49 protein-coding genes and 2 pseudogenes (1 of these 51 cut by a window edge) are annotated in these 56140 nt (G+C 72.7%); 23 read left to right on the top strand and 28 right to left on the bottom strand.

The annotated features are described in order from the left end of the window. The 4 genes from ACZ7N4_RS17175 to miaA form a co-directional block, all read right to left on the bottom strand. Positions 1 to 2240, bottom strand: the 5' portion of a protein-coding gene (locus ACZ7N4_RS17175; protein WP_471359120.1) for a RelA/SpoT family protein. Its footprint begins 109 nt before the window's first position; 2240 of the gene's 2349 nt are visible here — the first part of the coding sequence; its start codon is at positions 2238 to 2240; the stop codon falls past the left edge of the window. A gap of 185 nt (positions 2241 to 2425) precedes the next feature. Then, the gene (dapF, locus tag ACZ7N4_RS17180) at positions 2426 to 3295 is read right to left on the bottom strand and encodes a diaminopimelate epimerase (protein ID WP_471359121.1); all 870 of its coding nucleotides are present in this window, start codon (positions 3293 to 3295) and stop codon (positions 2426 to 2428) included. A gap of 128 nt (positions 3296 to 3423) precedes the next feature. Continuing rightward, positions 3424 to 3888 (bottom strand): hypothetical protein, encoded by a 465-nt coding sequence (locus tag ACZ7N4_RS17185; RefSeq protein WP_471359171.1) that lies wholly within the window; start codon positions 3886 to 3888, stop codon positions 3424 to 3426. Positions 3889 to 4286: 398 nt separating this feature from the next. Further along, a complete protein-coding gene (miaA, locus tag ACZ7N4_RS17190; protein WP_471359122.1) occupies positions 4287 to 5225 on the bottom strand; it encodes a tRNA (adenosine(37)-N6)-dimethylallyltransferase MiaA in 939 nt (312 codons plus the stop codon). A gap of 184 nt (positions 5226 to 5409) precedes the next feature. Between miaA and ACZ7N4_RS17195 the strand changes: the two genes are divergently transcribed. Further along, the gene (locus ACZ7N4_RS17195; RefSeq protein WP_471359123.1) at positions 5410 to 5706 is read left to right on the top strand and encodes a hypothetical protein; all 297 of its coding nucleotides are present in this window, start codon (positions 5410 to 5412) and stop codon (positions 5704 to 5706) included. 24 nt (positions 5707 to 5730) lie between these two features. Then, a complete protein-coding gene (locus ACZ7N4_RS17200) occupies positions 5731 to 6018 on the top strand; it encodes an antitoxin (protein ID WP_471359124.1) in 288 nt (95 codons plus the stop codon). A 158-nt stretch (positions 6019 to 6176) separates the two neighbouring features. On the opposite strand, the gene ACZ7N4_RS17205 is transcribed toward ACZ7N4_RS17200, so the two are convergent. Beyond that, the gene (locus tag ACZ7N4_RS17205) at positions 6177 to 6899 is read right to left on the bottom strand and encodes a class III extradiol dioxygenase subunit B-like domain-containing protein (protein WP_471359125.1); all 723 of its coding nucleotides are present in this window, start codon (positions 6897 to 6899) and stop codon (positions 6177 to 6179) included. Positions 6900 to 7265: 366 nt separating this feature from the next. Continuing rightward, positions 7266 to 8795 carry a tRNA (N6-isopentenyl adenosine(37)-C2)-methylthiotransferase MiaB gene (miaB, locus tag ACZ7N4_RS17210; RefSeq protein ID WP_471359126.1) on the bottom strand — a complete coding sequence of 510 codons (1530 nt, stop codon included), beginning with the start codon at positions 8793 to 8795 and terminating at the stop codon, positions 7266 to 7268. 224 nt (positions 8796 to 9019) lie between these two features. Here miaB and ACZ7N4_RS17215 point away from each other — a divergent pair, with 224 nt between their 5' ends. Together ACZ7N4_RS17215 and ACZ7N4_RS17220 are read left to right on the top strand one after the other, a co-directional pair. Continuing rightward, a complete protein-coding gene (locus ACZ7N4_RS17215; RefSeq protein WP_471359127.1) occupies positions 9020 to 9562 on the top strand; it encodes a regulator component in 543 nt (180 codons plus the stop codon). Continuing rightward, positions 9555 to 10736 (top strand): MAB_1171c family putative transporter, encoded by a 1182-nt coding sequence (locus tag ACZ7N4_RS17220; RefSeq protein WP_471359128.1) that lies wholly within the window; start codon positions 9555 to 9557, stop codon positions 10734 to 10736. The genes ACZ7N4_RS17215 and ACZ7N4_RS17220 overlap by 8 nt, the downstream gene beginning before the upstream one ends. Positions 10737 to 10895: 159 nt before the next feature. Here the strand turns inward: ACZ7N4_RS17220 and ACZ7N4_RS17225 are convergent, their stop codons facing one another. Beyond that, complete coding sequence (locus ACZ7N4_RS17225; RefSeq protein ID WP_471359129.1) at positions 10896 to 11708, bottom strand: SDR family NAD(P)-dependent oxidoreductase; 813 nt, start codon at positions 11706 to 11708, stop codon at positions 10896 to 10898. A 299-nt stretch (positions 11709 to 12007) separates the two neighbouring features. Here ACZ7N4_RS17225 and ACZ7N4_RS17230 point away from each other — a divergent pair, with 299 nt between their 5' ends. Continuing rightward, on the top strand, positions 12008 to 13384 hold the full coding sequence (locus ACZ7N4_RS17230) for a ricin-type beta-trefoil lectin domain protein (RefSeq protein ID WP_471359130.1): 1377 nt from the start codon (positions 12008 to 12010) through the stop codon (positions 13382 to 13384). Between the two features lie 87 nt (positions 13385 to 13471). Here ACZ7N4_RS17230 and ACZ7N4_RS17235 read toward each other — a convergent pair whose 3' ends face one another. Further along, positions 13472 to 14041, bottom strand: a complete 570-nt coding sequence (locus tag ACZ7N4_RS17235) for a DUF1697 domain-containing protein (protein WP_471359131.1) — start codon at positions 14039 to 14041, stop codon at positions 13472 to 13474. 195 nt (positions 14042 to 14236) lie between these two features. Here ACZ7N4_RS17235 and ACZ7N4_RS17240 point away from each other — a divergent pair, with 195 nt between their 5' ends. The 3 genes from ACZ7N4_RS17240 (at position 14237) to ACZ7N4_RS17250 (ending at position 16865) form a co-directional block, all read left to right on the top strand. Continuing rightward, positions 14237 to 14596 (top strand): DUF6204 family protein, encoded by a 360-nt coding sequence (locus tag ACZ7N4_RS17240; RefSeq protein ID WP_471359132.1) that lies wholly within the window; start codon positions 14237 to 14239, stop codon positions 14594 to 14596. A gap of 106 nt (positions 14597 to 14702) precedes the next feature. Continuing rightward, entirely contained in the window at positions 14703 to 15146 is a 444-nt protein-coding gene (locus tag ACZ7N4_RS17245) for a MarR family winged helix-turn-helix transcriptional regulator (RefSeq protein WP_471359133.1), read from the top strand. Between the two features lie 210 nt (positions 15147 to 15356). Beyond that, positions 15357 to 16865 (top strand): hypothetical protein, encoded by a 1509-nt coding sequence (locus tag ACZ7N4_RS17250; protein WP_471359134.1) that lies wholly within the window; start codon positions 15357 to 15359, stop codon positions 16863 to 16865. Here the strand turns inward: ACZ7N4_RS17250 and ACZ7N4_RS17255 are convergent. Continuing rightward, positions 16862 to 17266: a pyrophosphohydrolase domain-containing protein gene (locus tag ACZ7N4_RS17255; RefSeq protein ID WP_471359135.1), complete on the bottom strand. Its 405-nt coding sequence runs from the start codon at positions 17264 to 17266 to the stop codon at positions 16862 to 16864. The two genes, ACZ7N4_RS17250 and ACZ7N4_RS17255, sit on opposite strands and share 4 nt — an antisense overlap. 365 nt (positions 17267 to 17631) lie before the next feature. On the opposite strand from ACZ7N4_RS17255, the gene ACZ7N4_RS17260 reads away from it, so the two are divergent. After that, on the top strand, positions 17632 to 18630 hold the full coding sequence (locus ACZ7N4_RS17260; protein ID WP_471359136.1) for a TAXI family TRAP transporter solute-binding subunit: 999 nt from the start codon (positions 17632 to 17634) through the stop codon (positions 18628 to 18630). Between the two features lie 267 nt (positions 18631 to 18897). Here ACZ7N4_RS17260 and ACZ7N4_RS17265 read toward each other — a convergent pair whose 3' ends face one another. Both ACZ7N4_RS17265 and ACZ7N4_RS17270 read right to left on the bottom strand, forming a co-directional pair. Continuing rightward, complete coding sequence (locus ACZ7N4_RS17265) at positions 18898 to 20328, bottom strand: sensor histidine kinase (protein WP_471359137.1); 1431 nt, start codon at positions 20326 to 20328, stop codon at positions 18898 to 18900. 9 nt (positions 20329 to 20337) lie between these two features. After that, entirely contained in the window at positions 20338 to 21024 is a 687-nt protein-coding gene (locus tag ACZ7N4_RS17270) for a response regulator transcription factor (protein ID WP_471359138.1), read from the bottom strand. Positions 21025 to 21318: 294 nt separating this feature from the next. On the opposite strand from ACZ7N4_RS17270, the gene ACZ7N4_RS17275 reads away from it, so the two are divergent. From ACZ7N4_RS17275 to ACZ7N4_RS17310, 8 genes are all read left to right on the top strand, one after another. Continuing rightward, positions 21319 to 22095 carry an amino acid ABC transporter ATP-binding protein gene (locus ACZ7N4_RS17275; RefSeq protein ID WP_471359139.1) on the top strand — a complete coding sequence of 259 codons (777 nt, stop codon included), beginning with the start codon at positions 21319 to 21321 and terminating at the stop codon, positions 22093 to 22095. Positions 22096 to 22181: 86 nt separating this feature from the next. Continuing rightward, a complete protein-coding gene (locus ACZ7N4_RS17280) occupies positions 22182 to 23018 on the top strand; it encodes a glutamate ABC transporter substrate-binding protein (protein ID WP_471359140.1) in 837 nt (278 codons plus the stop codon). Positions 23019 to 23092: 74 nt separating this feature from the next. Further along, complete coding sequence (locus ACZ7N4_RS17285) at positions 23093 to 23758, top strand: amino acid ABC transporter permease (RefSeq protein ID WP_471359141.1); 666 nt, start codon at positions 23093 to 23095, stop codon at positions 23756 to 23758. Then, the gene (locus ACZ7N4_RS17290; RefSeq protein WP_471359142.1) at positions 23755 to 24648 is read left to right on the top strand and encodes an amino acid ABC transporter permease; all 894 of its coding nucleotides are present in this window, start codon (positions 23755 to 23757) and stop codon (positions 24646 to 24648) included. Before ACZ7N4_RS17285 ends, ACZ7N4_RS17290 begins: the two co-directional genes overlap by 4 nt. 177 nt (positions 24649 to 24825) lie before the next feature. After that, entirely contained in the window at positions 24826 to 26463 is a 1638-nt protein-coding gene (locus ACZ7N4_RS17295; RefSeq protein ID WP_471359143.1) for an FAD-dependent monooxygenase, read from the top strand. A 225-nt stretch (positions 26464 to 26688) separates the two neighbouring features. Beyond that, positions 26689 to 26760, top strand: coding sequence for a putative leader peptide (locus ACZ7N4_RS17300; protein ID WP_309544753.1), 72 nt, complete (start codon positions 26689 to 26691; stop codon positions 26758 to 26760). A gap of 88 nt (positions 26761 to 26848) precedes the next feature. Continuing rightward, a complete protein-coding gene (locus ACZ7N4_RS17305; RefSeq protein WP_471359172.1) occupies positions 26849 to 27388 on the top strand; it encodes a cupin domain-containing protein in 540 nt (179 codons plus the stop codon). Then, a complete protein-coding gene (locus tag ACZ7N4_RS17310) occupies positions 27385 to 27843 on the top strand; it encodes a rhodanese-like domain-containing protein (RefSeq protein ID WP_471359144.1) in 459 nt (152 codons plus the stop codon). Before ACZ7N4_RS17305 ends, ACZ7N4_RS17310 begins: the two co-directional genes overlap by 4 nt. A 180-nt stretch (positions 27844 to 28023) precedes the next feature. Here the strand turns inward: ACZ7N4_RS17310 and ACZ7N4_RS17315 are convergent, their stop codons facing one another. The 3 genes from ACZ7N4_RS17315 to recA all read right to left on the bottom strand — a co-directional run bounded on the left by ACZ7N4_RS17315 (position 28024) and on the right by recA (position 32819). Continuing rightward, entirely contained in the window at positions 28024 to 30552 is a 2529-nt protein-coding gene (locus ACZ7N4_RS17315) for an ABC transporter permease (RefSeq protein ID WP_471359145.1), read from the bottom strand. Positions 30553 to 30758: 206 nt separating this feature from the next. Beyond that, entirely contained in the window at positions 30759 to 31688 is a 930-nt protein-coding gene (gene recX, locus ACZ7N4_RS17320; RefSeq protein ID WP_471359146.1) for a recombination regulator RecX, read from the bottom strand. A 3-nt stretch (positions 31689 to 31691) separates the two neighbouring features. Further along, positions 31692 to 32819, bottom strand: a complete 1128-nt coding sequence (gene recA / locus ACZ7N4_RS17325; RefSeq protein ID WP_471359147.1) for a recombinase RecA — start codon at positions 32817 to 32819, stop codon at positions 31692 to 31694. 230 nt (positions 32820 to 33049) lie between these two features. Here recA and ACZ7N4_RS17330 point away from each other — a divergent pair, with 230 nt between their 5' ends. Next, positions 33050 to 34009, top strand: a complete 960-nt coding sequence (locus ACZ7N4_RS17330; RefSeq protein ID WP_471359148.1) for an aminoglycoside phosphotransferase family protein — start codon at positions 33050 to 33052, stop codon at positions 34007 to 34009. Between the two features lie 46 nt (positions 34010 to 34055). Here the strand turns inward: ACZ7N4_RS17330 and ACZ7N4_RS17335 are convergent. Continuing rightward, positions 34056 to 34313, bottom strand: a pseudogene (locus ACZ7N4_RS17335) (hypothetical protein); the annotation flags it as partial. Positions 34314 to 34355: 42 nt separating this feature from the next. Between ACZ7N4_RS17335 and ACZ7N4_RS17340 the strand changes: the two are divergent. Continuing rightward, entirely contained in the window at positions 34356 to 34853 is a 498-nt protein-coding gene (locus ACZ7N4_RS17340) for a hypothetical protein (protein WP_471359149.1), read from the top strand. 34 nt (positions 34854 to 34887) lie between these two features. Here the strand turns inward: ACZ7N4_RS17340 and ACZ7N4_RS17345 are convergent, their stop codons facing one another. Beyond that, positions 34888 to 36027, bottom strand: coding sequence for an AI-2E family transporter (locus ACZ7N4_RS17345; protein ID WP_471359173.1), 1140 nt, complete (start codon positions 36025 to 36027; stop codon positions 34888 to 34890). A gap of 249 nt (positions 36028 to 36276) precedes the next feature. Further along, positions 36277 to 36471 (bottom strand): DUF3046 domain-containing protein, encoded by a 195-nt coding sequence (locus ACZ7N4_RS17350; RefSeq protein WP_471359150.1) that lies wholly within the window; start codon positions 36469 to 36471, stop codon positions 36277 to 36279. Positions 36472 to 36550: 79 nt separating this feature from the next. Between ACZ7N4_RS17350 and ACZ7N4_RS17355 the strand changes: the two genes are divergently transcribed. Further along, positions 36551 to 37495, top strand: a complete 945-nt coding sequence (locus ACZ7N4_RS17355; RefSeq protein WP_471359151.1) for a prenyltransferase/squalene oxidase repeat-containing protein — start codon at positions 36551 to 36553, stop codon at positions 37493 to 37495. 169 nt (positions 37496 to 37664) lie between these two features. On the opposite strand, the gene ACZ7N4_RS17360 is transcribed toward ACZ7N4_RS17355, so the two are convergent. From ACZ7N4_RS17360 to ACZ7N4_RS17370, 3 genes are all read right to left on the bottom strand, one after another. Further along, a complete protein-coding gene (locus tag ACZ7N4_RS17360; RefSeq protein WP_471359152.1) occupies positions 37665 to 37973 on the bottom strand; it encodes an AzlD domain-containing protein in 309 nt (102 codons plus the stop codon). Next, positions 37970 to 38725: an AzlC family ABC transporter permease gene (locus ACZ7N4_RS17365; protein WP_471359153.1), complete on the bottom strand. Its 756-nt coding sequence runs from the start codon at positions 38723 to 38725 to the stop codon at positions 37970 to 37972. The genes ACZ7N4_RS17360 and ACZ7N4_RS17365 overlap by 4 nt, the downstream gene beginning before the upstream one ends. Positions 38726 to 38840: 115 nt before the next feature. Continuing rightward, positions 38841 to 39677, bottom strand: coding sequence for an AraC family transcriptional regulator (locus tag ACZ7N4_RS17370; RefSeq protein ID WP_471359154.1), 837 nt, complete (start codon positions 39675 to 39677; stop codon positions 38841 to 38843). A 183-nt stretch (positions 39678 to 39860) separates the two neighbouring features. Between ACZ7N4_RS17370 and ACZ7N4_RS17375 the strand changes: the two genes are divergently transcribed. The 3 genes from ACZ7N4_RS17375 to ACZ7N4_RS17385 all read left to right on the top strand — a co-directional run bounded on the left by ACZ7N4_RS17375 (position 39861) and on the right by ACZ7N4_RS17385 (position 46814). Beyond that, positions 39861 to 44897 carry an ATP-dependent helicase gene (locus tag ACZ7N4_RS17375; RefSeq protein WP_471359155.1) on the top strand — a complete coding sequence of 1679 codons (5037 nt, stop codon included), beginning with the start codon at positions 39861 to 39863 and terminating at the stop codon, positions 44895 to 44897. Between the two features lie 155 nt (positions 44898 to 45052). Continuing rightward, on the top strand, positions 45053 to 45898 hold the full coding sequence (locus ACZ7N4_RS17380; RefSeq protein WP_471359156.1) for an Fpg/Nei family DNA glycosylase: 846 nt from the start codon (positions 45053 to 45055) through the stop codon (positions 45896 to 45898). Between the two features lie 151 nt (positions 45899 to 46049). After that, positions 46050 to 46814 carry an SDR family NAD(P)-dependent oxidoreductase gene (locus tag ACZ7N4_RS17385; RefSeq protein WP_471359157.1) on the top strand — a complete coding sequence of 255 codons (765 nt, stop codon included), beginning with the start codon at positions 46050 to 46052 and terminating at the stop codon, positions 46812 to 46814. Between the two features lie 367 nt (positions 46815 to 47181). On the opposite strand, the pseudogene ACZ7N4_RS17390 reads toward ACZ7N4_RS17385, so the two are convergent. The 8 genes and pseudogenes from ACZ7N4_RS17390 to ACZ7N4_RS17425 form a co-directional block, all read right to left on the bottom strand. Then, positions 47182 to 47646 (bottom strand): annotated as a pseudogene (locus ACZ7N4_RS17390) (Dps family protein); the annotation flags it as partial. A 213-nt stretch (positions 47647 to 47859) separates the two neighbouring features. Continuing rightward, positions 47860 to 48234, bottom strand: coding sequence for a helix-turn-helix domain-containing protein (locus ACZ7N4_RS17395; RefSeq protein WP_053666341.1), 375 nt, complete (start codon positions 48232 to 48234; stop codon positions 47860 to 47862). 109 nt (positions 48235 to 48343) lie between these two features. Then, positions 48344 to 48889: a CinA family protein gene (locus ACZ7N4_RS17400; RefSeq protein ID WP_471359158.1), complete on the bottom strand. Its 546-nt coding sequence runs from the start codon at positions 48887 to 48889 to the stop codon at positions 48344 to 48346. Then, on the bottom strand, positions 48886 to 49650 hold the full coding sequence (pgsA, locus tag ACZ7N4_RS17405) for a CDP-diacylglycerol--glycerol-3-phosphate 3-phosphatidyltransferase (protein WP_471359159.1): 765 nt from the start codon (positions 49648 to 49650) through the stop codon (positions 48886 to 48888). Before pgsA ends, ACZ7N4_RS17400 begins: the two co-directional genes overlap by 4 nt. Beyond that, entirely contained in the window at positions 49647 to 51119 is a 1473-nt protein-coding gene (gene rimO / locus ACZ7N4_RS17410) for a 30S ribosomal protein S12 methylthiotransferase RimO (RefSeq protein WP_471359160.1), read from the bottom strand. Before rimO ends, pgsA begins: the two co-directional genes overlap by 4 nt. Before the next feature lie 96 nt (positions 51120 to 51215). Next, positions 51216 to 52058 (bottom strand): helix-turn-helix domain-containing protein, encoded by an 843-nt coding sequence (locus ACZ7N4_RS17415; RefSeq protein ID WP_471359161.1) that lies wholly within the window; start codon positions 52056 to 52058, stop codon positions 51216 to 51218. A 282-nt stretch (positions 52059 to 52340) separates the two neighbouring features. After that, positions 52341 to 55121: a DNA translocase FtsK gene (locus ACZ7N4_RS17420; RefSeq protein WP_471359162.1), complete on the bottom strand. Its 2781-nt coding sequence runs from the start codon at positions 55119 to 55121 to the stop codon at positions 52341 to 52343. Between the two features lie 124 nt (positions 55122 to 55245). Beyond that, positions 55246 to 55926: a response regulator gene (locus ACZ7N4_RS17425; RefSeq protein ID WP_471359163.1), complete on the bottom strand. Its 681-nt coding sequence runs from the start codon at positions 55924 to 55926 to the stop codon at positions 55246 to 55248. Positions 55927 to 56140 lie beyond the last annotated feature (214 nt).

A 56140-nucleotide genomic window follows, 5' to 3' on the forward strand; every position in this document is an offset into this window, starting at 1 on the left:
GTGTAGGTGTGGCGGACCCGCTGCTGGCTGGGCGGTTCGACGGTGGCGGAGACGATCTCGGCGCCCTGCAGGGCGATCGCCTCGGTGAGGTCGGCGAGGAGGTGGGGGCGGCCGAACGATTCAGCGATCAGGGTCACCCGGCACTCGGTGGTGTCTCCCCAGCGCACGCCGATCTCGTCGCGCCCCCTGTTCTTCATGTGTGCCACGGCCGCGCACTCCACGCGGTGCACGGTCACCACCCCGCCGCGCACCGCGAACCCGGTGATCTCGTCCGGCGGTACGGGCGTACAGCACCCGGCGAGCCGTACGGTGGCGCCGGGCAGGTCCGCGAGGACGTCGGCGCGGGGGCGGGGGGCGGGGGTGCCGTCCGCGGGGGGCGCGGGCGGGGCACCCGCGGGGTCACCGGGGCGGGCGGGGGCGGTGCCGTGGGTGGCGTCTTCGTGGGCGGCAGTGGCGGGGGCGGCGGCGCCGTGGGCGGGGGCGGGGCGGTTCTCGGTCGGGTGCCCGTCCGGTGCCGCGGCCGGGCGGGTGGCGTCGGTGGGTGCGGCGGGAGCGCCGTCCGGTCCGGACGTGTCGGTGCCGCCGCCGGGGTGGGCGGCCAGCCAGCGCTGGATGGCGATGCGGGCGGCCGGGGTGTGGGCGTGCTCCAGCCACTCGCGGGAGGGCTCGGAGGCCGGGTCCTGGCCCATGAGGAGCTGGACCGTGTCGCCGTCGCGCAGGACCGTGCTGAGCGTGGCCAGCCTGCCGTTGACGCGGGCGCCGATGCAGGCGTGGGCGTCCTCGCCGTACTGCGCGTAGGCGGCGTCCACGCAGGTGGCGCCCTCGGGGAGGCCGAGGGTGCCGCCGTCGGGGCGGAAGACGGTGATCTCCCGGTCCTGGGCGAGGTCCTCGCGCAGGGTGGACCAGAAGGTGTCGGGGTCGGGGGCGGCCTGCTGCCAGTCGAGGAGGCGGGAGAGCCAGCCGGGGCGGGTGGGGTCGACGCGCTCACCGTCGGCGGCGGAGGCGAGGTCGGAAGCGGGGGTGTCGGAGACGGACGGGTCGGAGGCCGGTGCGTACGGGTTGCCGAGGGCTACGACGCCGGCCTCCGCCACCTTGTGCATCTGGTGGGTGCGGATGAGGACTTCGACGACCTGGCCGTCGGGGCGGGCGACGGCGGTGTGCAGGGACTGGTAGAGGTTGAACTTGGGTACGGCGATGAAGTCCTTGAACTCCGAGACCACCGGCGTCATGCACGTGTGCAGCTCGCCGAGGACGCCGTAGCAGTCGGCGTCCTCGTTCACCAGCACCAGCAGGCGGCCGAAGTCGGAGCCGCGCAGCTGACCGCGCTTGCGGGCCACGCGGTGGACGGAGACGAAGTGCCGGGGCCGGATGAGGACTTCGGCGGGGATGCCGGCCTCGCGCAGCACCCCGCGCACCTCGTCGGCGACCTCGGCGAGGGGGTCGTCGGGGCGGGCGGCGTTCTCCGTGATGAGTTCTCTGGTGTGCTCGTACTCCTCGGGGTGGAGGATGGCGAAGACCAGGTCCTCCAGTTCCGTCTTCAGGGCCTGCACGCCCAGGCGTTCGGCGAGCGGGATGAGGACGTCACGGGTGACCTTGGCGATCCGCGCCTGTTTCTCGGGGCGCATCACGCCGAGGGTGCGCATGTTGTGCAGGCGGTCGGCGAGTTTGATCGACATCACGCGCACGTCGCTGCCGGTGGCGACGAGCATTTTGCGGAAGGTCTCCGGCTCGGCGGCGGCTCCGTAGTCGACCTTCTCCAGTTTCGTGACGCCGTCGACCAGATAACGAACCTCCTCGCCGAACTGTTCCCGCACCTGATCCAGCGTCACCTCGGTGTCCTCGACGGTGTCGTGCAGCAGAGAGGCGGTCAACGTCGTGGTCTCGGCGCCGAGTTCGGCGAGGATCAGGGTCACGGCGAGCGGGTGCGTGATGTACGGCTCGCCGCTCTTGCGCATCTGTCCGCGGTGGGAGGACTCCGCCAGGACGTAGGCGCGGCGCAGGGGTTCGAGGTCGGCGTCGGGGTGGTGGGCCCGGTGCGCCTCCACGACATGGCTGATCGCGTCGGGCAGCTTGTCGCGGGCGGCCGTGCCGAGCAGCGCGGCCCGGCCGAGCCGGCGCAGGTCGATCCGGGGCCGGGACTTCCTGCGCGCCGCCGCGGGCGCCGCGGACGCTGTGAGCGCTTGTGGCGTTGGGGGCGCTACCGGGCCAGCGGTCGCAGGGTTCGTGGCCTCCGCACTCATGGGCACCTCCGGCTCGTGGACCGGCGGACGGGGCCCCAGGGCGTACGCGGCTCAGGGTTGGCGACGTTCCCCCGTCCGTGCCGGTGCTTGATGCTATCGAGCCCACCACGCGCGACCGACCGCCTCTCGCCGAGCGTGAAACGGATCACCCATTCGAGCGATGGAAACGAGGTTTGGATTTTCGGTCAGCCGACAGCGTGAGCGAGCCAGTCGGCGTCGATCCCGCCCTCGGCGACGATCACGGCGGGCCCGGTCATCTCGATCTCGCCGTCGGGACGCTCCGTGATGACCAGGCGCCCGCCGGGCACGTCCACGATGTACGTCGCCGGGGTGCCGGTGACGGCCGGGTCGGTGCCATCGCGCCGGGCGGTGGCCACGGCGACGGCGCACGCGCCCGTGCCGCATGAGCGCGTCTCGCCTGAGCCGCGTTCGTGCACGCGCATGGCGACGTGACGGGGGCCGCGGTCCACGACGAACTCGACGTTCACCCCGTCCGGGTAGGCGGTCGCCGGGCTGACCGGCGGCGCGGTGTACAGGGTGCCCGCGTGCGCCAGGTCGGCGACGAAGGCCACCGCGTGCGGGTTGCCCATGTTCACGTTGCGCGCGGGCCAGCTGCGCTCGTCGACGGTCACCGTGACCTCGCCCTCGGGGAGGCGGGCGCGGCCCATGCCGACGGTGACGTCACCGTCCTTGGCGATGTGGACGGTCTTCACGCCCGCGCGCGTGGCGATCGTGAGGTCTCCTTCGGCCACATGTCCGGCGTACTGGAGGTAGCGCGCGAACACACGGACGCCGTTGCCGCACATTTCGGCGACCGAGCCGTCGCCGTTGCGGTAGTCCATGAACCACTCGGCCTCGGCGGCCATGGCCCGGGCCTCCGGGTGCGCGGCGGACCGTACGACGTGCAGCACACCGTCGCCTCCGATGCCCGCCCGGCGGTCGCACAGGGCGGCGACGGCGGCCGGGGACAGGTCGAGGGCGTTCTCGGGGTCCGGGACGATCACGAAGTCGTTCTCGGTGCCGTGCCCCTTGAGGAAGGCGATCCGTGTGCTCATTCCTCGATCGTACGGGGTGGGTACGACGGTCCCGGTCGTACGGGGTGCGTACGCCGGTGCCGTCCCGGCAGGGTCCGGCCTCGCGCGCCCCCAGCGGGTCCGGCGGCACCGGGGCCGTGCCGGCGGGCCTAGCGGAGCCGGGCCACGCGCCACACCGCGAGGACGACCACCACGATCACGAGGAGTACGTACCCGAGCACGACTCTCCAGTCCGGTCGGCGGCCGGAGCCGCGCGGGGGGAGGCCGGGCCAGGTGTAGCCCACCCGGCGGGCGGCCATCATGCCCCAGCCGGCCGCGCAGGAGCAGATCAGCAGGCCGAGCATGGCGATGACCGCGCCGCTGTCGCCGAAGTCGAAGGCGAGCGGGAAGGCGAACATCAGGGAGCCGACGGCGGCCAGGCCCACGATGGGGGCGAGCTGCCAGAGGCGCAGCCGGCGCTGCGGACGCAGTTCGACCTCGACCTCCGGGCCGCCCGGATACATCTCCTCGGGCTCCGGTCCGTCGTCGGTCACTCCGTCCGGGGTGTCGTCGGGACCGTCGTCGGTGAGACGGTCCTCGGCGAGAGGACTTCCGGGCAGAGGGCTTCCGGGCAGAGGGTCGCCGAGCAGGTCGTCGGACGGGCGGGCCTCAAAGAGGCGGTCACCGGAAGGACGGGCGTCAGGCGGGTGATCCCCGGACAGACGGTCGTCGGACGGGCTGTGGCCGGACAAATGGCCTTCAGGCAGGGCGGCGCCGGACGGAGCACTGTCGGACAGGGGGTCGTCGAGCAGGCCGTTCCGCGGTGAGCGGTCCTCGCCGGGGCGCGGCTCGTCACAGCACGGTCCGTCACCCTCTGTGGTGAGGTGCTCGGCACCCGGTGCGGTGTCGCGAGGGCCGGCCTCCATCGCCACGCGCCCTCCCAACTAGGCTCCACTTGGTCGATCGAAGCTCGATGATGGCACGGCGCCGAAGGCCGAGATGACCGGCGGCGCATCCCGATGCCATGACGTGATCAGGCTGTAACCGGTCGTTCGACCAACGCCAGGGCCTGCTGCGGAAGTTCCCCGCGGTCCGCCGCGGCCCCACTCAACCAGTGCACCCGGGGATCCCGCCTGAACCACGAATCCTGACGGCGCGCGAAGCGCTTGGTGGCACGGACGGTCTCGGCCCGCGCCTCCGCTTCGGTGCACTCCCCGGCGAGCGCCGCGAGCACCTGCTGGTAGCCGAGCGCGCGCGAGGCCGTGCGCCCCTCGCGCAGCCCCTGCGCCTCCAGTGCGCGCACCTCCTGCACGAGCCCCGCATCCCACATGCGGTCGACGCGCCGCGCGATGCGGTCGTCCAACTCCGGCCGGGCCACGTCGACGCCGATCTGGACGGTGTCGTAGACCGAGTCGTGGCCGGGCAGGTTGGCCGTGAAGGGCCGGCCGGTGATCTCGATCACTTCCAGCGCGCGGACGATACGGCGGCCGTTGCTCGGCAGGATGGCGCGGGCGGCCTCGGGGTCGGCGGCGGCCAGCCGGGCGTGCAGCGCGCCCGGGCCGCGCAACGCCAGTTCCTCCTCCAGCCGGGCCCGGACCTCCGGGTCGGTGCCGGGGAACTCCAGGTTGTCGACGGCACCGCGGACGTACAGGCCGGAGCCGCCGACGAGGATCGGCCAGCGGCCCTCGGCGAGCAGTGCGTCGATCCGCGCGCGGGCCAGCTTCTGGTACTCGGCGACCGACGCGGTGACCGTCACGTCCCAGATGTCCAGCAGGTGGTGCGGGACGCCGGCGCGCTCCTCGGGCGTCAGCTTGGCGGTACCGATGTCCATCCCTCGGTACAGCTGCATGGAGTCGGCGTTGACGACCTCGCCGCCGAGTTGCTGGGCCAGGAAGACGCCGAGATCGGACTTTCCGGCCGCGGTCGGTCCGACGACGGCGATGACGCGGGGGGCGGGGGGTGCACTGCTCACCGCACCAGTCTCGCAAACCTCCCGGTGAGGTCTCGAACGAGTTACGTGACGGTGCGCGTCCCAGGTCGTTGCCCGTGGCGAGGTACCGCCCTCCGGGGTGCCGGAGGGCGGTGGCCCGGGCGGCGCAACCGTACGCACCGGGCGACGCGGGAATTCGCCCGCACGAGTACCGTATGGAGTGGATATGGGCGTGTTTGCACGGCTTCTCGGCAGGTCGAAGGCGACTCCGGAGGCTTCGGACGCACCGGCGCACACCGGTTCGGAGCCGGCGGGAGCCGAGGCGGAGCAGGCCGAGGTGACGGTGCCGGCGAGCGAGGTCGGGACGGCGCAGGCCGAGGAGGCGTCCGGGGACGGGCACGGGGACATGGCCGTGCCGTCGGACTCCGGTGCGGACGACGCGTCCGAGGGTGCCGGGATCCCCCGGCAGCAGTCCGCCGGCGAGGCCGCCGACAGGGAAGCCGGCGAAGGCGCCCACAAATAACTGTCCCGCCAGGGAAGGTGGACCATGGGTCTGATGGACAACATGAAGGCCAAGCTGGGCCCGGCCAAGGACAAGGTGTCGGACCTCGCGCGGCAGCACGGGGACAAGGTCCAGCACGGGATCGACAAGGCCGCGAAGGCCGTCGACGAGCGGACCAAACACAAGTACAGCGACAGGATCCAGGCGGGCACCGGCAAGGCCAAGGAGGCGATGGACCGCCTCGCGCACAAGAGCGGCCCGGACGCGGCGCCCCACACCCCCACGACCCCGACCCGTCCGGCTCCGCCGGAGGGCCCACCGCCGGCGTCCTGAACAGCCGGCCGCCGGCCACCGTGCCGGTGGCCACGCGACCGGGGCGGTCTGTGAACCACAGGGCGCCCCGGACGCCGTCCGGGGTGGGTCCGGGAAGAACCCGTGCGGGGGAGCGGCGCCCTGGCCGACGGGTCCACGCCCAGGGCCAGGACCGTGGGTCAGGACCAGGTCGCCACCATGTACCCGACGCCGTACGGCGCGTCCTCGTACAGGAGGCCGCCGGTGAGGCCGGTCCGCTCGGCCGCGCCGGCCAGGATCTGCCAGGGGGCGCGGCCGGTCGCCTTCAGTTCCCGGGCCAGGCCGGGGTCCAGTGCACGCAGGGCGGACACGTCGGCCGCTGCGAGGGCCCGGGCGGCCTCCGCGTCGAAGGGGGCCGCCCGCTCGTCCAGGTAACCGGGTGCCTTGAGGGTGCGGCAGGCGCTGCCGTCCCCCATGACCAGCAGGGCCACCCGGCCGGCCCGGTCGGCCAGCTCGCGCCCGGTCTCGGCGCACCGCTCCGGTTCCAGCGTGTCCGGGACGGCGAGTCCCTCGATCGGGGCGTCGGCCCAGCCGGTCCGCTCCAGCAGCCACGCGGCGACGGCCAGCGAGGCCGGCAGCTCGCGCTCCGGGACGGGGCTGCCGACGGGGCCCGGGTGCCCCAGGTGTACGTCCAGGTCGACCCCGAAGCCTCGGAAGGCACCCGGGGAACCCTGCGGGTACCGGCCGACCCCGCTCTCCCCGGCGGTACCGACGACCACGAGCAGGTCGGGGCGGGCGGCGGCGAGCACACCGAGCGCGTCCGTGCAGGCCGCGCGCGCGGCGTCCAGTTCCGGGGCGGCACCCGCGGCGACCTCGGGCACGAGCAGCGGCGGGCAGGGGCATACGGCGGCGGCGACAAGCATGATCGGCAGCGTAACCCGGCGGGACGGCCGGGTGTCACTCCACGATCAGGAGGTCGGGGCTGCGTCGGAGCGATGCCGGAGGAACGCCTCGGGGTGACGTCGGAGCGCCGCCCGGAGGCTGCGCCGGCGTGAGGTCGTAGCACCCCTCGAAACCATGTCGGAGCACGTCGACGAGGGAGATCACCCCCAGGACGCGCACGACGGGCTTCACCCGCATGGGCTTGGCCGGCTCGGCTCGGTCACCCGTCGGCTTGCCCAGCTCGGCTTGGCCCCACTCGGCTTGGCCCCATCGGCTTCGCCGCCACGGGCCCACCGCGGGCCGGGCCCCGGGCGCAGCCGCCGGGCACGGACGGCTGCGCCGGCCCGTCAGTCGCAGCCGCAGCCGCTCCCCGTAGCCACCGGCAGCGGGGCCGGGGCGCCGATCTTGGGGAGGCCGAGCATGACGCCCGCCGGCTTGGCGGCCGCCGCGGCGTTGCGCTTCTCCCAGGCGTCCCCCGCGCGCGTGCGGCGCACGTCGAGGACCGGGCCCTCGGCGAGGAGGTGGTGCGGGGCGGCGTACGTCACCTCGACCGTGACCACGTCACCGGGGCGGACCTCCTGGTCCGGCTTGGTGAAGTGGACGAGGCGGTTGTCGGGGGCGCGGCCGGAGAGGCGGTGGGTGGCGCCGTCCTTGCGGCCCTCGCCCTCGGCGACCATCAGGTCCAGGGTGCGGCCGACCTGCTTCTTGTTCTCCTCCCAGGAGATCTCCTCCTGGAGGGCGACCAGCCGCTCGTAGCGCGCCTGGACGACCTCCTTGGGGATCTGGTTCTCCATGGTCGCGGCGGGGGTGCCGGGGCGCTTGGAGTACTGGAAGGTGAAGGCCTGCGCGAAGCGGGCCTCGCGGACGACGTGCAGCGTCTGCTCGAAGTCCTCCTCGGTCTCGCCGGGGAAGCCCACGATGATGTCGGTGGTGATCGCGGCGTGCGGGATGGCGGCCCGCACCTTCTCGATGATCCCCAGGTAGCGCTCCTGCCGGTAGGAGCGGCGCATCGCCTTCAGGACGGTGTCCGAGCCGGACTGCAGCGGCATGTGCAGCTGGGGCATCACGTTCGGCGTCTCGGCCATGGCCGCGATCACGTCGTCGGTGAAGTCACGGGGGTGCGGAGAGGTGAAGCGGACCCGCTCCAGGCCCTCGATGTTCCCGCAGGCGCGCAGCAGCTTGCCGAAGGCCTCACGGTCGCCGATGTCGGAGCCGTAGGCGTTGACGTTCTGGCCGAGCAGGGTGATCTCGGAGACGCCCTCGCCGACGAGGGCCTCGATCTCGGCGAGGATGTCGCCGGGGCGGCGGTCCTTCTCCTTGCCGCGCAGGGTCGGGACGATGCAGAAGGTGCAGGTGTTGTTGCAGCCGACGGAGATCGACACCCAGGCCGCGTACGCGCTCTCGCGGCGGGTCGGCAGCGTGGAGGGGAAGGCCTCCAGCGACTCGGCGATCTCGACCTGCGCCTCCTCCTGGACGCGGGCGCGCTCCAGCAGGACGGGCAGCTTGCCGATGTTGTGCGTGCCGAAGACGACGTCCACCCAGGGCGCCTTCTTCACGATGGTGTCGCGGTCCTTCTGCGCGAGGCAGCCGCCGACCGCGATCTGCATGCCGGGGCGCGAGGTCTTCTTCGGCGCGAGCCGGCCGAGGTTGCCGTACAGCCGGTTGTCGGCGTTCTCCCGGACCGCGCAGGTGTTGAAGACGACGACGTCCGCGTCGCCGTCCGACCCCTCGGGGGCCCGCACGTACCCGGCGTCCTCCAGCAGACCGGCCAATCGCTCGGAGTCGTGGACGTTCATCTGGCACCCGTAGGTGCGGATCTCGTAACTCTTGGGGGCGGGAACGTCCACTGCCGGGCTCCGGTCGCTGCTGCTGGTCATGCTTCAAGGGTAGGTGGTGCCGGAAGGCGCTCCGCCCGCCTTGTCCGGACGGGCCGCCGCCGGTGACCCGGTCCGCCGCCCGCACCCGGCAAGGGAAGGATTTCGCCAAAGCGAGACCAAAAGGCCCGGCAGACGTGTTCAAGGTGGTGCGTGACCTGCTTATGTGTGAGCCACACCTTGTCCGCTGGAGACGGGAACTGGTTCCTCGCCCGGGAGTTGGAGATTTGGCCATCCGCGTACGGCAGGTGAGGAGAACCGGGGAGTTCGCCGCGCTGCAGCGCCGTTGTGCCGCGATCCTGCGTGATCTCGGAGTGCCTCGGTCGCTGTCCCTGGACGCGGTCTGTGCGCGGGTGGAGGAACTCAGAGGCCGTCCGCTCGTGCTGCGGGAGCTGCCCGAGGAGGCGGCGGCGAGCGGCGCCTGCGGGCTCTGGCTGGGCACGGACAACGCCGACTACGTGTTCTACGAGGCCCGGACCGCCCCGCTCCACCGCGAGCACATCATCCTGCACGAGATCGGTCATGTGCTGTGCGACCACCACCGGAGCCTCACGGACGACGGTGGCGACCTGACGGATCGCCTCCTGGAGGGCCTCCAGCCGCACCTGGTCCGGCGGGTGATGGCCAGGACGAGTTACACGACCACCGAGGAGCAGGAGGCCGAGATGATCGCCAGCCTGATCCAGAGCGCGGGGACGGCCGGTCCGGTCGCCGGTCCGCTGGGGCGGCTCGGCGCGTTCCTCGGGGTGACGGCGGACGCCGGTGAGTGAGCTGGCGGCGCAGGTCGGACTCGCCAGCGTGCTGGCCTTGTGGTTCGCCCTGGTCTGGCGGGCCCGTGGCGCGCTGCGCCGGCCCAGCCTGCGCGGACTGTGGATCACCGTCCTGGCCGCGACCACCGCGATCACCCTCTTCCAGCCGCGGGTCGTCGCCTGGTTCACGTCCGCCGGCATCGACGTCCACACCGTGTCCCTCACCCGCAACCTGATCGGCGTCCTCAGCGCGGGACTGGTCCTGCTGTTCGTGATCGACTCGAGCCGTACTCCGCGTCTGCGCCTTCTGGTGGCGGTGGGGATGACGGCCGCCCTGGTCTCACTGCTCGTACTCGACCTGCTGCGGGTGGACCTCGGGGGCACGGGGGCGGCGGCCGCCCAGCGGCCCGCGTCCGCCTCCTCCGCCTACTGGCTGATCCTCATCGCCGCCCACCTCGCCGGGGACGCCGTCGCCGTCGTGGTCTGCTGGGGGTACAGCCTGCGGACGACGGAGCGTGACCTCGTCTGGTCCCTGCGGCTGTTCGCGGCGGGCAGCGTGCTCGCCCTCGTCTTCTGGTCCGGTTACCTGTTCCACCTCTACGACCCCGCCCCGGAGCTGCTGCCCTGCCTGTCCGTGATCATGGGCGTGCACGGCTTCCTGCGGGCGGCGTCCCTGCTGGTCCCCTCCGTGACCGCGCTGGCCCGGTCGGCCACCGCGCTGCGGACCACATGGCAGCTGTGGCCGCTGTGGCACGACCTGGTGACGGCGGTGCCCCACGTGGCCCTCGCCCGGCCCCGCCGGACCAGGCTCCAGGAAGTGCTGTGGCCGCGGTATCCGCCCGCGCTGCTGGCACACCGGCAGACCATCGAGACGTACGACGCGCTGCTCACGCTGCAGCAGTACGTCCAGCCGGACGCCTACGAGCGGGCCCACCGGCTCGCCCGGCAGGCGGGCGTACGGGACGACCGCCTCGCGTCCGCGGCGCTCGCCGGAGCGGTGGGGCAGGCGCGGCGAGCCGTCCTCGTCGGCGTACCCCCGTCCTCCGTCGCCCACCCGCTGCCGGGGGTGACGCACGGCAGCTCCGTCACCCTGCTGGGAATCGCCCGGATGTGGCCGTCCATGACGAACGTGCTGCCTTGCCGGGAGCGGTCGTCGTCGGCGCAGCAGGACAGTGGAGCCGGGCGTGGGGGGTGAGGGCCGGGCGAGACGGCGGCCCCGGCCGAGCCGCGGGCGGGCGTGAGCCGGACCGGGGAGCGCGGTCATCAGAGTCAGGGACTCGACCAACCGGCCCCCCGGATCCCCGGTCATCACGGACCCCGCCTCCATCAGACCCGCCCCGTCCCCCCTCCGCGGCTAGACCTCCCGCGGCGTGACCCGGAAGTCGAAGGCGAGGGTCCCGGGGTCCAGTGCCGTCGCACCGCCGTCGACGGTGAGTACCGTTCCGTTGACGTACGACGCCGCCGGCGACAGCAGCCAGCTGATCGCCTCCGCGACCTCGCGCGGTTCGCCCGGGCGTCCCTGGGGCAGCATCCGGGTCGCCTCCTCGTAACCGGCCTCCATGCCGCCGCCCGCAAGCCCGGCCTCCTCGGCGAAGCGCGCCATGCGGCGGTCGGCCATCTCGGTCCGCACCCAGCCGGGACACACGATGTTGGCCCGCACGCCCTGCCGCCCGTAGTCGACGGCGACGGAGCGGCACAGCTGGAGCAGGGCCGCCTTGGAGGTGGCGTACGGGGCGTTGCCCGTGCCGTTGCGCAGCGCGGAGACCGAGGCGACGGCGACCACCGAGCCGGCGGACTCCAGCAGGTGCGGGATGGCGGCGCGGAGCAGGAGCAGCGGGCCGGTCAGGTTGGTCCGCATCACGTCGTCCCAGTCCCGCAGCGACATGTCGCCGACGGCTCCCCCGCGTCCGATGCCCGCGTTCAGCACCAGCCCGTCGAGCCGTCCGTACGCGGTCAGGGCGGCCTGGACGAGCCCCTCGGCCGCCTCGGGATCGCCCACGTCGGACGGATGTGCCAGCGCCCCCGTCTCCTGCGCGAGGCGCTGCAGGGGTTCGACCCGCCGGCCGGAGACGACCACATGGTGACCCGCCTCGCTCAGCAGCCGGGCGGTGGCCTGCCCGATGCCCGATCCTCCGCCGGTCACGACGACAACCCGCTTGTCCTCCACCGCAGTTCAGGCCCTTTCCCCGAGATCGGCCGGTCCGGCCGGATTGACGAGACCGCCTGGAACACCAGGCGCCTTGAGCTTATTGGCCCACTGATCCACTGGTGACGACTTCCAGCCAGCATCCGCCCTGGTCGCCCGGCACGAGCCCCGATCAGACGCGGCGATCCGCCACCCCCCTTCCCTCACTTCTTACTTCACACCTTGACGTAAGTGGTCTGGACCTCTAACTTCTCGGGGCGACCCACCCACTTCCCCACCCCCACGCCCCCCCACGACCCCCACGAGAGGCGGGCCCCGCCATGCCCCGAGCCAGATCCCTCCCCGTGTCCGCGGCCACCGCGCTCGCGGTCACCGCCCTCACCCTGTCCACGGGCCTGTTCACCGCCTCCCCCGCCCAGGCGGCCACCGGCACCATCACCGGCCTCGCCGGCAAGTGCCTCGACGTCGCCGGGGCCGGCTCCGCCGACGGCACCCCCGTACAGATCTACGACTGCAACGGCACCAACGCCCAGCAGTGGACCGTCGGCAGCGACGGCACCCTCCGCGCCCTCGGCAAGTGCCTCGACGTCACCGGCAACTCGACCGCCGGCGGCGCCAAGGCACAGCTGTGGACCTGTACCGGGGGCGCCAACCAGAAATGGACCGTCACCGCCGCCCACGACATCGTCAACCCGCAGGCCGACAAGTGTCTGGACGTCACCGGCAACACCTCCGCCAACGGCACCCGCACACAGATCTGGAGCTGCACCGGTGCCGCCAACCAGAAGTGGAACGCGCCGGCGGCCGGCGGCGGCACCACCCCGTCCGCGCCGATGGCCGTGGCGCCGTACCTCTACAACGGCTGGGGCAGCCCGCCCAGCCCCACCACGATCACCCGGGCGACCGGCGTGAAGTGGTTCACGCTCGCCTTCGTGCTCAGCAACGGCTACTGCAACCCCCAGTGGGACGGCAGCCGTCCGCTGACCGGCGGGGTGGACCAGCAGACCGTCACCACCGTGCGGGCGAACGGCGGTGACGTCATCCCGTCCTTCGGCGGCTACAGCGGCAACAAGCTGGAGAGTTCGTGCTCCAGCGCCGGTGAACTCGCCGCCGCCTACCAGAAGGTCGTCAACGCCTACGGCCTGAAGGCGATCGACATCGATCTGGAGGCCGACGCCTACAGCAACGGCACCGTCCAGCAGCGCACGGTCGACGCACTGAAGACCGTGAAGGCGAACAACCCGGGCCTGAAGGTGTACGTCACCATCGGCACCGGGCAGAGCGGCCCCGACACCGGCCTCATCGACCGGGCCGCCGCCTCCGGGCTGACCGTCGACGCCTGGACCATCATGCCGTTCGACTTCGGCGGCGCCGGACAGAACATGGGCAACCTGACCGTGCAGGCGGCCGAGGGCCTGAAGAACGCCCTGAAGACCGCGTACCACTACAGCGACGACCAGGCCTACCGGGACATGGGCATCTCCTCCATGAACGGCATCACCGACCAGAACGAGACCGTCACGGTGGCCGACTTCCGCACCATCCTCGGGTACGCCCGGCAGCACCACCTGGCCCGGCTGACGTTCTGGTCCGCCAACCGGGATCGCCCCTGCACCGGCGGCCCCGCCGACAGCTGCTCCGGCGTCGGCCAGTCCGACTGGGACTACACCCGCGTCTTCGCCGGCTACACCGGCTGACGGCACCGGACTCGGCGGCACACGGGTCACCGCACTGCCCGCCCGGCCCGGTCAGGGCCCTTTCGGCGAGATCCGAACGAAAGGGCCCTAGTCCCCGGTGGCCAGCTCGCGCAGGGCGGTGACCGTCTTCCAGTTGCGGGTCGTGGCCCGCATGCCGAGGCGGCGCTCGATGAAGGTGTTGTTGAGCCTGGTCCTGCCGTAGCCGTCGGGGACGTGGAGGTGGATCTCGTCACCGGCCAGCGTGAACACGCCGGTCTCACCGGCCGGCACCTCCAGGCGGGCGGCCTGCTCGGCGGTCGGCGCCTCGGCGAGGAAGGTGACGTGCAGCTTGGCCGGGTCGTCCTCCTGCTCCAGGTACGGGTTGGCGGCGAGGGTACGGTCCAGGGAGTCGCCGGTGCGCAGCAGGACCGTGACCGACACCCCCAGGTCGTCGGCGATCCGCCGCTCGATGCGCGCGGCGAGTTCCGCGGAGCGGAACCCCTCCGCGCCCGGGCTGCCGGGGACGCCGGGCGTGCCGAACACCACGTTTCCGCTCTGCAGATAGGTCTGTACGTCCTCGAACCCCATGTCGACGAACAGGCCGCGGAGGTCCTTCATCGCGATCCTCGCGCTGCTGCCGACGTTGACCCCGCGCAGCAGCGCGATGTGCTTCGTCATGGCACCAACCTCTCATGCGGGTGCGCCGACCACTCGGGCGGTGCGCACCGGCCGCTCAGACGGAGCGCGCCGACCACTCACGGACCTCGTCGGCCGGCCGTCCACGCCGGCGACCGCACCGACACCGCACCCACACCGGGCGGCCGCCGCAAAACCCGCTGGAGGGCCGGCCCTCCCTGTGCCTAAGGTCGCCGAATGACCACGCGAACCTTCCGCATCACCGTCCGAGGCGCCTTCGACGCCCTCACCGACGACCAGCGCGCCGCCCTGTCGGCCGACGCCGCCGAACACGACGTCCTGCGCGCCGCCTTCACCCCGGAGGGCACCCTCACCTACGACATCGCCGCCCGGCCGGCCTTCGTCTTCCGTTTCTCCGCGACGGGAGAGAAGGAGGAGGACATCCTGGAGGCGACGGAGCGTGCCGAGGAGGCGGCGAAGGCCTGGCTCACCGAGCGCGGCTACGGCTTCAAGCACCTGCGGGCCACCGCCGAGGACCTCTCCCAGGCACCCCTGGGCAAGCGACAGCGCCGCGCCGCCCGCACGACGGACCGATGAAACGTGCCCGTAAGCTTGAGTGGTCAAGGAGTCTGCAAGTGACAGGAGAGACCTTGCGGGCGGCACGAGACACGGGACGTGACAGCGGGCATGGAGGAGGCGGGCCGTGAGTGAGGCTCTGGACACGGCCCTGCGGCTCGTGCGGGCCCAGACGGCACTCGTACGACGCTTCGACGCCCGGCTGAGCGGGCTGCACGGCGTCAGCCTCGCCGATTTCACCCTGCTCCTCCGGCTGGGGCAGGCACCCGGCGGCCGGATGCGCCGGGTCGATCTCGCCGAAGCGCTCGGGCTGACCGCTTCCGGGGTCACGCGAGGGCTGGCTCCGCTGGAGCGTATCGGGCTGGTGACCCGGGAGCCGGATGCCCGGGACGCGCGCGTGGCGTACGCGGCGCTGACCGCGACGGGCCGACGGCGGCTGACGGAGATGCTGGCGACGGCGGAGGAAACCGCCGCGGAGATCTTCGCCGGTCCGGCGTGGCCCGCGTCGGACATCACCGGCCTCGCGGATCTGCTGACCCGCCTCGGCGGGACGGGCTTGTCCGGACGCTGAGTCCGCCCCTGCCGTAGGCGCACCGCCGGCCACAACTCCTCGTGGGCAAGGTCACGTTGAGAGGTGGCCGGAATGCGCGCGACCTGCGCAGGGGGGTGGCATGCTCCTGCTCGTCACCGGGTTACCGGCTGGTTCTACCAATGAGTAGCGATATCGCCGGTGCCTCTTTGCCACCCCCCATTCCACACAGGACCCACCTTGCACAGACGCATGAGGCACGGGCGAGCCCTGCTGCCCGCCTTCGCCGTGACCTCTCTTTTCCTCGCCGCGGCCTGCTCCTCGACCCCGCCGCCGGCCGCCGACCGGCCGACGGCCGGTACGGGTCAGCAGGTCAGGGCCGCCGAGCAGTCCGCCGACGGCACCGACCACTCGCTCACCGTCGCCGCCGCTCCCACCGCCACAGCGACCGCGACCGCCACGGCGAGCCCCGGCCGTTCCGGACAGCGGGCCCACAAGACCTCGCTCACCGTCAGCTCGTACGACGGCCGCACCCGGCGTGCCGTCATCGCCGACAAGCCCCCGGCGAAGGACGGTTCACCCGGCTCCCCGACCCCGTCCGCCGGTTCCTCCGGCCCGGCCCGCCCGTCCGCCCCTTCCACCGGCGCCTCCACCCCTCCCACCGGTTCCTCCACCCCGTCCGCCCCTGCCTCCGCCGCACCGCGCCGGACCGCCGTCGGCGATGTGATCGCCAGCGCGCCCGCGCCGGGGGCACCGCACGGACTGCTCGCCAAGGTCACCCGGGTGATCGGCGAGACGCACGGCGGCACCGAGGTGCAGACCGAACCGGCCACGCTCAACGCGCTGTTGGGCGACGGCACGGCCAAGGGTGACGTTCCCGTCGACCCGTCCTCCTTCACCGTCGACAAGCTGCTGCCCGATGTCCGGGTCTCGTGGGCGAAGACCGGTGACGTGCACGCCGGACCGAAGGGCGCGACGGTGCCGCTCGGCAGTCTCCGGCTCGACGTCGGCGCCGAAGTGCCCACCGCGAAGGGCGCCCCCGCGTCCGCCACCGCCTTCGTGCGCGGCTTCGTCCAGGTCGCCCCGCAGGTCGACTTCGCCTACGGCGGCGCCGGGACCGACGCGCCGCCCGGTTCGGCGTACCTCGGTGTGTCCGGTGACTGGACCTCCGGCTGGGCCGTCAAGGGGCGGGCCGCGGCGGCCACCGGTACCCCGCTGCGCATCCCGTTCGCCAAGCTGCACGCCGACCCCGTCCTGCAGGTCGGCCCGGTCCCCGTCGTCGTCAACCTCGATCTGACCTGCTACGTCCAGATCAGCGCGGACGGCCGGGTGACCGTCGATGTCGAGCAGAGCCTGAAGGGCGACTTCAAGGCGGGCGGCACCTTCGGCCCGGCCCGGGGCTGGACGCCGGTCAGCTCCTCGCACATGAGCAGCACCCCCGTACACGCCTCCGTCACCGCCACCGGGGACGTGAAGACGGCACTCGGCGCCGAGGCCACGGTCGGCCTCTACGGCACCGTCGGTGTCACCGCCGACCTCGCCCCGTATCTGCGCGGCGAGGCGTCCGGCACGCTCACCGCGGCCTCCGACCGCGGCGGACCGAAGGCGACGGGCACCTGGGCCGCCTACGGCGGTGTGGACCTGTCCGGCACCCTGCGCCTCCAACTGTCGATCTTCGGCACCCCGGTCGTCCAGCGGAGCATCCCGCTGGGCGCCCTGCACCGCGAGTGGAGGCTGGCGGGCGGTTCGCTGTCCTCCTAGTTCCCGCCGGGTATCCAGCCCTGCCGGCGCAGTACGCCCGAGACGTCCGGCGCCCGGTAGTGCTCCCCCTTGAGCACCTTGCCGTCGGCCCGGCGGGCGACCTTCCCGTCCGGGCCGATCTTGCTCATGTTGGCGCGGTGGACCTCGGCGATCACCTCGTCGAGGTCGATGCCGTGCACCAGGGCCGTGCCGTAGGCGACGTACACGACGTCGGCCAGCTCGTGCGCCAACCGGTCCAGCGGGCCCTCCACCGCGACCTCGGCGACCTCCGCGGCCTCCTCCGCGAGCAGCTCGCCGCGGTGTGCGGCCAGCTTCGCGTCCACCTCCGCCGGCGTGGTGCGGGCGTCGAGACCGAAGGCACGGTGGAACTCGCGGACGAGGCGGGCGGGCGAAGTGGTCATACGGCGACTCTAACGGCCACCACTGACAACGCCGGCCGCCCGCGGACGGGGCCCGCGCACGCACTCCCCGCCCCCCGGCCGGAACCCGCGCATCCACTCCCCGACCCACAGGCAGACCCCTCGCATCCACTTCCCGGCCCACAGACAGACGCCGCGCACCCACTCCCCGGCCCCCAGGGGACGTACCCGGCGCGTCCGCGCTCCCCGCCCCCGGAACACGTACCGCGCGGGTGCGCACCCGGGCCCGAGACCGACCCCGCACACCCCACTCCCTTGCCCCGCACCGGCCCCCGCCGCGACCGCTCCCCCTCCAGGAGTGACCCCGGCCCTGGTCAGCCCCGCACGTCGCCTGGCAGGATCGCCGCATGTCCAAGGTGTTCCCCCGGCTCGGCAGGCGCCGAGCACTGCAGGGCGCGGTCGTCGGTGCCGTGGCCCTCGGGCTGCTGCTGTGGTGGCTGCTGCCCCTGGGCGAGAAGCCGCCGAGCGGAACGATCGTGTTCAGCACCGGGACGCCCCGCGGGGTCTACCAGGAGTACGGCGAGCGGCTGCGCACCGAGCTGGGCAGGGACATGCCGGGTCTGAAGGTGAAGCTGCTCAACAGCGCCGGTTCCCAGGAGAACGTCCAGCGGGTGGCGACCGGCCAGGCCGATTTCACCATCGCGGCGGCCGACGCGGTGGCGACGTACGAGCTGCGGCACGGCAGCGGCTCCGGCCGGCTGCGGGGCGTGGCCCGGCTCTACGACGACTACGTGCACCTCGTCGTGCCCCGCGACTCGGACATCAGGACCGTCGCCGATCTGCGGCACAAGCGGGTGGCGACCGGGCTGCCCGACTCGGGCGTGCGGCTGATAGCCGAGCGGGTACTGCGGGCCGCCGGTATCGATCCGCACAAGGACATCACGCCGGTGGCCGACGGCATCGACACCGGGCCCGCGCGGCTGCGCGAGGGCAAGATCGACGCCTTCTTCTGGTCCGGCGGTCTGCCTACGAACGGACTGGTCACGCTGGCGAAGAAGCGCGCCTTCCGGTTCGTGCCGATCGACGACGACCTCGTCGCCCGGCTGCACGGCCAGGGCGAGGGCGCACGCTACTACCGGGCCACCAACATCCCCGAGTCCGCCTACCCGAACGTCCAGCAGGGTGCGCAGGTGCCGACGATCGCCGTGTCCAACGTGCTGATGACCCGTGCGGACGTCGATCCCCGGCTGACCGAATGGGTGACCCGTACGGTGATCAAGAGCCGCGACGGCATCGGCGCCCACGTCCACTCCGCCCAGCTGGTCGACCTCCGCACCGCCATCTACACCGACCCCCTGCCCCTCCAGGAGGGCGCCCGCCGCTACTACCGGTCGGTGAAACCGTAGGAGACCGCCGCCCCCGGGCGGAAGGCGACAACGAAGGCCGGGGCCCGCCCCGACCGACGCCGCCGTGCCGCGCACTCCCCGCGCCACGGCCCCCGCAGCCTCCCCGCCCGCCCGTACCCGAACGGTCCTCCGGCACGACGCTCGTGGCATCCGCCCCTGCCCGTGTCCGCACCCCTTACGGCGCGAGGCCCACCGCGCCCCCGCGCGTGCCCGCACGCCCTCCCAGCACGACGCCCCTCACGTCCGTCCCCGTCCGTGCCCGCACGCCTACGGCGCGACGCCCGCGGTCTCCCCGCGCGCCTCCCCGTGCCGCGGCACCCTGACCGTCACCCGGAGTCCGCGCGGCTCGTGGTGGGCGTAGTCGATCGAGCCGCCGCCCGCCGCGAGGAGGGCGCGACTGATGGACAGGCCGAGGCCCGAGCCCTTCACGTTCTGGTGCCGGCCGCTGCGCCAGAAACGATCGCCCACGCGCGCGAGTTCCTCGTCGGTGAGTCCGGGCCCGGTGTCCGTGACCACGACGGTGGTGGTGTCGCCGTCGACGCAGACGGCGACATCGACCGTGCCCTCCTCGGGGGTGAACTTCACGGCGTTGTCGATCACCGCGTCCAGGGCGCTGGACAGGGCGATCGGGTCGGCCCAGGCGGTGGTCGGCGGACAGTCGCCGGCGAGCCGGACGCCCTTGGCCTGGGCGGCCGGTGCCCACGCGGCCACCCGCTCCTCGGTCAGCGCGCCGATGTCGGTCAGCCGGAGGTCGGCCTCGGCGTGCTCGGCCAACGCCAGGTCGAGCAGGTCGTCCAGGACCTGCGCGAGGCGCTTGCCCTCGGTGCGGACCGAGGCGATCTCCTCGTTGTCCTCCGGGAGTTCGAGGGCGAGCAGTTCGATGCGCAGCAGCAGCGCGGCGAGGGGGTTGCGCAACTGGTGCGAGGCGTCGGCGACGAAGGCGCGCTGCTGCTCCAGCACGGCCTCGACGTTGTCCGCCATCTCGTTGAACGAACGGGCCAGCCGTCTGAGTTCCGGCGGGCCGCCACCGACCGCGACCCGGGACTTCAGGCGCCCGGTGGCGATGTCATGGGTGGTGGCGTCCAGGATCCGTACCGGTCTGAGCACCCACCCGGTCAGCCTCAGCGCCGCGCCGACGGCGAGCAGCATGGCCGCGATCTCGCCGGCCCCGATGAACAGCCAGCCCCGCAGGATCCGCGACCGCAGCTGTCCGGTGGGCGAGTCGGTGACCACCACCGCGACGACGTCCCCGTCCCGGATCACCGGCGAGGCGACGACGAGCCGGCCGCGCTGCCAGGGCCACACCTGTCCCGGGTCGTGGCTGCGCCTGCTGAGCAGGGCCTCGCCGAACGCCCGGCGGACCTCCCCCGACTGCGGTACGAGCCAGTCGTCGGGCGCGTTGGCCATCGCGGAGCCGTTGCGGTAGAAGACGCCCGCGCGGATGCCGTAGACGCCGTAGTAGCTCTCCAGCTCGCTGCGCAGACTCTCCCGGCGCTCGTCCGTGCTGGTGCGGCGGGAGCCGCCGGGCGCGTCGGTGACGAACTGGGCGAGCGCCGCGAAGCGTGCCGTGTCGTCGATGCGGTCGACGACGACGCGCTGCTGCTGGGCGGCGGCCACGCTGCCGGCGAGCGGGACGCCCAGCGCGAGCAGGACGGCCGCCAACAGGACGATGAGCAGCGGGAGGAGGCGTGTGCGCACCCGTCCCCGCTAGGCGGCCGGGGCGACGAGCCGGTAGCCGACGCCGCGTACGGTCTCGATCAGCGCGGGCATGCGCAGTTTGGCGCGCAGGGAGGCGACGTGCACCTCCAGGGTGCGGCCCGTCCCCTCCCAACTGGTGCGCCAGACCTCACTGATGATCTGTTCCCGGCGGAAGACCACCCCGGGCCGCTGGGCGAGCAGCGCGAGCAGGTCGAACTCCTTGCGGGTCAGCTGGACGGCGGCGCCGTCCACGCTGACCTGCCGGGTGGGCAGTTCGATCCGGACGCAGCCCAGGAGCAGGGCGCTGTCGCCGTCGGCCGTCGGGTCCTCGTGGACGGTGCGCCGGCTGACGGCGTGGATGCGGGCGAGCAGTTCCCCGGTGTCGTACGGCTTGACGACGTAGTCGTCCGCGCCCAGGTTGAGTCCGTGGATGCGGGAGCGGACGTCGGAGCGGGCGGTGACCATGATCACCGGGATGCTGGTGCGTTTGCGGATCTTGCCGCAGACCTCGTAGCCGTCCTGGTCGGGCAGGCCGAGGTCGAGCAGGACGACACCGAAGCCCGCGCCCTCGGGGACGAGTGCCTGGAGGGCCTCCTCGCCGCTGCGCGCGTGGGTGACCTGGAAGCCGTGCCGCGCGAGGACGGCGGACAGGGCCGCGGCGACGTGGTTGTCGTCCTCGACGAGGAGCAGTCTCATCCCGGCCCCCTCCGGTTCAGTGGTCGTACGGTCTCGGTTCATCGGTCGTGCGGATCACGCACACACGCGTGTGCACCAAGGCAGTGACGCTGATGGACAAGGACGGCGTCAAGGGGGTTCCGGTTGCCCGCCGCTTCCGTTACCCGGCCGATATACGCACAGGGCACAAGTGCTACGACAAGTGTCCGATTGCTATCGGATCGTGATGCTCAGATCTCCCTCAGATGTGATGACGCAGGTCACAGCCCCTCACTACTGTCCTCGGAAACCCGAGGAGGACGGAGCCCGAGAGCGATGACCAAAGTAACGGTGGCCAAGGAGGACGCGGCCACGTCCGACGAACTGGTCGTCCTGAAGAGCGTCAACAAGCACTTCGGCGCGTTGCACGTGCTCCAGGACATCGACCTGACGATCGCCCGCGGCGAGGTCGTCGTGGTCATCGGGCCCTCCGGGTCCGGAAAGTCGACCCTGTGCCGCACCATCAACCGCCTGGAGACCATCGACTCCGGCACGATCACGATCGACGGCAAGCCGCTGCCGCACGAGGGCCGCGAGCTGGCCCGGCTGCGGGCGGACGTCGGGATGGTGTTCCAGTCGTTCAACCTCTTCGCGCACAAGACGGTGCTCGAGAACGTGATGCTGGGCCAGGTCAAGGTCCGCAAGGCGGACAAGAAGCAGGCCGAGGAGAAGGCCCGGGCCCTGCTGGACCGGGTCGGCGTGGGCACGCAGGCCGACAAGTACCCCGCCCAGCTGTCCGGCGGCCAGCAGCAGCGGGTCGCGATCGCGCGGGCGCTGGCGATGGGCCCGAAGGTCATGCTGTTCGACGAGCCGACCTCCGCTCTCGACCCGGAGATGATCAACGAGGTCCTCGAGGTCATGCAGCAGCTCGCGCGCGAGGGCATGACGATGATCGTGGTCACCCACGAGATGGGCTTCGCACGCTCTGCCGCGAACCGTGTGGTCTTCATGGCGGACGGGCGGATCGTTGAACAGTCCGCGCCCGACCAGTTCTTCAGCAACCCGCGCAGCGACCGGGCCAAGGACTTCCTGTCCAAGATCCTGCACCACTGACGCCGCCGCTCCGGCCGCCCGCACCGCCAGGCCGCGTCGTCCGCGTCCCAGGGACTCGTTCCTCACCACTCAGAAGGATGTTCACCATGAAGCTCCGCAAGGTCACCGCCGCCTCGGCCGTCCTCCTCGCCCTCTCCGTGACCGCCACCGCGTGCGGCGGCGACAAGAAGGACGACGGCGGCTCGTCCGGCGGTGGCAAGAAGATCGCCATCGGCATCAAGTACGACCAGCCGGGCCTCGGCCAGAAGACCCCGCAGGGCTACTCCGGTTTCGACGTCGACGTCGCCACCTACGTCGCCAAGAAGCTCGGTTACAGCGCCGACCAGATCGAGTGGAAGGAGTCGAAGAGCGCCGACCGCGAGACCATGCTGCAGCGCGGTGACGTCGACTTCATCGCCGCGACCTACTCGATCACGCCGGAGCGTCAGCAGAAGGTCGACTTCGCCGGCCCGTACCTGCTGGCCCACCAGGACGTGCTGATCCGCGCGGACGACAACACCATCAAGTCGCCGGCGGACCTGAACAAGAAGAAGCTGTGCTCGGTGACCGGCTCGACGTCGGCGCAGAACGTCAAGGCCAAGCTGGCGACCAAGGCGCAGCTGCAGCAGTACCCGACGTACTCGGCGTGTCTGACCGGTCTGCAGAGCAAGGCGATCGACGCGCTGACCACGGACGACTCGATCCTCGCGGGTTACGCCTCCCAGTCGCAGTTCAAGGGCAAGTTCAAGCTCGGCGGCTTCAAGATGACGAACGAGAACTACGGCATCGGCATCAAGAAGGGCAGCGACCTCAAGGCCAAGATCAACAAGGCCCTGGAGGAGATGGTCGCCGACGGTTCGTGGCAGAAGGCCGTGGACAAGAACCTCGGCCCGGCCGGCTACAAGAACGAGCCCGCTCCGAAGATCGGTGACATCAAGAGCTGAGGCAATGCCGTCGGGTGCGTCGTCCGCGAGGCCGGCGCACCCGGGCATCCCTACACGCGGAAGCGCGGGAGATCGTGTTCGACTTTCTTGACAAGTACGACGTGCTGGGAGCCTTCTGGACGACGGTGCAGCTGACACTGCTGTCCGCCGTGGGCTCCCTGGTCTGGGGCACCCTGCTGGCCGCCATGCGGGTGGGCCCGGTGCCGCTGATGCGCGGTTTCGGCACCGCGTACGTGAACATCGTGCGGAACATCCCGCTCACGGTGATCATCCTCTTCGCCTCGCTCGGGCTGAAGGACACGCTGAACGTCACCCTGGGCTCGGACCAGGTCGAGACGAGTACCTTCCGGCTGGCCGTGCTCGGTCTGATCGTCTACACGTCGGCCTTCGTCTGCGAGGCGATCCGCGCCGGCATCAACACGGTTCCGGTCGGCCAGGCGGAGGCGGCCCGGGCCCTCGGCCTCGGCTTCACACAGGTGCTCGGCCTGATCGTGCTGCCGCAGGCCTTCCGCGCGGCCGTCGGCCCGCTGACCAACGTGCTGATCGCGTTGACGAAGAACACCACCGTGGCGGCGGCGATCGGCGTGGCGGAAGCGGCACTCCTGATGAAGGAGATGGTGGAGAACGAGGCGCAACTGCTGCTGATCTCCGCGATCATCGCCTTCGGGTTCTGCTGTCTGACCCTGCCGACCGGTCTGATCCTCGGCTGGGTGGGCAAGAAGGTGGCGGTGAAGCGATGAGTGCGCTCCTGTACGACGCCCAGGGCCCCCGGGCCAAGCGGCGCAACATCCTCTACACGGCGGGTTTCCTCGTCGTCCTCGCGGCCGTCCTGTGGTGGGTCTACAAGGCTCTGGACGACAAGGGCCAGCTGGAGTGGGCACTCTGGAAGCCCTTCTTCAACGGCACCGAGGCCTACTCGACGTACATCTGGCCGGGTCTGCAGAACACCCTGAAGGCCGCGGCCCTGTCCATGGTCATCGCCCTCCCCCTGGGCGCCGTCCTCGGCATCGCCCGTCTCTCGGACCACGCGTGGATACGTGTCCCGGTCGCGGTGGTCGTGGAGTTCTTCCGCGCCATCCCCGTGCTGGTCCTGATGATCTTCGGGCTCGCCCTGTTCGCGCAGTACACCGACGTCAGCTCGGACGACCGTCCCCTGTACGCAGTCGTCACCGGCCTGGTGCTGTACAACGCGTCGGTGCTCGCGGAGATCGTCCGCGCGGGCATCCTCGCCCTGCCGAAGGGCCAGTCCGAGGCGGCCATGGCGATCGGACTGCGCAAGAACCAGGTGATGCGGCTCATCCTGCTGCCGCAGTCGGTCACCGCGATGCTCCCGGCGATCGTCAGCCAGCTGGTCGTGATCGTGAAGGACACGGCACTCGGCGGCGCGGTCCTGACCTTCCCGGAACTGCTCGCCTCGGCCAGCACGATGAGCGGCTACTACGGCGCCAACACCATCGCCTCCTTCACCGTCGTCGCCGTGATCTTCGTGGTCATCAACTTCACGCTGACCTCCTTCGCCGGCTGGCTGGAGGGCCGGCTGCGGCGGCGCAAGAAGTCGACCGGCGCGGTGCTCGGAGTCCAGGACACCGCGGACATCGCGGGCGCGGCGGGAACCGGCACCGCGGTCTGACGCCCGCTCAGACCCGAATGCACCACCCGGAGGCAGTGGCGTGATCGCCACTGCCTCCGGTCGCTTGACGCAAACTCCGCCAATGGGTTGCATACGTTGTGTGATCGTGCACCCCGTTCCACCTTCCTGTTCACTTGTCTCCGTCAGGGCATCGTCACGGGCGGGGGGCGCGGCGTCATGGACCCGGTGATCATCGTCGGAGCGGGGCCCGTCGGCTTGACGCTCGCCCTGGCCCTGGCCCGGCAGGAGGTGCCGGCCGTCGTCCTGGACGAGGGCCCCGGCAAGGACGAACCCCGCCCGGCACGCACCGTCGTCCTGCGCGAGGACACCGCCGCCCTGCTGGAACGGCTGACCGGTGTCGCACTCGGTGAGCACGGCCTGCGCTGGACGGGATGGCGGTCCCTGCGGCGCAGGCAGGTGATGAGCGAGCTCGCCTTCACCGCCGACGAGCCCGCCCCGCTGCACATCGCCCAGCACCTCCTCACCGGGTTCCTGCGCGCGGCCATCGCGGCGCAGCCCCTGGTCCGGCTGGTGACGGACGGCCGCGTGGACGCGATCGAGCAGGAGCGTTCCGGCGTCACCGCGCACACCCGCGGCGCCGAGGGCACCTGGTGGCGCGGGAGCTACCTGGTCGGCTGCGACGGCCCCCGCTCGACCGTGCGCAAACTCCAGGACATCCGCTTCCCGGGCCGTACGGCGGTGGAGCGGCACGCGGTCGCCGCGCTGCGCGTGGAACTTCCCTGGGAGGGTCAGGCGTTGCTCCATCGGATGCCGCCGTGGCGGTCGTCCGGGCCCTCGGCCGGGGAGGTGACCGCCCGCCCCCTCCCGGACGGCGTGTGGCGCCTGGACTGGCTGCTGCCCCCGGGCAAGGACCTGGTCACGCCCGAGGCCCTGCTCTCCCGGATCCGCGAGACCCTCGCGGGCTGGTCGGACGGCACCGCACCGGCGTACGACCTGCTCGACACCGGTGTCCACACGGTGCACCACCGGCTGGCCCGCCGGTGGCGTGCCGGCCGGGTCTTCGTCGCGGGCGACGCGGCGCACCTGCTCGGCGCGCTCGGCACACAGGGGCTCGACGAGGGGCTCAGGGACGCGGACAACCTCGCCTGGAAACTGGGCACGGCCTGGCACCACGGCCCGCACGAGGCCCTGCTGGACAGCTACCAGACCGAGCGGCGGGCGGTGGTCGCCGCCCGGCTGCGCGCCGCCGACCAGGTGCTGCCGGTGCTGCGCGGCGCGGGCGGGCTGCGCCACATCGTGCCGGGTGCGGCCCGCAGCCAGGACGCGCTGCTCACCGACGGTCACCTGGGACGCGGTCCGCTGGGCGCGCCCGGCACGCACGGCGACTCACCGCTCGCGCCCCGGCATCTGGAGGGCGTCATCCCGGTCGAGACCGCGCCCGGGGCGCCGGTCACCGACGTCCGGGTCACTGCGGAGGACGGTTCCTTCGTCCAGCTGCGCGACAGGCTCGGCCGCGGTGCGCTGCTGGTCGTCCTGATCGCACCCGGTACGGGTGTCTGGGACCGCAAGCACTGGAGGTCCGCGGGGGTGATGCCCCGGCTCGCGGCGGCCGTCTCCGCGCTGCCGCACCCCGCCGAACTGCTCGTCGCCGAGAGCTACCCGGGTGCGCCGGCGCACAGCGTGCTGCTCGTACGCCCCGACGGCCACCTGGTCACCGCGCTGAGCGGCGTCCGCCCGGCCGACCTGTACGCGGCGGCCGAGGCCACGCTGGGCGGCACGGGGCGGGCGGAGCGGGAGCAGGAGCTTCCGCAGGAGGAGCAGACGGCGGCGCGGGCCGGTTCGGGCGCGCGCTGACCGTGTGCCGGGGCGTGCGAACAGCGCGCGCCGGCGCCTGCTTCGACGGTCGCGGATCGTGCGGCGACTCCGCGCCGGCCGTACGCCTGCTCATGCACCGGGCCTGCGCGCGGAGACGCCGCACGCGCCGGAACGGCCCCTGCCCGCACCCTGCGTCCGCAGAGTGACACTCGGTTGACCGGACTACGGCAGCATGCTGTACTCCGGATCGTGACCGACACCTGTGTGCGCCTGTGGCGGAGGGTCCACATGGACCTCGTCCGCTACGCGGGCTGCGTGTGTCGCCCGTCCTGCTGATTCGCGTCCCCTTCCCTTTCCGGGCGCCGTCGCGCGCCCGCTTCCGCGACCCCTCAGGACGGTGCACGTGTCTGTCCCCTCCCCTTCCCTGCCCTCCCCTTCCCTGCCCTCGTCCGCGTCCCCGGCCGCCGGCACGGCGCCCACCCAGGCGGACCTCCTCGACTTCGTCCGGCGAACGGCGGCCGACGCCGAGCTGATCGCCTCCCTGCCGCTCGATCCCGAAGGCCGTACGTGGGTACGGCTGGACGGCCCCGGTGGCAGCGAGGCGTGGCTGATCGGCTGGCCGCCCGGCTCCGGCACCGGCTGGCACGACCACGCCGACTCGGTCGGCGCCTTCCTCACCGCCTCGGGCGATCTCACGGAGTACTCCCTCGCCGCGCGGCTGCCCACCGACGGCTGGAAGACCCTGGAACTCACCGAGGACGTGGACCGCGTACGCCGGCTATCCCCCGGACAGGGCCGCGTCTTCGGCCGTCACCATGTGCACGAGGTGCTCAACGAGTCCCGCGACCGACACGCGATCTCCGTCCACGCCTACTACCCGCCGCTGCCCCGGATCCGCCGTTACAGTCGCTCGGGCCAGGTGCTGCGCCTGGAGCAGGTCGAACGCCCGGAGGACTGGCAGTGAGCGGCACGAGCGAGCGGTCGGCGGTGGCCGAGGTGACCCACGAGAGCGCCGTTCCGGGTGAAGCACCCCTCGGCATCGACGCGCTGCTGGAACAGGTCCGCGCGGGATACCGGCGCATCGAGGCACGCGAGGCGCACGCGGAGGCGCGGTCCGGTGAGGCGTTGCTGGTCGACATCCGGTACGCGGCCCTGCGCGAACGGGACGGGCTGATCCCCGGCGCCGTGGTGATCGAGCGGAACGAACTGGAGTGGCGCCTCGATCCCCGGGGCAGCCACCGCCTCCCCCAGGCCACCGGACACGACCTGCGTGTCGTGGTGATCTGCAACGAGGGCTACGCCTCCAGCCTCGCCGCCGCCTCCCTCCACCAACTGGGCCTGCACCGGGCGACGGACCTGGTCGGCGGCTTCCAGGCCTGGCGCGCCGAGGGCCTGCCCGTGACACCGGTGACGTCCTGAGCGGTGGGTGCGGCGTACCCGCCGACGAAGTGCGGTGAGTACGACGCGCCCGCCGGCGAAGAGCCGTGAGCGCGGCGCGCCCGCCGACGACGGCGCAGGTGCTGCCCCTGCGCCGTCTCCTGCTCCTGCTTCCGCTCCGTCTCCTACTCCTTCCCCCTGCTCCTACTCCTGCCCCGTCTCCTACTCCTTCGCCGTAGCGACCGTCACCGCCCGCACCCTCAACGCCACCCGCCCCGGTACGGCACTGGCCGCGAGCACGAGGACACCGGCGACGGCGACCACGCCGAGGTAGAGCAGCGGGGCGACCGTCGGTGCGGGCCGGCCCGTCATGCCGACGCTGAACGCGGTGAGCACCGCGAGGGCGATACCGCTGCCGAGCGCGGTGGCGAGGAACAGCACGGACAGCACCTCGGTGCGCAGCATGCGCAGCACCTGACGGCGGGTCGCGCCGGCGAGACGCAGCAACGCGAACTCCCGGACACGTTCGGCGACCGACATGGCGAGCGTGTTGACGACGGCGATGGCGGTGAACGCCAGCACGAGTCCCATGGCGAGGTAGTTGACCTCGGCGTTCGTCTGCTGCCGGTCGGCCTGGAGGGAGTCGGCGGCAGCCGGCGAAAGAATACGCACCCCCGGGAACTCACGGAGCGTAGTCGTGAGTTGTCTCTGTGTGCGGGTCGTGCTGACGAGGACGGAGGAGGCGAGCGGGTTGTCGACGTGGTGGGCCACGAGGTCGTGGGCGAAGGTGAGGTCGCCGAAGCCGAGACCCCGGGTGTAGACGGCGGCGACGGTGAGCGTGACGGGCGTGCCGTCGCCGAGCGTGAGTTTCAGGGAGCTTCCGGGCTTCAGATGCTGCTGGTCCGCGGCCAGTTGGCTGACGGCGACGGTGCCGTCGCCGAGCCGGTCGAGGGAGCCGGCGGTGACCTCCGGGTCCCAGGTGCGGGTCAGTCCGGCGGGGGTGACGCCCTGCGCGGGGTACTTGTCGAGACCGACGCGGACGGTCGTGCGGACCACCTCGGTGACCGTGTCGTGCTGTGCGCGCAGCCGTTCGGCGGCCTCGCCGGGGACGCCTGGCCCCCGGGCGGCGACGACCCAGTCGGCCCGGACGCCTTCGCGGGCCTGGGTGCGGGCCGCGTCGCCGAGGGTGTCCTGGACGAAGAGGACGGTGCAGGTCATGCCGACGAGCAGAGTGAGGGGGGTGACGACGGAGGCCATGCGGGCGGCGTTGCCGCGCAGGTTGGCGGTGGCGAGCCTGCCACCGTGGCCGGTGAGCCGCAGCGGGCCGGCGAGCAGCAGTGCGGCGGCCCTGACCAGGACGGGGCCGAGCAGGGCGACGGAGGTGGAAAGGACGACGACGGCGAGGAAGGTCACGGGAGTCGAGGCGGGCTCGGTGCGCAGGGAGGCGAGGACGACGACGAGGACGACTCCGCCGGCGAGGAGCAGCAGCCCGGCGGCGATCCGGCCCCATGCTGGTCGGGTGCGTTCGGTCCTGGCTTCGGCCAGGGCCTCGACCGGGCGGATCCGGGTGATCCTGCGGGAGGCGATCCGGGCCGCCGCCCAGGAGCCGAGCAGGGTGGCGGCGAGGGCGGCCAGCGGCGGGGAGACACCGACGGTGGGTTCGAGCGTGTCGGGTACGGCGCCGAGGGCGACGAACCGGGAGTGCAGCCAGCCGCCCAGCGGCAGCCCGAGCAGTGCGCCGGTGGTGCCCGCCACCGCGCCGACGATCAGCGCCTCCCGGCCGAGCAGCCCGCGGATCTGCCCGGGGGTGGCGGCGATGGCCCGGAGCAGGGCGAGTTCGCGATGGCGTTGCTGGACGGTGAGCGCGAAGGTGCCGACGACCACGAGGATGGCCACCAGCAGCGACGTGCCGCCCATGGCACCGCCCATGCTGACCAGCCGGGTGCGGGCGGCAGCGGCGTCCAGGAACTCGACGGGGCCGCGGGCGTCGCCGGTGCTCACCTGGGCCGTGGTGCCGTGCAGCGCCCGCGCCACGGCCCGGCGCACCTGCTCGGGATCCGTCCCCTTGGCCGGCAGCACCCCGAACGCGCTGACCTGGCCGGGGTGTCCGGCCAGCCGGCGGGCCTCGGCGGCGGAGAAGAACAGGGACGTCTGGTGGCGCACGGCGGTGGCCGGGGCGGCGATACCGGTGATCCGGTAGTCGCGCGAGGCCTGCGTGGACTGCACCGTGAGGCGGTCGCCGGGCCGCAGCCGGGCCCGCTCCGCGAGGCCGTCGTCGATCACGAGGTCCCCCGGGGCCTCGGGGGCGCGGCCGGCGGTCAGCCGGTAAGGGGTCAGTGCGGCGGATTCCCAGGCATGGCCGTAGGCGGTGGGGCCGCCGGTGCCGGCCCGGGGCAGGGGCTGGGCGGGGAAGGTGAGTTCGGGGACGACCCGGGCCACGCCGGGGGTGCGGTCGAGTGTTCCGCGCAGCCGCTCGGAAAACCAGGCACGTTCGGCGATGGGTTTCGCCTTGTGCTTGACCTTGGTCTTGCCCTTCTTGTGCTTGACGGTGGTGCGGTGGACGTACTGGTCGGCGGAGACGACGACGGGAGCGGCGGCGTAGCGTTCGGTACGGATGGTGCCGCGCAGGCCGGTGTCGAGCAGGGTGCCGCACGCGGTGATCAGAGCCGCGGCGCACATCAGGGCGAGGAAGGCGCCGAGAAAGCCCGCCTTGCGGGCGCGGACTGTCTGCAGGGCGTAACGCAGCATCATGGGGACGGGCTCTCTTCGGCTGTACGCGTCGGCTGTGGTGTGCGCTGGGCACGCCTACAGACTCGCCGGTGCGATGGTGGCGGAGCACTGCGGTGACCCGGCGTCTTGCGCCGGGGGTCACCCCGCCCACCGGAGGCGGGGGTTGACCCCACCCCCACGCCGGTTCACACCGGTCCGACCCGGGAGAGCCGTACCCGGTGACCGCGTCAGAAGTCCCCGTCCCCGAGGAACTCCGTCTCTTCGCCCTCCTCTTCCAGGGCCTGGCGGACGACGCGGAGGGCCATGCCCTCGGAATAGCCCTTGCGGGCGAGCATGCCCGCGAGCCGGCGGAGGCGCTTGTCGCGGTCGAGGCCGCGGGTGGCGCGCAGCTTGCGGGCGACGAGTTCGCGGGCGGTCGCCTCCTCCTGTTCGGAGTCGAGCTGGGCGACGGCGTCCTCGATCAGTGCCGAGTCGACGCCCTTGGTGCGCAGTTCCCGGGCGAGTGCGCGGCGGGCGAGGCCCCGGCCGTGGTGCCGGGACTCCACCCAGGCGTCCGCGAAGGCGCCGTCGTCGATGAGCCCGACCTCTTCGAACCGGTTCAGCACCTCGTCGGCGACGTCCTCCGGGATCTCCCGCTTGCGCAGGGCGTCCGCGAGCTGTTTGCGGGTGCGGGGGGTCCCGGTGAGCAGGCGCAGGCAGATCGCCCGGGCCCGCTCAGCCGGGTCCCCTGAAGACTCCCCCCGCTCGTCCCTCGCCGAGGAGGGGGCGTCTTCGTCCTGATCGGGCGCGTCCCCGAAGCCGCGCCGCCGCCGGCCACGCCCGCGGCCACCGTCGCGCGCGGCGCCGGGTCCGCCGAAGCCCCGGCCGCGGTCACGGTCGCCGAGCGAACCGCCCCCGCGCGGTTCACCACCCCCACCGGCCGCGTCCACGCTGCCGTCGTCCTCGTACCCGCCGGTTCCGCGGTACGCGTCGTGCCCGCCGTAGCCGTGCCCGTCCCGCTCGCGGTACCGGCCCTGTGCGCGGTACTGCTCGTGCCCGTCGTCCCGGTGTCCGTCGGCACCGTCCGGGGCGGAGTCCGGGTGGCCCCCGGCACCCCTCCCCCGTGGGGCACCGGGGGTGGCGTACTCGTACTCGGCCCAGTCGGTTCGTCGTGTCACGGGTCAGCTCTTGGCTGCGGCGGCCTTGGGCTTGGTGGCCTTGGCGGCTGCCGGGGCGGGCACCGACTTGGCCGCGTCGTCGGCCGTGGTGCCGACCGCAGCGTCGGCGCCCGGCTCGGCGGCGGGCTCCTCCGGCCGGACCCCCACGCCCAGCTTCTCCTTGATCTTCTTCTCGATCTCGTTGGCCAGGTCGGGGTTGTCCTTGAGGAAGTTGCGCGCGTTCTCCTTGCCCTGGCCGAGCTGGTCGCCCTCGTACGTGTACCAGGCGCCGGCCTTGCGCACGAAGCCGTGCTCCACGCCCATGTCGATCAGACCGCCCTCGCGGCTGATGCCCTGGCCGTACAGGATGTCGAACTCGGCCTGCTTGAAGGGCGGCGCGACCTTGTTCTTCACGACCTTGCAACGGGTGCGGTTGCCGACCGCTTCCGTGCCGTCCTTCAGGGTCTCGATGCGGCGGATGTCGATGCGCACCGAGGCGTAGAACTTGAGCGCCCGGCCACCGGTCGTGGTCTCCGGGGAGCCGAACATCACGCCGATCTTCTCGCGGAGCTGGTTGATGAAGATCGCGGTGGTCTTGGACTGGTTGAGCGCACTGGTGATCTTGCGGAGCGCCTGGCTCATCAGACGGGCCTGGAGACCGACGTGGCTGTCGCCCATCTCGCCCTCGATCTCCGCGCGCGGGACGAGCGCGGCGACGGAGTCGATGACGATGAGGTCGAGGGCACCGGAGCGGACCAGCATGTCCACGATCTCCAGGGCCTGCTCGCCGTTGTCCGGCTGGGAGAGGATCAGGTTGTCGATGTCGACGCCGAGCTTGCGCGCGTACTCGGGGTCGAGGGCGTGCTCGGCGTCCACGAAGGCGACCTGGCCGCCGGCCTTCTGCGCGTTCGCCACGGCGTGCAGGGTCAGGGTCGTCTTACCGGAGGACTCCGGTCCGTAGATCTCCACGACACGGCCGCGCGGCAGGCCACCGACGCCGAGGGCGACGTCGAGCGCGGTCGATCCGGTCGGGATGACCTCGATGGGCTCCCTCGACCGCTCGCCCATGCGCATGACCGCGCCCTTGCCGAATTGCCGTTCAATCTGCGCGAGCGCGGCGTCGAGCGCCTTCTCGCGGTCGGTTCCTGCCATGGGTTCCACCCGGTTTGCTTGAGTCGATCGCTTCACGTCAAAGACGCTAACGCCTGCCACTGACAATGCGCCCCGACGCAGGTCCAGCCTGTGGATAACCAAGGGACATATACCCGCGAATCGGAACGAAGCCCCCAACCGAAAGCCTTGCCTGAGCCCCCATAAGAATAGATGTTCGATTTTGGTGTCAAGCGCACCACGCGGTCGCCGGCCGACTACCGTGGCTCCGCATGGCCCCTACCGAGATCGAGATCACCGCCGGCCTGGTCCGGGATCTCCTGCGCGACCATCATCCGGACCTGGCCGGTCTCCCCCTGGAGCTCGGCGCACGCGGCTGGGACAACCAGCTGTGGCGGCTCGGCGACGATCTCGCCGTCCGGCTGCCCTGGGCGACGCTGTCCGCGGACGCACTGCTGCGCAAGGAGCACGAGTGGCTTCCGGCCCTCGCCCCGCACCTCCCCCTGCCGGTTCCCGTCCCGCAGCGCCTCAGCGAACCTTCCGAGCGGTTCCCGCGCCCTTGGCTGGTGACCACCTGGGTGCCGGGAACGCCCGCCGACCGTGCCCCCGCCACGCGCGCCGCGGAGGCGGCGGACACCTTGGCCGCCTTCCTGACCGCTCTCCACCGCCCCGCCCCCGAAGGGGCGCCGGCCGGCCGCGACCGTGGAGGCCCGCTGGCCGGCCATGCCGAGGGGTTCGCGCAGCAGCTGGCCTCGGCCGCCGAGCGGGGGCTGGTCCCCGACCCGGACGCGGTCCGCACGGTCTGGGAGGACGCCGTCGCCGCGCCCGACTGGACGGGGCCGGCACTGTGGCTCCACGGCGACCTGCATCCGGCCAACGTCCTCACCGCGGACGGCACCTTCTGCGGCGTGATCGACTTCGGCGACCTCTTCGCGGGTGACCCGGCCTGCGACCTCGCCGCCGCCTGGCTCCTGCTGCCGGACGGCGCCGTCGACCGCTTCCACGAGGCGTACCGCCCGGCGCCCGACCCGGCGACCCTTCGCCGTGCCCGCGGCTGGGCGGTGCTGAAGGCCCTCGCCTGCATCCACATCGGAGAGGCAGGCGTCCACGGCCGCCCGGGCGGCAAGCGCACCTGGGGTCCGCCCGCCCACGCCGCGCTGCGACGCCTCACCGCGACGGCCCAGCGCCCCGGCTCCCCGGCGTCGGCGAAACGATCACGGATCCCTTCGTGACCACGGGTCCGTCGTGAACACGGGTGCGCCGTGACCGCGAGACCCGTCAGTCCTGGTCCGCGCAGGCCAGCACCTTGGTGATCAGACGGGTGGCGAAGTCCTGGTCGCCGGTGAGCCGGTTGATGTGCTCCGCGAGCAGGAAGGCGGTGACCTCCAGCGGGTTCGTCTCGCCCTTGGTTCAGTCTCCGTACTGCTGACGCCAGGGGATTGCCTCGGGGTGGACGCTCTTGCGCATCATGCGCATGGTGGCCACGAGGTGGGGCACCGCGTACTCGATCACGTCCTTGTCGTGGTCCTCGTACGCCATCTGTCGGTGCCGCTGCGGCCTCCGTAAGGTATGGCGGAGATGAACGACGACACCCGGATGCGCGCCCTGCTGCACGCGCTCGACCGGCTGCCCGCACCGCACCACCTGGAGCACCCCGACGGCTTCGACCACCCCGGGGCCCGACGGCGCGCGATTGGGCTGCGGGACCGGCTGACCCGGGAACTCGGAAGCCCCTGCCGGCTCGACGAGGGCATCCAGGACGCCAGTTTCTCCTTCTGTCTCGACGTCCCGGCCGAGGCGGCCGAAGCCGGAGTGCCGTTCTCCGTGCGGCTGAGCAACTACGGCGACCTGGCGGCGGTCACCACTCCGGCGCCGGACTGCCACGACGACCTGGACGACGCCGTCCGTGACGGGGCGCTGTCGGAGGCGGACCGCGTCCGGATCGCCACCGCCCTGTCCGGCCTCGGCTACCGGCTGGTCCCGCAACGGCTGCTCCACCGGCCCTACGACGGTGTGACCTGGCTCGCGCACGAGGGCCACGCGACCTGGTGGACGCGCTTCTTCGACCACCTCTGAGAGCGCCCGCCGGCGGGTGAGCCGCGGAGGCCGGTTACGGCCGCTGCTGCTCGCCGGGGCGGCGGGCGGCCCAGAGCTGTCGCGCGCGCGTGAGCATCCCGGGTCCGGCCGGGTTCCTCGCGCGGTGCCCGTGCACGCGGGGGTCGTCCGTGACGTCGTACCGCTTCACGTACGCCCCCAGGAACGCCTGCAGCGTGGCCACCGCCGGGATGGCGATCAGCGCGCCGACCGCGCCCAGCAGGGCGGTTCCGGCGATCACCGAACCGAACGCGACCGCCGGGTGGATGTCCACCGTCTTGGCGGTCAGCTTGGGCTGCAGCATGTAGTTCTCGAACTGCTGGTAGACCACGACGAAGCCCAGCACCCACACCGCGTACCAGGGGTTGACGGTGAACGCGATCAGCATCGGCAGCGCGCCCGCGAGGTACGTGCCGATGGTCGGGATGAACTGCGAGACCAGGCCCACCCAGACACCCAGCACCGGCGCGTACGGCACCCCCAGGGATTCGAGCAGGATGTAGTGCGCGACGCCGGAGATGAGCGCCATGAGGCCGCGCGAGTACAGATAGCCGCCCGTCTTGTCGACGGCGATCTCCCAGGCGCGCAGCACCTCGGCCTGGCGCGCGGGCGGCAGTACGGAGCACAGGGCCCGGCGCAGCCGGGGGCCGTCCGCCGCGAAGTAGAACGAGAACAGCCCGACCGTCAGAAGCCGGAACAGCCCGCCGAGCACCTGGGCGGACACGTCGAGGACGCCGGCGGCGCTGTTCTGCGCGTACTTGCGCAGCCAGTCGGAGTGGAGCAGGCCTTCCTGGACGTCCACTCGTCTGAGTTCCGTGTGGAAGGTCTCGTTGATCCAGTTGATGAGCGAGTCAAGGTAGTCCGGGAAGCCCTCGACCATCTTGATGATCTGTCCGGCCAGCATCGACCCGAGCAAGGTGACGAACCCGGCGGCGAGGACGGTCAGACCGAGGAAGACGAGGAAGGTGGCGAGCCCCCGGCGCATGCCACGGGCCGCCATCCGGCTCACCGCGGGCTCGATCGCCAAGGCCAGGAAGAACGCGATCAATATGTTGATCAAGAGTCCGGTCAGCTGGTGGAAGGCCCAGCTGCCGAACTGGAAGGTGGCGATCAGCGCCAGCGCGAGCACCATGGCGCGCGGCAGCCAGCGCGGCATCCGGCTCTCGGGCGCGGCGGCGCCGGAGACCGGGGACCGGCCGGGCGGGGTGGTAGCGGCCGGTGCCGTCTGCCGCGGGGACGGCTCGCCGGCCTCGGCGGGCGATGCCAGAGGGTGCTCGTCAGTGGGTGCCACGCGCCCAGTGTCGCCCACCCCTCCGACAACCGGTGCCCGCCGGCGATCTTCGTGACAGATCGGTGCCGTACTGTCGCGTTCCTGTCCGGCAAGCCCGGCATTTCGCCCGGCGCGTCAACGCCTCTCGCCCGGCACGTCCATGACCGCGCAGATCACGCGCCAGACGTCCCTGGCCTCCCAGCCGGCGTCCAGCGCCTCGTTCACCGTGCGCCCGCCCAGTTCGGACATGACGTGGTCGCGCGCGAAGGTGTCGGCGTACCCCGGACCGAAGTGTTCCGCCATCCGCTGCCAGAAGACCGTCAACCGCATGCCTCCAGTATCCCGCCCCCGGGGGTGGGCCCCGCCCGGCAGCGCCTGCGAGACCGCTTTCCGCCCTACGGTCTGACCCATGGCCGAAACCGGAGCTTCCCCACTCCCCTCCACGCCCCCGGCGCACTCCCCGCTCTTCCGCGCCGAACAGTTCGTATGGCTCACCGCGCGCGTACTGGAGCAGCATCTCTTCGCCTACCACTTCCTGCACGGCAGCACGGAGGCGGTGGAAGCGGCACTGGACGCCTACCGCAACGACGACGGCGGGTACGGGCACGCCCTGGAGCCGGATCTGCGCGGTCCGGTCAGCCAGCCCCTGCACACCGCGCACGCGCTGCGCGTCCTGGACGCCATCGGGCACTGCGGCGGGCAGCGCGTGGAGCGTGTGTGCCGCTATCTGACCTCCGTCTCCACCCCCGACGGCGCCCTGCCCGCGATCCACCCGAGCCAGCGCGGGTATCCGACGGCGCCGTTCGTCCCGGTCGTGGACGACCCTCCCAGCGAGCTGCTGGCCACCGGACCGGTGGTCGGGCTGCTGCACCGCAACGAGGTCTGGCACGCCTGGCTGTTCCGGGCCACCGACTTCTGCTGGCAGGCGGTGGAGGCCCTGGACAAGACGCACCCCTACGAGGTCCAGGCCGCCGTGGCCTTCCTGGACTCCGCTCCCGACCGCCCGCGCGCGGAGGCCGCCGCCGACCGGCTGGGGCGCCTGGTGCGGGACCAGCGGCTCGCGGTGCTGGACCCGGACCGGCTCGACGCGTTCCCGGTCGCCGCCGGTTACGCCCCGGGCGAGCACCACTTCCCGCACGATTTCGCCCGCGGTCCGGAGTCGCTCGCGCGCGCGTGGTTCACCGACGACGAGATGGCACGCTCGCTGGACCGGCTGGCCGCCGAGCAGCAGGAGGACGGCGGCTGGCCGGTCCGGTGGCGCCGATGGGCCCCGGCCCCGGCGCTGGAGGCACGCCCGATGGTGACGATCGAGGCCCTGCGGACGCTGCGCGCCTACGGCCGCTTCGTGGGCTGAGCCGGCCCACGGTGGCGGACCGGCCCCGCACCGTCGGCGGACCACCGGGCGGCCCCACCTCGCCGACCACGGCCGCGCACCCGCCGACGGCCCGCCACACACCAGGACGACCCGCCACACACGCCAGGGGGCCGCCATACCCGTCGCCCGCCGAGGGGCCGCCTCACCGTTATCCGCCGAGGGCCCGTACGCCCGCCGTCACCACCACGGCCGCCGCCACGACCAGCAGGAACGGTGCCCGCAGCACCAGGGCCACGGCAGCCGCGCCGAGCCCCGCGGCCCGCGCGTCCAGCACCAGCGCGTGCCCGTCGGCGAACGTCTGCTGCGCGGTGAGCGCGGCGAGGAGGGCGACCGGCAGCAGGGCGGCGAGCCTCCGCACGGACGGCCGCTCGACGGTGTGCGCCGGCACGAGCAGGTCGGCGAGCTTGGCGGCGTAACAGCCGAGGGCGGTCACGCCGATCGCGATCCAGACGTTCACCGGTCCTCCTTCGCGCCGTCGTGCGCGTCCTGTCGGGTACGGCCGCCGCGCCGCCCCTCCGCGAGGAGCGCGAGGGGGGGCGCCAGTGCCGCCACCAGCACCGGCACGCCGGCCGGCAGCACGGGCAGCAGTCCGAGGCCGAGCAGGACGGCGAGGCCCGCGACCGCGCGCTCCGTGGCCGTCCTCAGCATCGGGGCGAGCAGCGCCAGGAACACCGCGGGTCCCGCCGCGTCCAGGCCCCACGCGCGCGTGTCGCCGATCGCCCTGGCGCCGAGCGCGCCGAGCAGCGTGGTGAGGTTCCACAGCGCGTACAGGCTGAGGCCGGTGACGGTGAAACCGAGCCGCGCGGCCCGCCGGTTCGGCTGTGCCAGGGTCACCGCGGTGGTCTCGTCGATCACCCACTGGGCGGCGAACGGCCGTACCGCGCGCGGGAGGGCGAGCAGCTGCGACAGCCGCAGCCCGTAGAAGGCGTTGCGCACGCCGAGGAAGAAGGCGCCGGCGGCGGCCGTGAACGGACTGCCCCCGGCGGCGAGGGCTCCGACCAGCGCGAACTGGGAGGCGCCGGTGAACACAAGGAGGCTGAGCGCGCAGGTCTGGAGGAGGCCGATTCCGCTGCCGGCCGCGGTCACCCCGAAGGCGAATCCGGACAGACCCACGGCGACGCCCACACCGAGGGCGTCCCGTACGACGGCCGCATCCGGCTTGTCCGCTCCTTCGTCGGTCTGGTCCCTGAGAGCTATGTGCTGTGTCACGACCCGGACGGTACGGGCGGCCGTCACCTCGCGTCTTGTACGTTCTTGCGCTCGCACCGGCTCGTGCGCTCGCACCGGCTCACGTGCCCGCGCCGGCTCACGTGCCCGCGTCGGCTCACGTGCCCGCGTCGGCCATCCGCTCGCGCTGGTACGCGCCCGGGGGCACGCCGACGATCCGGGTGAAGTGCCGGTTGAGGTGGGGCTGGTCGGTGAAGCCGACGGCGACGGCCGCCTCCGCGGGGGCCGTACCCGCGTCCAGCAGCCGCCGGGCGCGGCGCACGCGGACGTCGGTCAGCCAGGTGTGCGGCGGCATGCCGTAGGCGTCGCGGAACGCCCGCAGCAGGGCGAACGGGCTGGTCCCCAGTTCCACGGCCAGCCGTTCCAGGGTCGGAGGCTCCGCCATCCGCTCCTCCAGCACCGCACGCGCGCGTGCCGCGATCCGGGCGCCGGCCGCTCCGGGCCGCCGCTGGGGCAGCGGGCCGCCGTTCAGCCGCAGCAGCCTCGTCACGGCGACCCGCAGGAGCGTGTCGGCGGCCAGCGCGTTGCCCTCATCGGCGGCGCGCAGCACCTGGTGGACCAGACGGGCGGTCGAGGGGTCGTCGAGGACGGGGCTGACAAAGCCGGGCGTACCCCGCAGGGTGGTGGTCTCGGCGGCGATCGCGGCGACCACGTCGGGTGACGGGTAGAGCGCGCCGTACCGCCAGCCCTCCGGTACGCCGGCCCGGCCGGTGTGCGGGGTGTCCGGGTTGATCAGGGCGAGCGCTCCCGAGCCGGCGGAGACGTCGGAGCCATGGTGGTGGAAGACCTCCACACCGTCCGCTATGGCCGCGATCACGAAGGTCTCGTGGGTGTGCCGGACGAAGGTCTTGCGGATGTACCGGGCCCGCAGCAGGTCGACCCCGGGCAGATCCGCGTACCGCCAGTGCCGTGCCCGTTCCCCTGAACCCGCCATACGCTCCATTGTCCGCCCCGCCCGCCGCCGCACCGGCCCCACACCGCCCCGCACCGCCCTGCACGGCCCCGCCCAAGCGCTCCGCCTCGGCTTCCCACGCCCGGCCCCGCCGCACCCCCCTCTCTCCCCCGGCCGTTTGCGCAGGTCAGGACGATTGTCAGTGGGCGGGTGCAGGATGGACGCATGGTCAGCTCCGCACACCGAGCCCTCGACGGCTTCTCCCCCGCGACCCGCGGCTGGTTCACGGGGGCCTTCTCCGCGCCCACCGCGGCCCAGGCGGGCGCGTGGCAGGCCATCCGGGAGGGGTCGGACGTGCTGGTCGTCGCCCCGACCGGCTCGGGCAAGACGCTGGCCGCGTTCCTCGCCGCCCTGGACCAGCTGGCCTCGGCCCCGCCCCCGGCCGACCCGAAGAAGCGCTGCCGAGTGCTGTACGTGTCCCCGCTGAAGGCCCTGGCGGTGGACGTCGAGCGGAACCTGCGCAGCCCGCTGACCGGTATCCGCCAGGAGTCGGTGCGGCTGGGCATGCCCGAGCCCGAGGTCAGGGTCGGCATCCGGTCCGGCGACACCCCGGCCGCCGAGCGCCGCGCCCTGTCCACCCGCCCGCCGGACATCCTGATCACCACTCCCGAGTCGCTGTTCCTGATGCTGACGTCGGCCACGCGCGACGCGCTCACGGGCGTGGAGACGGTGATCCTGGACGAGGTGCACGCGGTCGCGGGCACCAAGCGCGGCGCGCACCTCGCGCTCTCGCTGGAGCGGCTGGACGAGCTGCTGCCGAAGCCCGCCCGCCGGATCGGCCTGTCGGCGACCGTCCGCCCGGTGGACGAGGTGGCCCGGTATCTGTCCCCGCGCCGCAAGGCGGAGATCGTCCAGCCGGAGTCCGGCAAGGAGTTCGACCTCTCCGTGGTCGTCCCGGTCGAGGACATGGGCGAGCTGGGCGGCTCCCCGGCGGCCGACGCGGCCGAGGGCGGGGAGCGGCCGTCGATCTGGCCGCAGGTGGAGGAGCGGATCACCGACCTGGTCCAGGCCCACCGGTCCACGATCGTCTTCGCCAACTCCCGCCGCCTGGCGGAGCGGCTGTGCAACCGGCTGAACGAGATCGCGTACGAGCGCGCGACCGGCGAGACGCTGGAGGAGCACCACTCCCCCGCCCAGCTGATGGGCGGCTCCGGCGCGGCCGCGGGCGCACCCCCGGTGATCGCCCGCGCGCACCACGGCTCGGTCTCCAAGGAGCAGCGCGCCCTGGTCGAGGAGGACCTGAAGGCCGGCCGGCTGCCCGCGGTGGTCGCCACCTCCAGCCTGGAACTCGGCATCGACATGGGTGCCGTAGATCTCGTCGTCCAGGTCGAGTCCCCGCCCTCGGTGGCCTCGGGTCTCCAGCGCGTGGGCCGCGCGGGACACCAGGTCGGCGCCGTCTCCACCGGTGTCGTCTTCCCGAAGTACCGGGGCGACCTGGTCCAGGCGGCCGTGGTCACCGAGCGGATGCGCTCGGGCGCGATCGAGTCCCTGAGGGTCCCCGCGAACCCGCTGGACGTGCTCGCGCAGCAACTGGTCGCCATGACGGCGCTGGACACCTGGCAGTTCGACGACCTGCTCGCCGTGGTCCGCCGCGCGGCCCCGTTCGCCTCGCTGCCGGAGTCGGCGTTCACGGCGGTCCTGGACATGCTCGCGGGCCGCTACCCGTCGGACGCGTTCGCGGAGCTGCGCCCGCGCGTGGTGTGGGACCGCGTGGCCGGCACGGTCACCGGCCGCCCCGGCGCCCAGCGCCTGGCCGTCACCTCCGGCGGCACCATCCCGGACCGCGGCCTGTTCGGCGTCTTCCTCGCCGGGTCCGACCCCAAGAAGGGCGGCGGCCGGGTCGGCGAACTGGACGAGGAGATGGTGTACGAGTCCCGCGTCGGGGACGTCTTCACGCTGGGCACGAGTTCCTGGCGCATCGAGGACATCACGCGCGACCGCGTCCTGGTGTCGCCCGCGCCGGGCGTGCCGGGCCGGCTGCCGTTCTGGAAGGGCGACCAGCTGGGCCGGCCGCTGGAGCTGGGCCGCGCGGTGGGCGCCTTCCTGCGCGAGGTCGGCGCCCTGTCCCGCGACGACGCGCGGCTCAGGCTGCTGGCGGCGGGCCTGGACGCGTGGGCGGCGGACAACGTGCTGTCGTACCTGGACGAGCAGCGGGAGTCCTGCGGCCATGTCCCGGACGACCGCACGATCGTCGTCGAGCGCTTCCGCGACGAGCTGGGCGACTGGCGGGTCGTCGTCCACTCCCCCTTCGGCGCCCAGGTCCACGCCCCCTGGGCGCTCGCCCTCGGCGCCCGGCTGTCCGAGCGGTACGGCATGGACGCGCAGGTCATGCACGCCGACGACGGCATCGTGCTGCGCCTGCCCGACGCCGATCTGATGGGCCTGGACCTGCTCGACCAGGAGCCGGTGAGGGGCGGCAGCGAGTACGACAGCGAGCAGGCACCGGTCGGCGCTGCCGACGTCGCCTTCGACAAGGGGGAAGTCGACCAGATCGTCACCGACCAGGTCGGCGGCTCGGCGCTGTTCGCCTCCCGGTTCCGCGAGTGCGCCGCCCGCGCGCTGCTGCTGCCGCGCCGCAACCCCGGCAAGCGCACCCCGCTGTGGCAGCAGCGCCAGCGGGCGGCCCAGCTGCTCCAGGTGGCGAGCGAGTTCGGCTCGTTCCCGATCGTCCTGGAGGCGGTCCGCGAATGCCTCCAGGACGTCTTCGACGTCCCCGGCCTGGTCGAGCTGATGGGGGACATCGAGTCCCGCAAGGTGCGCCTGGTCGAGGTCACCACCCCCGAGCCGTCCCCGTTCGCCCGCTCCCTGCTCTTCGGGTACGTCGCCCAGTTCCTGTACGAGGGCGACTCCCCGCTGGCCGAGCGGCGCGCCGCCGCGCTGTCCCTGGACTCGCGGCTGCTGGCCGAGCTGCTCGGTCAGGCGGAGCTGCGCGAACTGCTCGACGCCGAGGTGCTGACCGAGCTGGAACGCGAGCTGCAGTGGCTCGCCGAGGACCGCCGGGTCAAGGACGTGGAGGGCGCCGCCGACGTGCTCCGGCTACTCGGCCCGCTGACCGACGCGGAGCTGGTCGCGCGGGGCGCGGATCCGCAGTGGGCGCGGGAGCTGGCCGGGGCTCGCCGGGCCATCAGGGTGCGGATCGCGGGCGCCGACCACTGGGCGGCCGTCGAGGACGCGGGCCGGCTGCGCGACGCGCTCGGCACGGCGCTGCCGGTCGGTGTCCCCGAGGCGTTCACCGAGCCGGTCAAGGATCCGCTCGGTGATCTCCTCGCCCGGTACGCCCGTACCCACGGCCCGTTCACCTCGGCCACCGCGGCGGCCCGGTTCGGCCTGGGCGTGGCGGTCACCGAGGGTGCCCTGCAGCGGCTGGCCGCGGCCGGCCGGGTCGTGCAGGGCGAGTTCCACCCGGCGGGCATCGGCCAGGAGTGGTGCGACGCGGCCGTACTGCGCCGGCTGCGCCGCCGTTCCCTGGCGGCCCTGCGGCACGAACTGGAGCCCGTGCCGCCCGCCGCGCTCGCCCAGTTCCTGCCCCAGTGGCAGCACATCGGCAAGGGCCACGGAGTGCGGGGGATCGACGGACTGGTGCGTGCCGTCGAGCAGTTGCAGGGTGCGTCCGTGCCGGCCTCGGCGCTGGAGAAACTGGTCCTTCCCTCCCGCGTGGCCGGCTACACGCCCTCGATGCTGGACGAACTGACCGCCGCCGGCGAGGTGGTGTGGGCCGGCGCGGGTGCCCTGCCCGGCAAGGACGGCTGGGTCTCCCTCTATCTGGCGGACGCCGCCCCGCTGTTGCTCCCGGCGCCCCACCCGCTGGAGCTGACCGCGCTCCACCACTCCGTGCTCGACACCCTGTCGGGCGGCTACGGCCTGTTCTTCCGGCAGATCGCCGACCAGATCCGCGCCACCACGCACCCCGAGGCCACCGATCCCCAACTGGCCGACGCGCTGTGGGACCTGGCCTGGTCGGGCCGGCTCACCAACGACACGCTGGCGCCGATGCGCGCCCTGCTGGGCTCGGGCCGTACGGCGGGCTCGACCGCGCACCGTGCCAAGCGAGCCGTCCCGCGCGGTCGTTACGGTTCCCTGACGGCCGCCGCGCGCACCGCCTCCCGCACCGGCCCGCCGACCGTGGCCGGCCGCTGGTCACTGCTGCCGGCGGCCGAGCCGGACACCACGGTGCGCGCACACGCCCTGGCCCGCACGCTCCTGGACCGGCACGGCGTGGTCACCCGGGGCGCGGTCGCCGCGGAGGGCGTCGAGGGCGGCTTCTCGGCGGTGTACCGGGTGCTGTCGGTCTTCGAGGAGAGCGGCCAGGCCCGGCGCGGTTACGTGGTCGAGGGGCTGGGCGCGGCCCAGTTCGCGATGGACGGCGCGGTGGACCGGCTCCGCGCGGTGGCGAACGCCCGCGAGCGCACCGAGGGTCTGCCGGGCCCGGCCGGCCGGAACGGCTTCGGCGCCCCGGCCGCCGCCAACGGCTTCGCCGAGCCGGGGTTCCCGAACCCGTTCGACGTCATGGACGGCACCCCGCACGGCCACGCGTCCGCCGACGCCCCTGACACGGCCGACGGCGGTTTCGCCCACCCCGGCCTGGACGGCGACTTCACCTGGCCGCCGGAGGACGGACCCGCCGGCAACGGCTCCCGCGACCTCGCCGACCCCTTCGCCTCCCCCGGCTACGGCGGCCCCCGCGGCGGCGGACCCACCCGCCACGGCTCGCCCGCCCCGTACGGCTCCGCCCCCTACAACGCCGCCCCCTACGGCCGGGCGCCGCACCGCGGCTACGGCAACGGCCGCACGGGCGGCACCCCCGCCTCCGACCCCCGCGCCGTCGTCCTCGCCGCGGCCGACCCCGCGAACGCCTACGGCTCCGCGCTGCCCTGGCCGGAGCCGCCGACCGGAGCCGGGCACAAGCCCGGCCGCAAGGCGGGTTCGCTGGTCGTCCTGGTGGAGGGCGAGCTGACGCTGTACATGGAGCGCGGAGGCAAGACGCTGCTGGCCTGGCCCACCACGCCGGACGCCGCGGCGGCGGACGACGCCCGCCTGCGTACGGCAGCCGAGGCGCTGGCCGGGGCGGCCCGCGCGGGCTCGCTCGGCACGGTCACGGTCGAACGGATCAACGGCGCCCAGGCCCTGACCTCCCCCATAGGCGCCCTGCTGGAGGCGGCGGGATTCGTGGCGACACCGCGCGGCCTGCGCCTGAGAACATGACCGGCCACGGCCCGTGAGCACCCCCAGGCGTCCGCCGGGCGTGCGGGGTGGAGTCTCCTCGGCGGACGGTCGGTGAGGTGGGACCGCCCGGTGGTCCGCCGACTTCACCTCACCGCCACCCCTCACCCCGCGCCCCACCGTGGCACCCTGGACGCATGCCCGAAGGTGACACGGTCTGGCAGGCCGCGCGGCGGCTGCACGACGCCCTCGCGGGCAAGCCGCTGACCCGCAGCGACTTCCGCGTGCCGAAGTACGCGACGGTCGACCTCAGCGGCCGTCGGGTGCTGAACACCATCCCGCGCGGCAAGCACCTGCTCACCCGGTTCGAGGGCGGCCTGACCCTGCACACCCATCTGCGCATGGAGGGCGCCTGGAAGGTGTTCGGCACGGGTGAGCGCTGGCGGGGCGGCCCGGCGCACCAGATCCGGGCGGTGCTCGGCACCGTCGACCGCACGGCCGTCGGCTACCGCCTCCAGGTCCTGGAGCTGCTGCGCACCACCGAGGAGGAGCGGGTCGTCGGCCACCTGGGCCCCGATCTGCTCGGCCCGGACTGGGATCCCGAGCGCGCGCTGGCCAACCTCCTCGCGGACCCCGCCCGCGAACTGGGCGAGGCGCTGCTGGACCAGCGCAATCTGGCCGGCATCGGCAACGTCTACAAGAGCGAGCTCTGCTTCCTGCTCGGCGTGACTCCGTGGCTGCCGGCCGGCGCGCTCCCCGCGGACCGCGCGGAGAAGCTGCCCGGTCTGGCCAAGCGGCTTCTGGAGATGAACCGTGACCGTCCGGTCCGGCAGACCACCGGCCTGCACCGCTACGACCTGTTCGTCTACGGCCGCGCGCCCCGCCCCTGCCTGCGCTGCCACACTCCCGTCCGGGTGGCCGACCAGGGCGACGGCACCCAGGAGCGCCCCACTTACTGGTGCCCCACCTGCCAGTCCGGTCCCGCTCCCGCACCAGGCGCACCCCAACGCTGGCGCGACAAATACCCCCGCCGCACCGGCTGACCACCCACCCCCGCCCCGGCCGGGACGGAACCCGTGCCCGCACTGCCGCCCCTCTCCGGCTGACGGCCCGCGCTCCCCATCCGATCCAGGACTCAAGCCGGCCGCGCCAAACAATTGACGGACCGTCAGAATCGCTCGTACCGTCGCCGGCATGGCCCTCACCGCGTACGACCTCAGCGGACGCACCGCCTTCGTGACCGGAGCCGCCGGCGGGATCGGGCGGGCGTGCGCCGTCCTGCTCGCCGAGGCGGGGGCGGCGGTGCACTGTGCCGACCGGGACGCGGACGGCCTGGAGGGCACGGCCGCGCTGGTCGAGGAGCGCGGCGGCACGGCCCGGGTCCACGTCCTCGACGTCACCGACCGGGACCGGACCGGCGAGGCGGTCCGGTCCTGTGAGCGACTGGACGTACTGGCGGCGATCGCCGGGATCATGCACAGCAGTCCGGTGCTGGAGACCCGGGACGAGGATCTCGACCGGGTGCTGAACGTCAACTTCAAGGGAGTGCTGTACGCCTGCCAGGAGGCGGCCCGCCTGATGCTGGCCCGGGGCACCCGCGGCAGCATCGTCACCATGGCCTCGGGCGCGGTCGACACCGGCGGTGCCGGGCTGCTCTGCTACGGCGCGGCGAAGGCGGCCGTGGTGCAGCTGACGAAGACGCTGGCCACCGAGGTCGGTCCGCACGGCATCCGGGTCAACGCGGTCGCGCCGGGCTGGATCCGCACTCCCATGACCGACCGTCACGACCGTGCGGCGCAGGCGCACACCGAGGCCGCGATGACCCGGCTGACCCCGCTCGGCCGGGTCGGCGTACCGGACGATGTCGCGCACGCGGTGCTGTATCTCGCCTCGGACGCCTCGGCCTTCACGACGGGTCAGATACTTCGCCCGAACGGGGGCGTGGCGATGCCCTGGTGACGTCCCCGTCCCGCCAGGCGGCCGGCGGGCCCCCCAACGGACCGGCCCCCGTCGCGTGTCCCTTCGGTACACAGTGCACCGGCAGCAGGCTCAGCCCCCACCCGCCGGTCACGACGGCCGCTTCCACCACGCCCGGGCCGTCGCCCACGGCTAGCCGCAGCACGGCCCACCACCACACCGCCCCGGCTCCGAGCGCGATCGTCCGGCGCACTGTCCGCCCCACCATGCCCGCCACCACCTCCAGCCGGACGCTAGACCGTCGCCTGTCCCGCGCGGGAGGCGCACCACGGGCTCACCGATGCAACACCGGCCCACCCGGCATCGGGGGGGGGGGGCGTCCCGGGCGCCGCCCGCGAGGGCGTTTTGTGTTTTCCGTCCGGAACATCCAGTGGTGCTTCTCCAGGTCGGCGGTGATCGCGATCAGCAGGTCCTGGGACACGGCGTCCGGCTCCCCGGTCGCCTCCACCCGCTCGCGCATGCGGGTGATGACCGAGCCGAGTGCGTCCACCATCGCCCCGACCGCGTCCGTGTCCTTGATCCATCCCGCCGGAGTGGTCTTGATGCCGCTGCCGGAGGCCACCGTGGCGGCGCGCCCGTCGGGCGGTACGCCCAGCGCGGAGGCCCGCTCGGCCACCGTGTCCGAGTGGGTGCGGGCGGAGGCGACGACCTCGTCGAGCTGGAGGTGTATGGAGCGGAAGCGGGGGCCGACGATGTTCCAGTGGATCTGCTTGGCGGCCAGGGCGAGGTCCACCAGGTCGACCAGGGCGCCCTGCAGGGCCTCCGCCACGGTCTTCAGATCCGCGTCCGCCAACGGGCTCTTCACGACGTACATCCGCTTCCTCCGGTGTTTCGGCGCCGTCACGTCCTCCCACGATGACCGCACCACGCGGTACCGGCAAACGGGCGCACAGCGGGAGGAACGGGGCGGAAAACCTCGGAGAGCGGCAAAAGACGGCAAAAAGCCACGGCCGGCTCGTCCAGGTCTTCCTGGAGGAGCCGGCCGTGGCTTCAGTCGTTTCGGGTTCTCAGGCCGCGCGGGCGTGTGTCACGCGGCGACCACGTCCACCGCTTCCGCGGGCGCCTTGATGGTCACCCGTTCCGGTGGCACACCGGTCACCGACACGGAACCCAGCATCGGTCGGACCGGCGTGGGCACGGGCTCGGTGGCCGCGGCGGACTGGGCCAGTTCGGCGAGCGCCAGCTCGTCGCTCACTTCCCGCATGAGTTCCGACATCCGTACGTCCAGCGCGTCGCAGATGGCGGCGAGCAGCTCGGAGGAAGCCTCCTTCTGCCCCCGCTCCACCTCGGAGAGATAGCCGAGTGAGACTCGGGCGGACGAGGAGACTTCGCGCAGAGTACGGCCCTGGCGTTGGCGCTGCCGACGCAGCACGTCACCCAGCAGGCGACGGAGCAGAATCATCGGTGGCTCCCTCCTCGGACCGCGTAGCCGCATCCTTCTCGCCCCACCGTACCGCCTTGCGCCGCGGCCGTGCGGGGAGCGATGTCGTGTTCACTCAGGGCTGCAAACATCAAAACCCCCCGTTCCGTTCCGTATCCTGTGCCCGCTCATTCCCAGTCTGTTCGTCCGCAAGCTGCTCCAGGAGCACTGCGAGTACGCTCCGTACACTCTCCATACGAATTTCCGCACGGCCGCCGTTCAACCGCAGAGCCTCGACTTTTCCGCCACCGGCAGAACCGGCCCGTGCGGTGTGGGGGCCGTCGACGGCCACGAAGACGGTCCCGACGGGCTTTCCGTCCTGCGGGTCCGGGCCGGCGACCCCGGTGGTCGCGATGCCCCAGTCGGCACCCAGCGCCTTGCGTACTCCGGCCGCCATCTGGGCCGCGACCTGCGGATCCACCGCTCCGCTCTGGGCCAGCAGGGTGGCGTCGACGCCCAGCAGCTCGTGCTTCAGCTCGGTGGCGTAGGCGGTGACCGAGCCCCGGAACACCCGGGAGGCGCCGGGGACTCCGGTGATCTCCGCCGCCACCAGGCCACCGGTCAGCGACTCCGCGACGGCGAGGGTCTCGCCCCTCACGGTCAGTAGTCGCACCAGTTCGGTGGCCGGAGAACTCACGCTTCCTTCTCCTCCAACGCCGCGGCGCGCTCGGCGATTCCCCGCCGGCGCAGCACAATGGCTTGTCTTACGTAGTCGAGGCCGGTCACGACCGTGAGGACGACCGCCACGGCCATCACCCAGAACCTCATGGTGGCCAGCCACCCCGTCAATGCCAGGACGTACATCCCGACGGCCACGCCCTGGGTGAGCGTCTTCAGCTTGCCGCCCCGGCTGGCGGGGATCACGCCGTAGCGAATGACCAGAAAACGCAGCAGGGTGATGCCGAGTTCCCGGCCGAGGATGACCCCCGTCACCCACCACGGCAGATCGCCGAGACCCGACAGACAGATGAGCGCCGCACCCATGATCGCCTTGTCGGCGATGGGGTCGGCGATCTTCCCGAAGTCGGTGACCAGGTTGTAGGTGCGGGCCAGATGCCCGTCGAACAGATCGGTGATCATGGCGACGGCGAAGGCCGCCCAGGCGAGGGAGCGCCAGGCCGGGTCGTAGCCGCCGTCCGCCAGCATCAGGGCCACGAAGCCGGGGACCAGGAGCAGCCGGAGCATCGTCAGCAGATTGGCGACGTTCCAGACGCTCGCCTGGTTGACGGCCGCGGCCGCGATCTTCCCGCCCCGCGCGGGCTTGCCGCCGCTCTCGGGGGCCGTGGCCGGACCCGAAGCAGAACCGGAGACCTCGGACCGGGCGCCGTCGACGGCCGGCCCCCGGGCGCCGTGCGCGCCGGAGGAGCCGCCCGCGGCGGATGCCGGGACTCCGGTCATCTGCCCGCCTCCTCACTACACGCGAGCGAGCCGGTCAGCGGCTCGGCCACCAGGTCGACACCTTCCGTACCGACCACCTTCGCCTCGACCATACGTCCGACGGTCAGGCCCTCGCCGCTCGTGAGGAGCACCTGGCCGTCGGTCTCCGGCGCCTGGTGCGCGGCACGGCCGTGGACGCCCTCCTCCTCGTCCACGGACTCCACCAGGACCCGCAGGGTCTCGCCGACACGCTCCTCGGCGCGCTGCGAGACCAGTTCCTCGGCGAGCCGGGAGATGTGGGCCAGGCGCTCGGCGACGACGTCCTCGTCCAGCTTGTTGTCGTACGTCGCCGCTTCCGTGCCCTCCTCGTCGGAGTAGCCGAAGACACCGATGGCGTCCAGCCGGGCGCCGTTCAGGAAGCGCTCCAGCTCGCCGAGGTCGGACTCGGTCTCGCCGGGGAAGCCGACGATGAAGTTGGAGCGCACGCCGGCCTCGGGTGCCTTGCTCCGGATGGTGTCGAGCAGCTCCAGGAACCGGTCGGTGTCGCCGAAGCGGCGCATGGCGCGCAGCACGTCGGGCGCGGAGTGCTGGAAGGACAGGTCGAAGTACGGGGCGACCTTGGGGGTGGAGGTCAGGACGTCGATGAGGCCCGGGCGCATCTCGGCCGGCTGGAGGTAGCTCACCCGGACCCGCTCGATGCCGTCGACCTCGGCCAGCTCCGGCAGCAGGGACTCCAGCAGGCGGATGTCGCCCAGGTCCTTGCCGTAGGAGGTGTTGTTCTCGGAGACCAGCATGATCTCCTTCACGCCCCGCTCGGCAAGCCAGCGGGTCTCGTTCAGGACATCGCTGGGGCGGCGGGAGATGAAGGAGCCGCGGAAGGAGGGGATGGCGCAGAAGGAGCAGCGCCGGTCGCAGCCGGAGGCCAGCTTGACCGAGGCGACCGGGGAGCCGTCGAGCCGGCGGCGCAGGGGCGCGCGGGGGCCCGAGGCCGGAGCGAGACCCTCCGGGAGGTCGGCCGGGGCGTGCCCGGGCAGCGCCACCGAGGCGGCCGACTCCTGGCGGTCGGCCGGGCTGATCGGCAGCAGCTTGCGCCGGTCGCGCGGGGTGTGGGCGGCGTGGATGCCGCCGGACAGGATGGTCTGCAGGCGGTCGGAGATGTCCGTGTAGTCGTCGAAACCGAGCACGCCGTCGGCCTCGGGCAGCGCCTCGGCCAGTTCCTTGCCGTACCGCTCGGCCATGCAGCCCACCGCCACGACGGCCTGGGTTCTCCCGTGGCCCTTGAGGTCGTTCGCCTCCAGCAGGGCGTCGACGGAGTCCTTCTTCGCGGCCTCGACGAAGCCGCAGGTGTTTACCACGGCGACGTCGGCGTCCGCGGCGTCCTCGACGAGCTGCCAGCCGTCCGCCTCCAAACGGCCTGCGAGCTCTTCGGAGTCCACCTCGTTACGAGCGCAGCCGAGAGTGACGAGTGCGACGGTACGGCGTTCAGGCATGGGCTCAAGACTACTTTGTCTCACTGACAGCCCACGTCGACGGGGTTGGCCGATTGTGGCCGACTCCGTCACATCCCGGTCCGCCGGGGCGGCCCGTCAGCCCGCCACCGGGTCGCCCTTCGTGTAGGTGAGGCGCTCGACCGCGCCGGGCCGGAAGGTGTCCTCGATCTTCTTGCCGTTGACGTACAGCTCGATCGCGCCCGCGTCGCCGAGGATCAGGTTGATCTTGGAGCTGTCCTGGAAGGTCTTGGACTGGCCCTTCTTCAGCAGCCCGTCGAAGAGCATCCGGCCGTTGTGGTCCTTGGCCGAGATCCAGCTGCGTCCGTTCGGCGCGCTGACCTGGACGGTGACCTTGTCCTGGGGTGCGGCGGCGATGGCGCTGTCGGAGGGCTCGCCGGTCGGCTCGGCGGTCTTGTTCTTCTTCGGGGTGGGTACGGCGGACTTGCCGCCGCTGGCCGGGGTGCCCTCGGCGACCTGGGACTTCGAGTCGCCGGAGTCGTCGCCGCCCTTGAACGCGGTGAACCCGACGAACCCGATCACGACGACGATCGCGGCGACCATGGCCGCGGTCCAGTTCGGGCCGCGCCGCTCGGGCCGGATCCGCTCCGCCTCGAACAGGGGTGCGGCGGGGGTGGGCGCGGGCCGGCCGCCGTGCTCGGCGTCGTACCGTTCGATCAGCGGGCCCGGGTCGAGGCGGACGGCCCGGGCCAGCGTGCGGATGTGGCCCCGGGCGTACACGTCACCGCCGCAGGGGGTGAAGTCGTCCGCCTCGATGGCGTGCACGATGGCGATACGGACACGAGTGGCACTGCTGACCTGTTCCACGGTGAGCCCGGCCGCGATCCGCGCCTGCTGGAGGGCGCGGCCCACGGAGGGTCGGGCTTCCTGGGACTCGTCTGGGAACGGACGCTCGTCTTCAGGGGAGTTGCCGATGGACACGGGGGGCGCCTTTCGAGCGTGTAGCCACCTGTGCTGGAAGCTCAGTCTAGGGGGGGTACGAAAGGGTGGGGCAACCGGACAGTAGGACTTTGTACACCGTCGGACCGGCCGGACAATCCGATGGTTTGACAGGCAGGTACCCCATGATGAGGCCCGTAGCTGTCCTTTCGCTCAACTGGACGTACGACGGACGGAAACGGTTGCTCACAGATCTCTAACGGGTGGGTCACGGCGATCCCGCCACCCGGCGTAACCCGCTTCCGCCGAACGGCCCTTCGCCCCTCACCCCTCAGACTCCCCTCGAATGACGGCGAGCACGCCGTCCAGGTCGTCGGGTTTCACCAGAACGTCACGCGCCTTGGATCCCTCGCTCGGTCCCACGATGTTGCGGGACTCCATGAGGTCCATGAGCCGTCCGGCCTTGGCGAAGCCGACGCGCAGCTTGCGCTGGAGCATGGAGGTCGACCCGAACTGCGTGGAGACGACCAGCTCGGCCGCCTGGCACAGCAGGTCGAGGTCGTCGCCGATGTCCTCGTCGATCTCCTTCTTCTGCTTGGTGCCCACGGTGACGTCGTCCCGGAAGACCGGCGCCATCTGGTCCTTGCAGTGCTGGACGACGACCGCGACCTCCTCCTCGGTCACGAACGCGCCCTGCATACGGGTCGGCTTGTTCGCGCCCATCGGCAGGAACAGACCGTCGCCCTTGCCGATCAGCTTCTCGGCGCCGGGCTGGTCGAGGATGACCCGGGAGTCGGCGAGCGAGGAGGTGGCGAAGGCCAGCCGCGAGGGCACGTTCGCCTTGATCAGACCGGTGACGACGTCCACGGACGGGCGCTGGGTGGCGAGCACCAGGTGGATGCCGGCCGCGCGCGCGAGCTGCGTGATGCGCACGATCGCGTCCTCGACGTCCCGCGGGGCCACCATCATCAGGTCGGCCAGCTCGTCCACGATCACCAGCAGGTACGGGTACGGCTGCAGCTCCCGCTCGCTGCCCTCGGGCGGCTTGACCTTGCCCTCGCGCACCGCGCGGTTGAAGTCGTCGATGTGCCGGTAGCCGTAGGCGGCCAGGTCGTCGTACCTGAGGTCCATCTCGCGGACCACCCACTGCAGCGCCTCGGCGGCCCGCTTGGGATTGGTGATGATCGGCGTGATCAGGTGCGGGATGCCCTCGTAGGCGGTCAGCTCGACGCGCTTGGGGTCGACCAGGATCATCCGGACGTCCTCCGGGGTCGCCCGCATCATGACCGAGGTGATCAGGCAGTTGATGCAGGACGACTTGCCGGAACCGGTGGCACCGGCGACCAGCATGTGCGGCATCTTCGCCAGCGAGTGCATGACGTACCCGCCCTCGACGTCCTTGCCGAAGGCGACCAGCATCGGATCGTCGTCCTCGGCGGACTCCGCGAGCCGCAGGACGTCGCCGAGGTTGACCATCTCCCGGTCGGTGTTCGGGATCTCGATGCCCACCGCCGACTTGCCGGGGATGGGGCTGATGATCCGCACGTCCGGGCTGGCGACGGCGTACGCGATGTTCTTGGTCAGCGCGGTGATCCGCTCGACCTTCACGGCGGGACCCAGCTCGACCTCGTAACGGGTGACCGTCGGGCCGCGGGTGAAGCCGGTGACGGCCGCGTCGACCTTGAACTCGGTGAAGACCTGCGTGAGCGAGGCGACGACCGCGTCGTTGGCGGCGCTGCGCGCCTTGCCCGGGCCGCCGCGCCGGAGGAGGTCCAGGGAGGGCAGCGCGTAGGTGATGTCGCCGGAGAGCTGGAGCTGCTCCGCGCGCGCGGGCAGGTCGCGGGGCTGCTCCGGGGCCTTCTTGGTCAGGTCCGGCACGGCCTTGGTCAGGTCCGGTACGGGCTTGGTCGGGTCGGGTACGGCCCCGGTCCTCGACTTCCCCTGCTTGGGCCGGGCGGCCGGGACCGGCGTCGGCGCGGGTTCCGCCCCGGGAGCGGGCACCGGAGTGGTGTCCTCGCGCTCGCCCGCGCTCACCCCCTGGGTGAGGTCGGCGACGAGCGGGGACGGCGGCATGCCGTGCAGCACGGCGCCGTCGAGCGAGGCCGCGGCGGCCGCGGCGACGTCCACGGCGTCCGGGTGGCGCTGCGGGTCCGGCTGGGGCACCGCGGAGCGCCTGGGGCGCCCACGGCGCTGCGAGAGGGCCTCCTCCTCGGCGCGCTCCGGATCGTACGCCGGAGGGGCGCTGGAGCGTCTGCGGGGGCGCGCGGGTGTCGCCTCGCGCCACTGCTCGTCGTAGCCCTCCCCGTCCTCGACGAGCCAGTCCTCCTCGGGGTCGCGCAGCACGCCGAGGTGGACACCGAGCGTCCGCAGCCGCTGCGGGATGGCGTTGACCGGGGTCGCGGTCACCACCAGCAGTCCGAAGACCGTCAGCAGCACGAGCAGGGGTACGGCGAGCACCTCGCTCATCGTGAAGGTCAGCGGAGTCGCCGCCGCCCAGCCGATGAGGCCGCCGGCGTCCCTTATGCCCTGCATGCCCGCGCTGCGCGCGGGTGAGCCGCAGGCGATGTGGACCTGGCCGAGCACGCCGATGACGAGCGCGGACAGGCCGATCACGATCCGCCCGTTGGCCTCCGGCTGCTCCGGGTGCCGGATGAACCGTACGGCGATCACCGCGAGCAGTATCGGCACGAGCAGGTCGAGCCGGCCGAAGGCGCCGGTGACCAGCATCTCGACCAGGTCGCCGACGGGCCCGCGCAGGTCCGCCCAGGTGCCGGCGGCGACGATCAGGGCCATGGCGAGCAGCAGCAGCGCGACGCCGTCCTTGCGGTGGGCCGGGTCGAGGTTCTTCGCGCCCTGCCCTATGCCGCGGAAGACGGCGCCGACGGCGTGCGCGAGGCCGAGCCAGAGGGCGCGCACCAGCCGGTACACGCCCCCGGTGGGGCTGGACACCGGCCTCGGCGGCGGGACCTTCCTCGCCGCGGCCTTCTTGGCGGGCGCCCGCTTGGCCGGTGCCTTCTTCGCGGCGGCCTTCCTCGCCGGAGCCTTCGCGGGAGCCGCCGCCTTCTTGGCGGGCTGCTTCTTGGCTGCGGAGGGACGTGAGGCCATGGGTGTGAGGTTACCGGGGGAGACGACAGCGGACACGTGTGCCCACAGCTTCACCCGTTCGTGTCGTGCCTGCCGAGGCACGGAACTGACGCACACTCATCCGCAACTGCCGCCCCCTCGCGGGTCAGTTCTGCGAGGGCAGCGAGGCCCCGGCGCCGCCCGAGCCCGGCTCCAGGGCGTCGAGGGCGCGGCGCAACCCGGTCAGTTTGCGCTCCAGGTGGGCTGCCGTGGCCACCGCCGCCGCGTCCGCGGAGTCGTCGTCCAGCTGCTTGGACAGCGCCTCCGCCTGCTCCTCGACGGCCGCGAGCCGCGCGGACAGCTCGGCGAGCAGCCCGGCCGACTCCTTGCCGGCGACACCGCCCCTGCCACCGCCCTCCAACTGGAGCCGCAGCAGCGCCGCCTGCTCCCTCAGCTGGCAGTTCTTCATGTACAGCTCGACGAAGACCGAGACCTTCGCGCGCAGCACCCACGGGTCGAAGGGCTTGGAGATGTAGTCCACCGCGCCCGCCGCGTAGCCCCGGAAGGTGTGGTGCGGACCGTGGTTGATCGCCGTGAGGAAGATGATCGGGATGTCCCGGGTCCGCTCCCGCCGCTTGATGTGCGCGGCCGTCTCGAACCCGTCCATGCCCGGCATCTGGACATCCAGCAGAATGACCGCGAAATCGTCCGTGAGCAGCGCTTTGAGCGCTTCCTCCCCGCTCGATGCCCGCACCAGCGTCTGATCGAGCGCAGAGAGGATGGCCTCCAGCGCCAGCAGATTCTCCGGCCGGTCATCGACCAGGAGGATCTTGGCCTTCTGCACCATGGCCCGCCCTCCTCGCCCCGGCGGTACACCGGGCGCCGCCCCAGGGGACGACTCCCTTTCGCCGCCCGTCCTTGTGCCGGTCATCGTAGCCGCACCCCGCCCGTCGCCACACCCTGTCACCGCGATGTCACTGTGCACGAACCGGAAACGCGGCGGGACCCCGGATGGTTCCCGGAATCCGGGATTCCCGCGTGTTCCCGGCCTCCATCATGCA

This window comes from Streptomyces sp. NPDC107654 (assembly GCF_055639035.1).

Bases quoted from the DNA above. Each gene is read 5' to 3' on its own strand.
- ACZ7N4_RS17340 (WP_471359149.1), top strand. From the start codon at position 34,356: ATGAACGACGACACCCGGATGCGCGCCCTGCTGCACGCGCTCGACCGG.
- ACZ7N4_RS17260 (WP_471359136.1), top strand. From the start codon at position 17,632: ATGTCCAAGGTGTTCCCCCGGCTCGGCAGGCGCCGAGCACTGCAGGGC.
- dapF (WP_471359121.1), bottom strand. From the start codon at position 3,295: ATGAGCACACGGATCGCCTTCCTCAAGGGGCACGGCACCGAGAACGAC.
- ACZ7N4_RS17295 (WP_471359143.1), top strand. From the start codon at position 24,826: ATGGACCCGGTGATCATCGTCGGAGCGGGGCCCGTCGGCTTGACGCTC.
- ACZ7N4_RS17375 (WP_471359155.1), top strand. From the start codon at position 39,861: ATGGTCAGCTCCGCACACCGAGCCCTCGACGGCTTCTCCCCCGCGACC.
- ACZ7N4_RS17355 (WP_471359151.1), top strand. From the start codon at position 36,551: ATGGCCGAAACCGGAGCTTCCCCACTCCCCTCCACGCCCCCGGCGCAC.
- ACZ7N4_RS17290 (WP_471359142.1), top strand. From the start codon at position 23,755: ATGAGTGCGCTCCTGTACGACGCCCAGGGCCCCCGGGCCAAGCGGCGC.
- ACZ7N4_RS17370 (WP_471359154.1), bottom strand. From the start codon at position 39,677: ATGGCGGGTTCAGGGGAACGGGCACGGCACTGGCGGTACGCGGATCTG.
- ACZ7N4_RS17250 (WP_471359134.1), top strand. From the start codon at position 15,357: ATGAGGCACGGGCGAGCCCTGCTGCCCGCCTTCGCCGTGACCTCTCTT.
- miaB (WP_471359126.1), bottom strand. From the start codon at position 8,795: ATGACCAGCAGCAGCGACCGGAGCCCGGCAGTGGACGTTCCCGCCCCC.
- ACZ7N4_RS17195 (WP_471359123.1), top strand. From the start codon at position 5,410: ATGGGCGTGTTTGCACGGCTTCTCGGCAGGTCGAAGGCGACTCCGGAG.
- ACZ7N4_RS17330 (WP_471359148.1), top strand. From the start codon at position 33,050: ATGGCCCCTACCGAGATCGAGATCACCGCCGGCCTGGTCCGGGATCTC.
- ACZ7N4_RS17350 (WP_471359150.1), bottom strand. From the start codon at position 36,471: ATGCGGTTGACGGTCTTCTGGCAGCGGATGGCGGAACACTTCGGTCCG.
- ACZ7N4_RS17420 (WP_471359162.1), bottom strand. From the start codon at position 55,121: ATGGCCTCACGTCCCTCCGCAGCCAAGAAGCAGCCCGCCAAGAAGGCG.
- ACZ7N4_RS17425 (WP_471359163.1), bottom strand. From the start codon at position 55,926: ATGGTGCAGAAGGCCAAGATCCTCCTGGTCGATGACCGGCCGGAGAAT.
- ACZ7N4_RS17200 (WP_471359124.1), top strand. From the start codon at position 5,731: ATGGGTCTGATGGACAACATGAAGGCCAAGCTGGGCCCGGCCAAGGAC.
- ACZ7N4_RS17315 (WP_471359145.1), bottom strand. From the start codon at position 30,552: ATGATGCTGCGTTACGCCCTGCAGACAGTCCGCGCCCGCAAGGCGGGC.
- ACZ7N4_RS17235 (WP_471359131.1), bottom strand. From the start codon at position 14,041: ATGACGAAGCACATCGCGCTGCTGCGCGGGGTCAACGTCGGCAGCAGC.
- ACZ7N4_RS17385 (WP_471359157.1), top strand. From the start codon at position 46,050: ATGGCCCTCACCGCGTACGACCTCAGCGGACGCACCGCCTTCGTGACC.
- ACZ7N4_RS17205 (WP_471359125.1), bottom strand. From the start codon at position 6,899: ATGCTTGTCGCCGCCGCCGTATGCCCCTGCCCGCCGCTGCTCGTGCCC.
- ACZ7N4_RS17230 (WP_471359130.1), top strand. From the start codon at position 12,008: ATGCCCCGAGCCAGATCCCTCCCCGTGTCCGCGGCCACCGCGCTCGCG.
- pgsA (WP_471359159.1), bottom strand. From the start codon at position 49,650: ATGACCGGAGTCCCGGCATCCGCCGCGGGCGGCTCCTCCGGCGCGCAC.
- ACZ7N4_RS17280 (WP_471359140.1), top strand. From the start codon at position 22,182: ATGAAGCTCCGCAAGGTCACCGCCGCCTCGGCCGTCCTCCTCGCCCTC.
- recA (WP_471359147.1), bottom strand. From the start codon at position 32,819: ATGGCAGGAACCGACCGCGAGAAGGCGCTCGACGCCGCGCTCGCGCAG.
- ACZ7N4_RS17275 (WP_471359139.1), top strand. From the start codon at position 21,319: ATGACCAAAGTAACGGTGGCCAAGGAGGACGCGGCCACGTCCGACGAA.
- ACZ7N4_RS17395 (WP_053666341.1), bottom strand. From the start codon at position 48,234: ATGATTCTGCTCCGTCGCCTGCTGGGTGACGTGCTGCGTCGGCAGCGC.
- rimO (WP_471359160.1), bottom strand. From the start codon at position 51,119: ATGCCTGAACGCCGTACCGTCGCACTCGTCACTCTCGGCTGCGCTCGT.
- ACZ7N4_RS17345 (WP_471359173.1), bottom strand. From the start codon at position 36,027: ATGCCGCGCTGGCTGCCGCGCGCCATGGTGCTCGCGCTGGCGCTGATC.
- ACZ7N4_RS17270 (WP_471359138.1), bottom strand. From the start codon at position 21,024: ATGAGACTGCTCCTCGTCGAGGACGACAACCACGTCGCCGCGGCCCTG.
- ACZ7N4_RS17240 (WP_471359132.1), top strand. From the start codon at position 14,237: ATGACCACGCGAACCTTCCGCATCACCGTCCGAGGCGCCTTCGACGCC.
- ACZ7N4_RS17255 (WP_471359135.1), bottom strand. From the start codon at position 17,266: ATGACCACTTCGCCCGCCCGCCTCGTCCGCGAGTTCCACCGTGCCTTC.
- ACZ7N4_RS17380 (WP_471359156.1), top strand. From the start codon at position 45,053: ATGCCCGAAGGTGACACGGTCTGGCAGGCCGCGCGGCGGCTGCACGAC.